Source organism: Synechococcus sp. BSA11S (assembly GCF_014224355.1).
Classification (GTDB): Bacteria; Cyanobacteriota; Cyanobacteriia; order PCC-6307; family Cyanobiaceae; genus Regnicoccus_A.
This window is the reverse complement of sequence record NZ_VNWP01000010.1, coordinates 52970-97130: the sequence shown is the minus strand read 5'-3', so window position 1 is coordinate 97130 and position 44161 is coordinate 52970. Positions and strand designations below refer to the sequence as shown.

Below are 44161 nucleotides of genomic sequence, written 5' to 3'. Positions count from 1 at the left end.
GCCGGGTCCGCTTTTTGGCTGTGGACTGCTCGTAATCACCAAAACCGAACTGCTTGACGCCCATGAAGCCTGTAAACGGTTGGGATCACAAGGCCATTCTCGCGCAGGGTGGTGGGGTTTTCCAGAGTCTCCTTAATGGTGTAGCTTATGTGAATATTGTCGGCGCAGCTAATGAAGAATTCATTAAGGATCAGGGAAGCATAGACAATATTGATCAACGCATCTTCAATGCGATTCAGTCTATGGGAGTGCATACCATGCACATTACCATTCGGATTGCACCCATAGAAATCTTTGAATACCGCAACACCAGTTCTTCCTACTCATCCCAATCCTAGCTGGAAGCCTGTCGCGCATTGACTGCCAACACGCTCTCCACAGACGCCCCCAAGTCTGCCCAGATTCCAGTGGCTGCAATAGTTCTGGCTGAAAGAATGGGGCTTGCAGAAGCTCAAGTCCTTCCGTCCCCGGTAGGCGGAGCAGACCACCCTGCTGCCGCCATCACCCAGCGATTGGCTTTCGGATGACCACCAGGTGTATTTCCTGCTGGATCTGGTGGATGAGCTGGTTCTCTCACAGGTCCTGCTTCCTGCTCAGGCCAAGGATCCCCGTGGGGAGAAAGGGTTTGATCCGCGGATGCAGACGAAGTTTTCCGCGAAGCGGTTGACGATGCTTCTGCTCTACGCCTATGCGTGGGCATCGTCTCCTCCCGCCTGCCTGGCCGCAGGCCAGCGTGCCGGAGGCACTAGATCGAGCGGGCCTGCTACGAGGACCTGGCGTTCCGGGTGCTGACCGGTAACAAGTAGCCGGACCACAGCCGGATCAGTGAGTTCCGCCACCGCAATCTCGACGCGTTGAGCGATCTGTTTGTCCAGATCCTGCGGCTTTGCCAGAAGGTCGAGATCCTCGATGCCCAGGAGGATCGGCGCTATGGCAAGGGCAACCGCGGCAGTGATCTGCCCGATGAACTGCGGCGGCGTCAGGACCGGCTGGCCAGGATCCGTCAGGCCCGCCAGGAGATGGAAGCGGAAACCGCAGCAGCAACTGCGCGTCGGCGCCAGGAGGAAGCAGAAGAGGCCATGGACAAAGCCACGGCTGCCCGAGAGGCCGCTGCAGCGGCAGCGGATCTGAACCCGCTGGCGGCTGACGCCATGCCCAGGCGGGGCCTGGCCAGGAAGACTGACGGCACACCAACCAAGCCAACCCTGCGCAGTTTCACTGATCCAGAAAGTCACCTCATGACAACCGATGGCCACGTCATCCAGGGCTAAAATTGTCAGTTAGGTGTCGGTAGCGACCATCAGGTGATCGTGGCGGTGGGTGTGAGCAGATCCCTGGTATCTGGTCAGCAACGCAGAACCCAGCTTGGACTGGTCTGGAGCTACGGCCAGCGATTCTGCTGCGAGTAGCTGTTGCGTGATCAGAAATCCGGCCTCTTCAAGCTGGAGAGCCGCGGTCTGCGCGAACCGCAGCGCATTGATCGGCTGCTGGTGGTGGTGATCGCTGGGCTGGCCGGCAGTCTGCAGGGTTATGCGGTGAGCCTGGCCGGCGAACGCCGCCCCGTCGACCCCCACTGGCGGCGGGGCCTGATCTTTGTGCGGCTCGGCCTGAAGTGGCTGCAGCAGTGCGTGGCCCATACGGCCAAAGCCTTGCCGGCCTGGGCACCCATCCCACTGCGGGATCTGGGGGCCTGCATTCCCAGCCACGGCGTGCGGCGACGGCAGAAAGAGCCATGGTTCACGCACCTTGACCTGCCGCCACGGCCACGCAAGTCCCAGCCGCTGGCTGTCGCGTGACCGTCTCAGCTGAGGTGTGCCGGGCAGTCAGGCTCCTCGGTCACTTGCGCCCTTGAAAGTCCTCGTTGGAGTGGATGAAAGTGGTAGGGTGCATAGTTGATCGACGGTGCTGAGAACTGAATCCTGGCTGTAACCTCAACTGAAGAGTGAGTTGTCAAAGGGATGCCGAATCAAGGGTTCACCTTGATGTATCCACTGCAGCCAGCGTGCGCCGTACGGTCTGGGGGGAGTGAGAAACTGTTGTGAGACACTTTTCTGAACCGGGGGAGACGCACCGATGGATACTGTTCGCGAGGAAGAGCTTCAGCTGATCGACCGCTGGTGGCGGGCCGCCAGCTACCTGGCGGTGGGGATGATCTACCTGCAGGAGAATCCCCTGCTCGCTGAACCGCTGCGGCCGGAGCACATCAAGAACCGGTTGCTGGGCCACTGGGGTTCGAGTCCAGGCCAGGCCTTCATCTGGGCCCACGCCAACAGGGTGATCCGCGAGCGGGATCTGGAGATGATCTACCTCTCCGGGCCCGGCCACGGCGCCCCCGGGGTGCTGGGGCCCACCTACCTCGATGGAAGCTACAGCGAGATTTATCCCGATAAATCTCAGGATGCCGAGGGAATGCGGCGCTTCTTCAAGCAGTTTTCCTTCCCGGGCCATATCGGTTCACACTGCACCCCCGAAACTCCAGGCTCGATCCACGAAGGTGGTGAGCTGGGCTATGTGCTGTCGCACGCCTGCGGCGCGGTGTTCGACAATCCCAATCTGATCTCCCTGGCCTGCGTTGGGGACGGCGAAGCCGAAACCGGACCCCTGGCTACCTCCTGGCACATCAATAAGTTCCTCAACCCGATCAGTGATGGCGCCGTGCTGCCGGTGTTGCACCTGAACGGCTACAAGATCGCCAACCCCACCCTGCTGGCCCGCATCCCCCACGAAGAGCTGGCCAGCCTGATGCGGGGATACGGCTGGGAGCCGATCTTCGTGGAGGGCAGTGAGCCCATGGCGATGCATCGTGCCATGGCCGCCGCCATGGATCAGGCCATTGAGACGATCCAGCGGATACAGAACGAATGCCGCACATCCGCTCAGGCCCTGCGACCAGCCTGGCCCATGATCGTGCTTCGCTCCCCCAAGGGCTGGACCGGTCCGCAGGAATGCCAGGGCAAGAAACTGGAAGGCTTCTGGCGGTCTCACCAGGTGCCCCTGGCGGCGCCGAACAAGGATCCGGAACAGCTGGCCATGCTGGAGAGCTGGCTGCGGAGTTACAAGCCCGAGGAGTTGTTCGATGCCAACGGAACGCTCCTCTCCGATCTGCAGACCCTGTCCCCCCGGGGTGATCGCCGCATGGGCTCAAGCCCCCATGCCAACGGCGGCCAACTGCGCCGCAGCTTGCGGTTGGCGCCGATCGAGGCTTATGCCGTGCCGGTGGAGCAGCCGGGTCAGAAGGAGTACGAGAACACGGCCGTTCTCGGAGCCCTGCTGCGTGACACGATCGCCCGCAACCCCGACTCCCTGCGGGTGTTCGGCCCTGACGAAACCGCCTCCAACCGCCTCCAGGCGATCTATGAGGTGAGCAAGAAAGTCTGGATGGAAGACCTTCTGCCGGAAGATGCCGGTGGCGGCGAACTCGCCCGCAGCGGACGGGTGGTGGAGATGCTCTCCGAACACACCCTGGTGGGAATGATGGAGGGCTATCTGCTGACGGGACGCTATGGCTTCTTCCACACCTACGAAGCCTTTGCGCATGTGATCGCCTCGATGTTCAACCAGCACGCCAAGTGGCTGGAATCCTGCAACCTGCACGCCAAATGGCGGGCACCGATCGGTGCCTGGAACTGCCTGATTTCTTCCACCGTCTGGCGGCAGGACCACAACGGCTTCACCCACCAGGACCCGGGTTTCATCGACCTGGCCGGCAACAAGAGCGGTGAAGTGGTTCGGGTCTATCTGCCGCCTGATGCCAACTGCCTGCTGGCCGTGGCGGAGGAGGCCCTGGTGGAGCCGAACGTGTGCAACATCATCGTGTCCGACAAGCAGAAGCACCTCCAGTATCTCACCCTGGAGCAAGCCCGTGTCCATGTGGCCAAGGGCATCGGCATCGTGCGCTGGGCCAGCAACGACGACTGCGGAACTGAGCCTGATGATCCGGATGTGGTGATGGCCTGCGCCGGCGACATTCCCTCGAAGGAGACCCTGGCCGCCGTGGAGATTCTCCGCCTTGAGATTCCGCAACTCAAGATCCGGGTTGTCAATGTGGTCAAGTTGTTTGCCCTCACCCAGCCCACGGAACATCCCCATGGCTTAACGGATCGCGATTTCGATACGATCTTCACCACCGACAAGCCGGTGATCTTCAACTTCCACGGCTATCCGTGGCTGATTCACCGCCTCACTTACCGCCGAACGAACCACTCCAATTTCCACGTGCGCGGCTACAAGGAAAAGGGCAACATCAATACACCTCTCGAGCTGGCGATGAACAACCAGATCGATCGCTTCAATCTGGTGATGGATGTGATCGATCGTGTTCCGTCGCTCGGCTCCCGTGCCGCCCACCTCAAGGAACGCATGAAGGAGGCGATTCTGCGGCACCGTGAGTACGCCCATACCCACGGAATGGATGCACCGGAGGTCACCGACTGGCGTTGGACCCTGCCGGTCGCGACCTAGGCATGGCTGGCCAGATTCCTGCGGGAGATGTAGCGGTCCTGGTTCTCAATGCGGGCAGCTCCAGCCTCAAGGCTGCCGTGTTCACTCCTGATGGAGCCTGCCTCAGGCGTGATCAGCGCCCCTGGCACCCCGGCGACCAGGACGGCGACGGTGCCGCAGCGGCAATCGGTGAGGACAGTCGTGGGGTCGGCGCTTTGGAGCAGGTGATTGAAGGGTGGCTGCCCGCAGCGCTGGAGAGTCTGCAGGTCGATCTGCTTCTGGTGGCCCACCGCGTGGTTCATGGCGGCTAGCCTCGGAGGTGAGGATGTGATCGCCCTCACCGGAGGCATCGGTGAACACGACGATGCCCTGCTGGCCGAACTGGAGGAGGCAGTTGCATGCCTCATCCAGTCGTATAAAGAACTACAACTGATCGTTCTGCGGCCGCGTATGTGTTCCCTCTGTGTGACGGGGCCATCTCCCAAGGCACAATATCGTTTGGAGAAGCGAGCGATGTGTCCAACCAGCGCCGCCAAGGTGTGACAGTATTTGCGCCGATCAAGGGAAGCTCGAAGTCAAGAGGCTTCCAATAGCTATTCAGGATCAGGTGAAGCCAGGTGTTTTCACGCTTGAGCTGAATTGTGAGACCAATGCTGTGTGAGTTCTCTCCCCAGTCGGGGTTGTTGAGACGATTGCCATGCCAGGCCTTGGTGGCATCACGGATCAGAATATTCAGGCTTGTTCGTTGCTGTTCCGAGTGAAGGTCTCGTAGCAATCGGCGGCTGATCATCAGTTTCACAAAACGATGCAGATCGGCATGCTGTTCAAGCAGGGTCCAGTCGAACCAGTTCGAGGCATTATCCATCCCATAGGTGTTGTTGTTGCCATGCTGGGAGCGTCTGACCTCATCGCCCATCAGCAGCATTGGGATACCCAGAGAAAGCAGGGTGACAGCGAAGAAGTTCCGGATCTGCCGGCTGCGCAGGCTCTCCACGGCTGGATCATCGCTAGGTCCTTCCACGCCACAGTTCCAGCTACGGTTGTCGTCGCAGCCGTCGCGATTCTGTTCCCCATTGGCCTCATTATGCTTGTGGTTGTAGGAAACCAGATCGTTGAGGGTGAATCCATCGTGACAGGTCACGAAATTGATGCTCTGCTCCGCTTCCCGTTCCTTGTGTCCATAGATCTGAGGACTGCCGATCAGGCGATCAGCGAACCTGCCCAGGGACCCTGGTGCACTGCGAAAGAAGTCACGGGCATCGTCGCGAAAGCGTCCGTTCCACTCGCGCCAGCTGTCGCCGACGAAACTGCCCACCTGATAGAGCCCTGCGGCATCCCAGGCTTCAGCGATCAGTTTGGTTCCCGCCAGCAGCGGATCCGATTCGATGTCCCAGAGAACGGGGGGATTGGGAAGTACATGGCCTGCTGAATCGCGGGCGAGGATGGAGGCCAGATCAAAACGAAAGCCGTCCACATGCATCTCCGCAACCCAGTACCGGAGACTGTCAACTATCATCCGTCGCACAACAGGGTGGTTGGCATTCAAGGTATTTCCACAGCCTGAATAATCGGCGTATTGACTGCCCTCTTCCTTGAGAAGATAGTAATTTGGATTGTCGATGCCCCGGAAGCAGAAGGTGGGCCCATCCACACCTCCCTCTGCCGTGTGGTTGAACACCACATCGAGGACCACCTCAATCCCTGCACGATGCAGGGCTTTCACCATGTCCCGGAATTCATCGACAGTGGCCAGGGGGGCTTCCCCGCAGCTGTAGCCCGGATGGGGCGCGAAGAATCCCAGGGGCTGGTAGCCCCAGTAGTTCCCATGGCCTGAGGGGGCGGCCTGACGATCGAAGGCAAAAACCGGCAACAACTCCACGGCTGTGATGCCGAGATCCTGCAGATAGGGAATCTTCTCGATCAGGCCAGCATAGGTCCCCCGCCGCTCCTGGGGAATTCCGGAACTTGGATGGGCGGTGAATCCCCGCACATGCATTTCATAGATGATCGTGCGGGCACAGGGATGGCGCAGAGCCTCATCACCCTGCCAGTCGTAGGCTCCTGGGTCGACGACGACACTTTTCATGGCTCCGGATCCCTCCGGAATCGCCACAGCCCTTCCATAGGGATCGAGTAACACCCTGGAGGGATCAAAGTACAAGCCGCGCGAAGGGTCCCAGGGACCATGGACCCGGTAGCCATACACCTGACCCGCCTCCACACCGGGCACGAAGCCATGCCAATAGTGGTAAGTGCGATTGGTCAGGGGATCGAGCCTGACGACCCGGGACGGCCGCGTGTCGTTCATCCCGTCGAACAGCAGAAGGTCCACAGCCGTTGCCGTTCTCGAAAACAGGCAGAAATTGGCACCCCCCTGCTCCAACGTGGCGCCGATCGGGTGGCTGCGACCTTGGGTGGATTCATCCATGGCATCAGTCTGCACGAATCACGTGAGCACAGAGCCTTCCACGAAGGGTTGTCCTTCGTGAAGAGCCCGAAGATTTACCCCAGTGGTGCGCGAGCGATGTCCATCAGAGCTTCGTGGGTGAGAAAGGCCTGATGGGCCGTGATCAGCACATTCGGAAAGGTCAGCATTCGGGCCAGAAGATCATCCTGCAGCACGGTTCCGGAAAGATACTCGAAGAACACCCTTTCCTCCTCTTCGTAGATGTCAGGTGCAACGCCACCAAGATGACCGGATTTCAGAGCTTCGATCAAGGCCGCTGTATCGATGAGTGCCCCTCGACTCACATTCACCAGGATCACACCAGGTTTCATGCACTCGATTGTTCGCGACGAATGAATCATGTGGTGCGTTTCCGGAGTCAGCGGAATGTGGAGAGAAATTACATCGCTGAGGCTTGCCAGGGTGAGCGGTCCACGTAGGTGACCCCTTCTTGAGCTGCCCATGCCGAAGCCACGTCAAATGCGAGCAACGATTCGCCCGATCTTGCCGGTTCCTACAATTCCTACAATCTTTTTGTTCAGATCAAATCCGACCAGCCCCTGAAGTGAGAAATTCAGCTCTCTCACGCGGTTGAAAGCGCGGTGGATTCTGCGGTTCAGCGCAAGCAGCAAGGCCACAGCATGTTCCGCTATTGTGCATGAAGGGCAGATGGGAACACGGGTGACCGTGATCCCAAGACCACGGGCTGCAGAGAGATCCACATTGCTGAAACCTGTGCAGCGCAGGGCAAGCAATTCAGTGCCATGGGCGGAGAGCTGCTTCAGGCATTCCCTGTCCACGGCATCGTTGACGAACACGCAGACAGCTCGATCGCTACTGGCAGCCTTCTGTGTCTTCTTCTGCTGGGCTGGTGATTCTGAAGGATTCTGGGATTCTCATCGTCTGCCGTGGGTCAACCCACTGGCCAGAACTGCCGTGGAGACCCCTCAGTACCACCTCTCATAGAGGATCACCACAGGTCAGCACCAGCTCGAGGGCAAGATTCTCAAAGCATTGACGACACGTCCGCTCCAGCCGATCCCGCAGCAGATCCACATCCAACGCCGACAGAGCTGTGCTGGGATCGATGTACAGCACTCCCAGAACCGCCCGACCTGAGCTGAACACGGCATCGTCAACCAACCGGATGTGCTGCGATTCCAGCACCTGCCTGGCCATGGTGTGAACGGCCTGTCGGACTGTGGAATGGGCGGCCACGCCAGCCAGCTCACGCACCGCATCCCTGAGGCTCCGCAGTGGTTTCACCACCAACAACCCACACAACAGCAGGACGATCCAGGCATCACTCACCGGCACCATCCCCGCCAGAGGCGTTCCCTGCAGAAGGGGGGTGATGGCAAAGGCCATTCCCAGGCCGGCACTGAGGGCTGTCCCTACCAGCGTGGCCCGCCTTCCCATGGCCAGCAGCTGGCTTTGCCTGCCGCCGCGACGCTGGCGCCATGGAGGTGGTCGAGAATCCTGTCGATCGAGCTGATCGAGGCGAACACGAGAATTCCCTGCAGAAGGAGTGATCGACCCCCGTGTAGAGGGTTTCCAGTGCCCAGTAGCCGAAAGGATAGCGGCACTCCGGTGGTCGCAACAGCTGGCTGCTCAGCCGTGCTGCCACGAGAATCATCAGTGCATTCAACCCTGAAACCAAACCATCCAGAGCCAGAGCCAGAGCCAGAGCCAGAGCCTGGGCATTGCAGATCCAGGAGGCGATTGCTCCCGTCAGGGCCATGGTCAGGTTGATGAACACCGTGAACTGCAGACACTGCGAACTGCAGAGACCGCGATTCTTGATTCACCATGCTCGGCCTGGAGCGCTTTCCGAGCCATTCAGGCCCGTCCTACCCCTGGCTGGCACGACGGGACGTCAACAGACACTGCTGCTCACGTTCCTGCGCCCGCCTGTTGACTGAGCGCTACCCGCAGACCGGCGGAGAACAAGGCTGGGGCGTTTGCGATGGGCTCCCGCTCCGTAGTCTCAGCCACATCCCCAGGGGTTGGATGGACCTTCGCAGGGCTGAGGGCCTGATGATGGCTTTTCAGCGCGTATCTCATGATCATCAGGTTCTGCTCTACCGCATCCACTGGCCCTGAGCTTCGTGTGGCTTTCGGCCTCTTCGCCTTCCGCCCGCAGATTGTCTCAACTCGTTAAGATGCTCTAAATCCGACCGTTCTTGATCTCTTTAGGTCTATAATTTTCTAGCGTGCGTGAGTTTCGGAGATAAATGATTGAGCTTCATTCGCTTGCTCTGGCGTCCGCTCTGAGATGAGCATACTGATCAGCTACTCCAAGATCCTTGAGATCGTCGGTGACATCATCCGGGTCGAGGTACCGCCAGGTGGTCACGATGGCGAGACAGCCCCTCGCTTCAACGACCTGGCGGTGGTGCAGGGTGCGGATGGCAGGTTGTCTCTGGCCCAGGTGATCGAGCTGCGGGAGACGGTTGTGGCCCTGCAGGTGTTCCAGGGCACCAAGGGTGTCTCCACCGACTCCCAGGTGCGCTTCCTCGGACACCCGATGACCGTCACCTATTCAGGCAACATTCTGGGCCGGGTGTTCCGTGGCACGGGCGAGCCGATCGATGGCGGCCCAAGCCTTTCGGAGGATGCCTGCGTTGCGATCGGCGGCCCTTCGGTCAATCCGATGCGTCGCATCCTGGCCTCAAAGATGATCCGCACCAATGTGCCGATGATCGATATCTATAACTGCCTGGTGGAAAGTCAGAAGATTCCTATCTTCTCTGTTTCCGGTGAACCCTTTAACAACTTCCTTGCCCGGATCGGTATTCAGGCCGATGCCGACGTGGTTGTGTTCGGCGGGCTTGGGCTGATTTTCGATGATTACTATTCCTTCCGCAAGACCTTCGAGGAGGCTGGCGTCTTCCCACGTACGGTGATGTTCGTGAATCTCGCTTCCGATCCCGTTGTGGAGCGCACGTTGATTCCTGACATGGCCCTGGCGGTGGCGGAACGTTTCGCGGTGGAGGAGGGCAAGCGGGTGCTTGTGCTGCTCACGGACATGACCGCGTACGCCGATTCCCTCAAGGAGATCAGCATCGCCATGGATCAGGTGCCGGCCAACCGCGGCTACCCCGGCAACCTCTATTCCCAGCTGGCCCGTCGCTACGAGAAAGCCGCCGATTACGCCCAGGGTGGATCGGTCACCGTGCTTACGGTCACCACCATGCCCGGCGACGATGTCACCCATCCGGTTCCCGACAACACCGGCTACATCACGGAGGGCCAGTTCTACCTTCATGATGGAATGATTGATCCCTTCGGATCGTTGTCACGTCTCAAGCAGAACGTGATCGGCAAGGTGACGCGGGAAGATCACAATCAGGTGATGAACACCACCATTCGCCTCTATTCCGGTGCCAGGGATGCCCAGCAGAAGCAGGCCATGGCCTTTGAGCTCTCCGAGTTCGATACCAAACTGATCAAGTTCGGTGAGCTGTTCCGTACGCGCTTCATGGACATCAATGTGGATCTTCCCCTTGAAGCTGCTCTCGATCTGGCCTGGCAGACGATGGCGGAATGCTTCGAGCCCGAGGAGCTGCTGATGAAGCAGCCCCTCATCGACAAGTATTTCCCCAGGCAGGCGCAGAAGCCATGAGCAGGCTTTCCCTGACCAAGGCCTCGCTGACGCGCCAGAAGGGCCTGTTGAAGACCTACCACGATGTTCTTCCCTCCCTCGATCTCAAGCGGCGGCAGCTCAGTGCCGAGCGTGATCAGGCCAGCCAGTCGGTGAAGGCCCTTGTGGAGCGGCTCCGCTCCCTGGAGGACGAGGTGGGCAGGGTCTGCCCGATGCTCGCCCACCCGGAGATCCTGCTCGATGGCCTCGTCTGCCTCACCGACGTGCAGGTGGGGGAGGAGAACCTGATGGGTACCCGCCTGCCCAGGGTGGACCGGGTGAGCGTGGCGGTGGCGGATTACGGCCTGCTCTCCCTGCCCTTCTGGGTCGACCGGGTGGTGGAGTGTCTCAAGGACGCTCTGCGCACCAGGATCGAACTTCAGGTGGCTGAGCAGCGGCTCGAGCGGCTGCGGGAGGCTGAGCGCACGGTGACCCAGCGGTTCAACCTGTTCGACAAGGTGCTGATCCCCCGCACCCGCGGCACGATCAAAACGATCACGATCTACCTCGCCGACGCCGAGCGGGCCGGAGTGGTGAACTCCAAGATCGCCAAGCGCAAGAAGGAGAAGGTGCTGAGCCGATGAGCATTGTCCCCTTGGCGCGCGTCACCGTTGTCGGCCTCTCTGCCGACAAGGACAACCTGATCGATGGGCTGCAGCGGCTGGGCTGCGTGCACCTGATCCCCCTGGCGGCGCCTCCGGAAGAGGGCACCTTCGTCACGGCCCGGCCGATCGAGGAGGCGCGGCAGGCGCTGCGTTACCTGAGTGACGTGCGGCGGCGGCGCCATCAGACCCGCGTGGATGCCGACTTCGATTTCGATCGCCTCATTGCCGAGGCCCTGGCCACACGACAGCGCCAGCGGGAGGCCGAGGATCGGCTCCTGGCCCTGGAGGCCCGGCTGCGGGAGCTCGAGCCCTGGGGTGATGTGGCCCTGCCCGACCTCGATCAGCTGGGCGGACAACGCCTCTGGTTCTATCGGGTGCCCCATCCGAAGGCCAAGCCGTTCCGCGAGGCCCTGGCCAGCCTGGAGGTGCCGTTTCAGCTTCTCTACGCAAGCCCCCGCCACCTCTACTTTGCCCTGATCGCCTCTTCGGAGCCCGATCCGGAGGCCCTGCCCGTGCCCCGCTCCCATGTCGGCTCCGAGCCCACCGCCGTGGTGCGGCGGCAACTGGATGCAGCCCGCACAGCCCTCGAGGAGGTGGAGGCGGACCATGAAGCCCTGAGCCGCTGGATCTTCCTGCTGTCGCGGCACCTGGCCCGAGCCGAAGACTCCCAGGCCCGCGCCCAGGCCAGTGGCATGACTCAAGACGACGGCACCCTGCTGCAGCTCCAGGGCTGGTTGCCCAGGCGCGATCTTGCCCGTCTCGATGCGTTCGCACAGCAGCACGGTCTGGCCTTCCTGGCGGAGAAGCCCGAACCGAAGGATGCACCACCCACGCTCCTGTCCAATCCGGTCACCCTGACCGGAGGTCAGGACCTGGTGACCTTCTACGAAACCCCCGGCTATCGCGACTGGGACCCTTCGATCGTGGTCCTTTTCTCCTTTGCCATCTTCTTCGCCATGATCCTGGCCGATGCCGGCTACGCCCTTGTGCTGGCTGTGCTGGTGGGCCTGCTTTGGAAGGGGATGGGGCGCAGCCCGGGAGGGCGACACTTCCGCATCGTGGCGGTTGTGGGGCTCAGCTTTGCGCTGCTCTATGGCGTGCTGGCGGGAAGCTATTTCGGCATTGAGCCCCCGGCGGCATCGCCTCTGGCGCGGCTGAATCTCCTGAACCTGAATGACTACGACGCAATGATGAAGGTCTCGCTCGTGGTGGGCTGCCTTCACCTGCTGCTCGCCAACGGCATCGTGGCCATCCGCGGCCCTGGCGTGGCGGCCAGGGCGAAACCGATCGGCTGGATGGCGGTGATCCTTGCCGGGCTCGTGGTCTATCTCGGAGCGGGCACGGCCTGGGCGGGGAATGTGGGTGTGGGGCTGGGGGCCGGTGGGTTGCTCACCATTCTTCTGCTGAGCAGCGAGCGGCCGATCGCCCATCCGGCTGATCTGATCCTGCGTCTTGTTGATGGTCTGGGATCACTGACCAACATCTCCAAGCTGTTCGGCGATGTGATGAGCTACCTGAGGCTCTTTGCCTTGGGCTTGGCCAGCGCATCTCTGGCGGTTACGTTCAATCAACTTGCTGCGCAGATCTATCACTCAGACGTACCATTGGGTCTACCGATTGCCATTCTGATTCTGCTGCTTGGTCACGGTATCAACCTGTTGCTGGCAATCATCAGTGGATTTGTGCATGGCCTGCGCCTGAACTTCATCGAATTCTTCAATTGGAGCCTTTCCGAGGAGGGGTATCCCTTTCAACCCTTCGTTAAAAAGGAGCCTGTTTCTTGAACGACCAATTTTCTCTCCTGGTGCTTGGCTGGATCGGTATCTACGCACCGGTTGCCCTCGGCGCCATGGGAGCGGCCATCGGCTGCACCATCGCCGGCCAGGCCGCCATCGGCGCGATGATGGAAGTGAACAGTGGCTATGGGCGCTTCGTCGGTCTGTCGGCCCTGCCTTCCTCGATGTCGATCTACGGCATCGTGGTGATGTTCATTCTCAACCGCCCGGTCAGTCCTGGGAATGCCGGAGGCCTCTTCGGCATCGGCGTGCTGGCCGGGGTCGCGTTCCTGGTGGCCGCGATCTATCAGGGTCTGTGCTGTGCCTCGGCGATCGCGGGCTCGAAGTCGAAGCCTGAGATCTTCGGCCTCGCGCTTGCCCCGGCGGCGATCGTGGAGGGCTTCGCGGTGTTCGCCTTCGTGTTCGCCCTGGTGGCCGCCGGCGGCATCCCGGCCACCTAGGGCCGTTCGTTCATCTCGTCCCCCAGCCACACCGCTGCAGGAGTCATCCCATGCCCAGATCAGGATCCAGTCGCCAGGAGACCCCCGCTCAGGTGGCCGCCGGAGTGGAGCAGCTGATCGCCCGGCTGCGCGATCAGGGGGTGGAGGCGGGCCGCAGCCAGGCCGATCAGATGGTGGCGGAGGCGCGGCAGGAAGCCCAGCGCACCGTGGACCAGGCTAGGCAGCAGGCTGACCAGATCCTGGCGGAGGCCCGCCAGGAGGCCGAGAATCTGCAGACCTCCGGCCGTCACGCCCTGGAGCTGGCTCTGCGGGATGCGGTGCTGGCCATGAAGACCCGCCTGATGGAGCGCTTCCGTGGTGAGGTGAGGCAGCTGGTGGGGGAGGAGCAGCAGAAGCAGGAGATTCTCGAAAAGATGATCCTGGAGGTGGTGGGCCGGGTGCGGCCGGAGGCGGACCGCTCCGAGCAGATGGAGGTGCTGCTGCCGCTCCATGTGGCCGGCCTGGCCGAACTCAGTCAGAACCCCGAGGAGCTGGAGAAGGGGGTGCTCACCCACTTCGTACAGCTGATTTCCCGCTCCATGCTGCGGGATGGGATCAGTTTCGGTGTGGCGCGGGACGGCGAGGCGGGGATGCGTGTGCGGCTGGAGGATCGCGACGTGGTGCTGGATCTCACCGACAGGGCCGTGGCCGAGGCCATCCTCGAGCATCTGCAGCCCCGCTTCCGGGCGCTGCTGGAGGGCGTCGTGAAATGACCCCCCGGTACACCACCCTGATGGCCAGCCTGCCGCCCCTCGGCGGCCTGTTCGAGGCCCGCTCTCCGGCGATCTCCCGGCTGAAGCTGGAGAGACGGCTCACTCAGCTGGAAGACGATGACCGTCGCAGCCTTGACCTGGCCATCAGCATCCTCTCCCAGTCGATGCGGCCCCAGGATCCGGACGGCGGCCCCAGCGATGCCCGCCTGCTGGAGGAGACCCGGGCCTTCTTTTCTGAGGTCACCAATCCCCTGCTGCGTCACCTGGTGAGCCATCGCCTCGATCTGCGCACCGTGCTGGCGGCCCTGAGGCGCCGCCATCGGGGGGAGGTGGATCCGCCCCTGGGCCAGCCATGGGGATTCGGCCCCTGGGTGGCCACGATCGAGCGCCACTGGAAGGAGCCCACCTTCCGGCTGGAGGCGGTGTTTCCGTGGATCGTCGAGACCGCGCGACTGCTGGAGGCCGACGATCTGATCAACCTCGAGCGGCTCCATTTCTCGGTGATCTGGAAGGAGATCGACCGTGTGGCCCTTGGGCACCACTTCGATTTCGAAGCCGTGATGATCTATCTGGCCCGCTGGAGTCTGGTGGAGCGCTGGTGCAGCTTCGACGCCCAGGCCGCCACGGCCCGCTTCCGCCAGCTGGTGTCCGCCGGTCTCGGCACCGTCACCGAAATCCCCGCCGCCTCCTGATGAACGACTCCTTCAACTCTGCCCGTGTGGTCGCTGTTCAGGACGACCTGGTGACCATTGCCATGGCGACAACGGCGCCGCGGCCGATCCTCAAGAACGAGGTGCTCTACATCCTTCCGAAGCACAGGGAGGGGGAGCGACAGGAGCGGCTCAAGGCCGAGGTGCTGCGCGTGCATGGCAGCACCGCCGATGCCCAGGTGTTCGAGAGCACCCGGGGGGTGGGGATCGGGGATCCCGTGGAGCAGACGGGCGAGCTGCTCTCGGTGAAGCTGGGCCCTGGGCTGCTCACCCAGGTGTACGACGGTCTGCAGAACCCCCTGGCTGGCCTCGCCGCCGGCTACGGCACCTTTCTGCCCCGCGGGGCTACGGTGCCCCCCCTCGACACCGAGAAGACCTGGTCGTTTCAGCCCACGGCCCGGATGGGCGAAACCCTGCGGGCCGGCGATGTGATCGGCACGGTGCAGGAGGGGCGCTTCACCCACAAGATCATGGTGCCCTTCGACCAGTCCGGCCAGGTCACCCTGGACTGGATCCAGCAGGGTTCGTTCACGGTGGACACGGTGGTGGCCCGGGTCACCGACGCGAGCGGCCACAGCCGCTCCCTCACCCTGGCGCAGGACTGGCCGGTACGGCGGGCCCTGCCGGAGCTGCTGCTGCAGAACCGCTACTGCGAGCGGCTCTATCCCGAGGAGCCGATGATCACCACCCAGCGGATCGTCGACACCTTTCTGCCCATTGCCCGCGGTGGCACCGGCTGCATTCCCGGCCCGTTCGGTGCTGGCAAGACCGTGCTGCAGAACCTGATCTCCCGCCACTCGGATGTGGATGTGGTGCTGGTGGTGGCCTGCGGCGAGCGGGCGGGGGAGGTGGTGGAGACCATCACCGAATTCCCGAAGCTCACCGATCCCAAGACAGGGGGATCCCTGATGGATCGCACGATCATCATCTGCAACACCTCCTCGATGCCCGTGGCGGCCCGGGAGGCCTCCATTTATACCGGTCTCACCCTCGGCGAGTACTACCGCCAGATGGGCTGCAATGTGCTGCTGATCGCCGATTCCACCTCCCGCTGGGCCCAGGCCATGCGCGAGACCTCCGGCCGTCTCGAGGAGATCCCCGGCGAGGATGCCTTTCCCGCCTATCTGGATTCCTCCATCAAGGGGGTGTATGAGCGCGCCGGCATCATCCGCACCAACGACGGCAGCGTCGGCAGTCTCACGATGATCGGCACGGTGTCGCCCGCCGGCGGCAACTTCGAGGAGCCGGTGACCCAGTCGACCCTCAGCACGGTGAAGGCCTTCCTCGGCCTGAGCGCAGAGCGGGCCTACAAGCGCTGCTATCCGGCGGTGGATATCCTGCTCTCCTGGTCGCGCTATTTCGGCCAGCTGGAGGGGTGGTTCGCCAGCCATGTGGCTCCCGACTGGGTCGATCGGGTGAAGGCGATGAATGATCTTCTCCGCCGCGGCGATGCCGTCAACCAAATGATCCAGGTCACCGGTGAGGAGGGTGTCACCCTTGAGGACTTCATCCTCTACCAGAAAGCCCAGTTTCTCGACATGGTGTACCTGCAGCAGGACGCCTTTGATGACGTGGATGCCAGCTGCCCGATCGATCGGCAGAAGCGATCCTTCGAGCTGGTCTGCGCGCTGATCAACCGCAGCTACCACTTCGAAGACAAGGCGGCTGTCAGGGACTACTTCACCCGTCTGACCGGTCTGTACAGGAACCTCAACTATGCCGCGGAAGAATCACCCACCTACGCCGCCTTCCGCAAGCAGATCGACGACCTGTCCGCTGCGGCGAGCCAGCGACAGCAGCCTCTTCCAGAGACGCATCCCGTGGCAGGTTCGACAACCAAGGTCTAGAGAGCAGGGATCCTGTTCGGCTTGAGCTTACTCATTCAAGAGATCTTCTCTTGCCTTGTCCAGGTCCTTGCGTGCCGCATCGCTAACTTCTGGGTAGTGCAGGCCCAATGAATCCAGGGCTTCAACAATGGCCGCCGCAACCACCACGCGGGTGAACCATTTATTGTCAGCAGGCACAACGTACCAAGGTGCGCGCTCTGTCGCTGTGTGGCGAATGGTTTCTTCATAGGCGTTCATGTAGTCATCCCAGTAGGCGCGCTCACGGATGTCATTGGCGGAAAACTTCCAGTTCTTGTCTGGATTCTCGAGGCGTTGAAGGAAGCGCTTTTTCTGTTCTTCCTTGGAGACGTGCAGGAAGAACTTTCGAATCACGATGCCGTTGTTGGTGAGATAGCGCTCGTAGTTCCTGATGTCGCGGAAGCGATCCTTCCAGATGTCCTTGTCGACCAATGCCTTTGGCAGGGTCTGCCTGGCAAGCATTTCTGGGTGAACACGAACCACGAGGGTCTCTTCGTAGTAGCTGCGGTTGAAAATGCCAATCCTTCCCCGCTCGGGCAGCATGATGTTGCTGCGCCAGAGGTAGTCATGGTCGAGATCGACGGCTGAAGGGGCTTTGAAGGAGCTCACCTGGCAGCCCTGAGGATTTACCCCACTCATCACATGCTTGATGGTGCCGTCTTTCCCGGCTGCATCCATTGCCTGGAAGATCAGCAGCAGGGCCCAGCGATCCTGGGCATAGAGAAGGTCCTGAAACTGAGCAAGCAACTGAACGCCCATGTCAAGGGCTTCTTTGGCTTGAGACTTGTGCTCTTTGCCAAACTGAAGAGTGTTACCAGGATCAACCTGCTTCAGGTGAAACTTTTCGCCATCATCAATGCGAAAGGGTTTCGAGAACTTCTTCGCGCGTCCAATGAGATCTTGCTGTTCACTGTTGAAGATCTTGCTCATGACGACTGCCTACGACTACACTCAGCATCGGGGTCAGCGGCTGGTGCAGCCTCCTTCGGTCGCAAAACGTTGGAGGGACAGGTGACTGCCGTTGAGGTTGGGTCGTTATGGTCTCCTGCACGCCTCAACAGGCTTACCTTGAGGGCCTTCTGCCGGTTGATCAGGGAGGGGCAGCCTGGTCGCGCTGCCCGGTGCCAACTACGGAGGCGGGTGCGCCTACCTAATCGTCGCCGGACAAGCCTGAAGCGGCTGGCGGGCTACCTACTGCTGAGCGTGCTGGCCACCATCAATCCGCCCGGATTCGTGAACCACCAGCAGTCCGAATCCTTTGCCCTGCCGGAGAAGAGCGATTCTCACCAGAGCCTCGAGGCGGAACAGATCGATGTCATCAACATCAATGATTTCGCTTTCGTGAGCCTCATCAGCGTGGTACTGAGTGTGGCTGGCCCGTTCTACATCTCCGCGGTGATGGTGGTGCTGATCAGCCGTCTTCATCAGATGGAGGAACCACCGCCGCTGGGGTGGCGGGATCGCTGACCGGTTCGACCCGCTCCAGGTGCTCCAGGCCCACCTCCACCCCCATGTGCTGGTCGGGGCGTCCGGTGATCAGCAGCGAGGCCCGCTGCTGGGTGGCAATCACCCAGAGCCATTTGGTGAGGAGGCTGAGGCGGTTTTCGCTGGCGGGCATGAAGGCCAGGTGGGCCAGGCCCCACAGCAGCCAGCCGAGCGGACCGCTCACCCTCAGCCCGCGCAGGTCGGCCACGGCGCAGAGGGGGCCGATCACGGCCATGCTGCCGAAATCGCTCCAGCGGAAAGGGGCGTGGGAGCGGCCCGCCAGGCCGGCCACGATGTCGGCCGCCACCCACCCCCCCATCTGCACCGCCGGGCCCGCCATGCCCGGCAGGGCCTTGCCGTCGTCGGTGTGGCTGTAGGAGCAGAGGTCGCCCACCACCCGGATGGCGGGATGGCCAGGGAGGGAGAAATCCGGCTCGACGATCAACCGCCCGCCCCGATCGAGCGGAGCCCCGGTGCGCTCAGCCAGCAGCTTGCCCAGGTGGGAGGCGCGCACGCCGGCGGTCCAGCAGAGGGTGGCGGCCTCCAGCGTCTGCTCGCCGTCGGCGGTGCTCACCGTCACCCGGCCCGGCGCGATGGCTTTCACCCGACCCCCCAGCAGCAGCTCCACACCGCGGGAGCGCAGGTAGCGGCCGGCGGCTTCCGAGAGGCTGGGGTGCATGGCCCGCAGCAGCCTGTCGCCAGGATCCACCAACGTCACCTGGCAGTCGGCCGGATCCAGCTGCTTGAAGTCGCGCCCCACCGCGTGGCGCAGCATCTCGTTCACCGAGCCGGCCAGCTCGCAGCCCGCGGGGCCGCCCCCCACCACCACCACGGACTGCAGGAAGCGGCGGCGTTCCGGGTCGGGGGTCTGCTCGGCCTCCTCGATGGCCGTCAACAGGCGACGACGCACCTCATCGGCGTGCTCGAGGATCTTCATCGGTGGGGCGTGCTCGCGCCACTCTTCATGGCCGAAGTAGGCGCTGCCCGAGCCGGTTGCCAGGATCAGGTGATCGAAGGCCAGGCGGCGGTCATTGAACACCACCTCCTTCGCCTGTGGGTCGATGTCGATGACTTCCCCCAGCAGGATCTGGATGTTGGGGGCCTGGCCCACCATCTGGCGCAGGGGTGAGGCCACGTCGGCCTCCGCTACCAGGCCTGTGGCCACCTGGTAAAGCAGGGGTTGGAAGAGGTTGAAATTGCGCTTGTCGATCAGGGTGACGCGCACCGGCTTGCCGGTCAGGACGTGGGCGGCACGGAGGCCGGCGAAGCCGCCCCCCACGATCACCACATGGGGCAGGGGGTGCAGGGTGGCATCTGGAGGGGTGAGCTCGAGGAAAAAGCGTTCCTTGGCCATGGGCGTGAGGACTGAAGAGAGGGTGGTGGATGGTACTGAGAACGATGCTTTCAGATCGGCTCAACGACCTTGGTTTTCATAACAGTGCGGCAGAGGCCTGCTTGCATAGCGCTCACGCTAAAAACGCTCACTACATGGAACACTCTCTATCCCCAGTCTCTTCAAGACTCCTGGGTGAAGATCACTGCTCACTGATGCTGCCGGCCACCCAGAGGGTATGTCCCTAAGGGAGGTGGCCGAACACGAGCGGAGATGCTGAAAACGATCGGCTTGGTTGCTCCGAATCGTCTCCAGAGAGGTCCACCGCGGATCGCGTTGATGCTGCAACGCCTCAATGCGTTGGCGGTCCTGGCGGCTGATGCCACTCCAACGCAATAACCGATCCGCCAGGGTGGGCGGTCGGTCGTGACGCCGACGCGAGCGCCGCCCTTCCCGACGGTCGATCGCCTCAAACGGAGTCCGCTTGGCCGACGGCTGGTAGGCTACTGCTTGTAGAGATCCAAGCTCACTTCGGCCCGACCACTGGTGGCCGTGAAGGCGTTGGCGCCGGCGCTCCACACTCAGTTCCACCTTCGCTGGTCGCTCCCGGAAGGGGAAGGGTTCCGGCACGGTGGGCTGCGCCAGCAGGTCCGCAGCGACTGCAGGCCATCGATGGCCTCGGAGGAAAGGTTGATCTGAAGCAGAATCTGAGCCCTGCGGGTGCACTCCTCATCGGTGGCGTCGGTCTGCAGCAGACGCACCTGCCGCTGGGCCCATAGCAACACCTCTTCCGCCCGCTGGCGTTGCTCCCTTGAGGTCTGTGGTTCTGGGGAGGATGCCACCATGGCCGGCAAGGGGCGGCCGTCGGACGGCGTGCTGGAGGACCTTGGGCGACGCCAGGGGGCTCCAGCCTTCCGGGCAAAGCCACGTCGGACTCTGACACCAGCTCGGAGGCCACCCTCGTTCGTACTGGCTTGCCTGAAAGGGCATGGCGCCCAGGGTGCAGTCGGTTTGCTAAAGCTCTGGGCTGGATGCCGGCAAATTTGCCATGCAGCAATGAAGGATGGCTATCTCGACCTGGCGATCATCGCCATCATTGTCTATCTCTACGGTCTCGTTTCGGCACGGCTGAGGAGTTCTCCCCTGTCCGGTGCCCTCGTGTTCCTCGTTCTGGGAGTGCTGCTGGGCCCGGCCGTCCTGGGCTGGCTGAGCATCAGGCCCACATCGGAGAACCTGAAGGTGATCGCCGAGCTCACCCTGTCCCTGATCCTGTTCACTGACGCCGCCAACGCCAACCTGCCCGTGCTGCGGCGGAACACCCGCCTGCCCGTTCGGCTGCTGGCGCTCGGCCTGCCGTTGACGATCCTGCTGGGGGTCGTGGTGGGAGCCGTCCTGTTTCCCGATCTCCAGCTGGTGGAGGTGGCCATCCTTTCGGTGGTGCTGGCCCCCACCGATGCGGCCCTGGGGCAACCGGTGGTCTCCAACCCCCTGGTGCCTGCGGCGATCCGGGAAGACCTCAGCGTGGAGAGCGGCCTCAACGACGGCATCTGCGTTCCTCTGCTGCTGGCCCTGCTGGCCATGGCCGGCCAGGCTGTTCCTGGAGGCGAAACCCTCACCTTTCTGGGTGTCCTGTTTGTGCAGCAACTCGGGCTCGGCCTGCTGCTGGGGGGGACGATCACCTTGGCGGCCGTCTGGGGTCGCGACCGCTGCCGGGAGCGCCACTGGATCAGCGACGACTGGCAACCTCTGCTCGCCATCGCCCTGCCGTTCACCTGCTTCGCCGTGGCCCAGGAGCTCGGCGGCAGCGGTTTCATCGCCTGCTTCACCGGAGGTCTGCTGTACGGCGCCCTCATCGGTCGCAGCAAGGCCGAGGAGCTGGTGGCTGCCGAAGCAACGGGGGACTCCCTCTCCCTGGTGACCTGGGTGGCCTTCGGTTCCGCCTCGGCCGTGGTGGCCGTGAGCCAGCTCAGCTGGAGCACCCTGGCCTATGCCGTCCTCAGCCTCACCGTGGTGCGCATGGTGCCGGTGGCCCTGGTGATGGGCGGACTGGGCCGGGATCTGCCCACCAAGTTGTTCGTTGGCTGGTTCGGCCCCCGTGGGCTGGCGAGCATCGTCTTCGCCGTGCTGGTGCTGGATGCGGCCCTGCCCCACGGCCGACAGCTTGTGTCGGTGGTGACGTTCACGATCCTGCTGAGCATCCTGGCCCATGGTCTCAGCGCCTCCCCCCTGGCCGGCCGCTACGGCCGCTGGATGAAGGCCCACGGGGGCTGACCGGCCATGGAAGCAAGCCGAGTGCAGGGCGGCAACAGACCACTCCCTCCGCCTGCTTTGGCAGCGGCCTGGCCAAACCCTTCCTGCCTGGAGCCCGACTTCCGGGAGCATGAGCAGCGATCCGATCAGAAACCTTCTCCTCGTGATCCGCTGCTTCTCTTTTCTCAGAGATTGAGTTCTGGATTGACGGTTTCCAGGCCAGCAGAGAGTTCACGCACTGCTTTTTTCACGGTATGGAAGTTGGTCGTGGCGCTCTCGAGGCCATACCTGCGCAGCTGGTGCATCAGATGCTGGGAGGTGACCACGACGGCCAGTTTCAAGGCCCGGCCATCCAGCTCTTTACGCAACTGAGTGAGTGTTTTTGCAGCAGAATAATCAATGTCATCAATGCCGGTGGCGTCGATCACCAGGCCCTTGATCGCAGGCTGATTCTGATGAATCAGAGCCAGGATCTCCTCCTTGAAGTGATCGGCATTGGCATAGAAGAGGTTGGCTTCGAAGCGATAGGCCAGAATTCCAGGAGCGGCAAACACACCCGGCGCAATGGCCACCGTCTGCAGGTGGAATCCATCGGGACGCTCAGCATCGGGTGTCCAGAGGCAGGTGCGGGCCCGATAGGTGTGGCGCACCTGGTCGATCAGCGAGAGGATCACCGCCAGGGCGATGCCCTCCATCACCCCCACCAGCGCCACGCTGAGCACCGTGAGGGCAGCGATCACGAATTCATTTCTCTGCAATCGGTAAAGCTCAGCCATACCCCGCACGTCGATCAGTTTGATCCCGATCAGGAAGACAATTGTGGAGAGAACCACGTTGGGTAGAAGACCCAGTGGCCCTGTGAGGAACAACAGGACCAAGAGCACGACGATCCCGGTGGTCAGGTGGGTGATCTGGCTGCGCCCGCCTGCCGCATCCACCATCTCCGTTTTGGTGGGGCTGCCGTTGACCACGAAGGTGCCACTGATGCCGGCGCCTAGATTGGCGCAGGCCAGACCGATCAGATCCCGGTTCTCCACGAAGGTTTCCTGGTAGCGCTGGGCATAGGCCCGGGAGGTGGCGGCACTCTGGGCGATGATCACCAGGAAACAGGACCCGGCTGCCGCGAAGACCTTGTCGTAGCGAATCCCCTGCAGCGGCGGCAGGGACAGATGGGGAAGACCGCTGGGAACGGTTCCCACCACACCGATGCCATGGCTCTGGAAATCCAGCAGCCAGCTCGCCAGGACGGCTCCGATCACGGCGATCAGGGCCCCGGGCAGTTGTGGGGCCCATTTCTTTGCCACCAGGATCACCACGAAGACCGAGATCGCCACAAGCGTTGCTGGCCCGTTGGCCTGGCTGACGCGCTGAACCACCGACAGCACCTGTTCGAGGGCTCCGGATCCCTGTCTCGGCAGACCGATCAGCCCGCCCAATTCGCCTGCAGCCACCTGGAGGCCAATACCGGTGAGCAGGCCGATCAGGGCGCTGCGGGACAGGAAATCCGCCAGGAAGCCCAACCGGAACAGGGCGGCGAGCAGGAGCATCACTGCCACCACCAGGGCGGTGAGGGCGGTGAGGCCCACGTATTCGGGGGAGTAAGGAGCCGCCGCACCGATCAGGGTGGCCGCCAGAATCGCCGCGGTGGCTGAATCAGCTCCCACCACCAGGTGCCTGGAGGAGCCCAGGGCTGCAAAGGCCAGCACCGGCAGCAGCAGGGTGTAAAGCCCTGTGATCACAGGCGTCTGGGAGATTCGGGTGTAGCCCATCACCTCCGGTATCGCCAGGGCCGCCAGGGTGATGCCCGCGACGCCATCACGAACAAGAGTGCTGCGGGTGAGAGGGCCCAGGCTCTGGAACAGCGTTGATCGCATGCCTCGGGTCGTCATCGGGGCGTTGACTCTGAAGGCCCGCCGTGGGTCCCTGTCTTCACCAGCACCGACGCCGTGCTGCCGAGGCGGAGAATCACCGGTGGCGGCACATCCTCAACCTCGATTCTTACGGGAATTCTCTGGGCAAGGCGAATCCACTCGAAGGTTGGATTCACAGTCGGCAGCAGGAATTCGCCCGTGCTGCCATTGTCCTGGGCGATGCCCCAACCGATGCTTTCCACCTTGCCCACAAGGGGGTGGCTGGGATAGCTCATCAGGGTGACCGTGGCCTGATCTCCCGGCTGGATTCTGCCGATCCAGGTCTCACGGAAGTAGGCATCGATCCTGAAGCTGTTTCTGTCCACCAGGGCCAGGGCTGGCTGATTCGCCACCGCCTGGCTGCCCCGTTGCAGGTTGAGGTTGGTGACAAGCCCATCGACCGGGGCACGAACGGTGGTGAACTCGAGATTCAGTTCCGCGTTTCGCAGGGCGGATTTTGCCGCTCGCACCTGGGCATTCTGGTCACCCGGCGCCCCAAGTTTGGCAATGGCCTGTTGCAGGGATGCTTGTGACTGGAGCAAGGCGGATTCAGCCTGGAGAATCGCAGCCTCGGATTCTGCCACATTGCTCTGGGCCGTGAGATAGGACGCTGTCTGATCATCGTATTGCTGCCTGGTGATGGCACCGGATTTGATCAGTTGTGCTGCGCGGTCGAAATTGGCTTTGCTGTCAATCAATTGCGCATTTAGGCCGGTTAACACAGCTTTTTCTTTGGTGATCAGCGAGCGCGCTTGCTTCACATTGGCTCTGGCTGCTTCCACCTCCTTGGCCAAGGCGTTCACCTCATCGCGGGTGTTGTCGAGATCGGCCTTCGCCTGTTTCACACTGGCTTCAAACGTGCTGGGATCGATCTCAAAAAGAAGATCTCCTTTCTTTACCGGTTGGTTATCCTTGATTGGCAGGCGGATGATCGGACCGGAGATTCTGGAGGTCACCTGGATGACGGTGGCACGCACCTGGCCGTCCCGAGTCCAGGGATTGCGAATGTAATCCCCGAATTTAACCCCCAATAAGCCAAGGGCGACAACGACCACAATGGTGGTGGGGAGATGGCGGCGCAGCTTGGGGTTCATCTTCATGCTGGCACAAGAAAGATGCTGAAGATAACCGCATAGATGATGCTAAAGGCGAGAAACACAAGCAACGGGTTCTCAAAATGGTGGAACAGATCGGCTTTGCTCAGAGCAGTGGCAGTGCCCCAGGCGGCCGCCATTCCGAGCAGAACGCATAGAAATAGTGGAGCAAAGAAAACCCCACGAATTTCAGCCTCGCGAGGAGGATGGCGTTGCAACGAGAACAACAGAGTCAGCAAAAGCGTGATTGCCTCCATCTCTTCCATTCAAACCAACCGGCGATCCCCTGCAACTCGCGCATCGCCGATTCAAGACGAAAACCGCAGCCAAGCCACAGCGTCAGACGGACCATGTCGCGTTCCGTCGCTTGGTCTGGGGGGACGCCATTGAGCTGGGAGCAGCAGCCCTCGTTGATGGTCTCCACCGCCTGCAACGCAGACTCCAAGTGGAAGATAGGCGATGGCAGTACGCCGTCTTCCAAGGATTCTTGATAATCAGGAAGCGAAGCAGATGGCAGGTTGAATGAAGGGCCGTTCAGTCGTGGCGGTGTCTGGCTCCATTCATCCAGCCACAGCGATACTGATTGAACGGCATTCACCAGTTCATCTATTTGAGCCATATTTGATCTTAGCGCCTGAAGCGGCAGTTTCGCGGCCAGCGAGGCCAGCTTCGCTGGAATGTCGCGGGCCGCTTTACGATGGAAGGCCAGCCGCATCCTTTGCGGCCATCGGAGCTGGGTGTGGGCCATGTGCGTCGTCAATGCGACGATCGCATTGGTGCTGAACATCAGCCGCCGCAGCAGTCTTAGGGCCTGCCTTTCAGGAAGCCAGGAAACAGGTAGGTCTTGCGAAAATGATAAAATAGAGAATGTCACAATGACGGCGATACTGAGATTGAGAAAGTTGATGAAGTTATAGGTTTGTTGATTCTGAATGCTGCAGGCAACGATGAATAAACACATGGTGAGCATCCTCATTGGGGCATTCTTGTAGTAGTAAGTGCCAATCGCAAAGCTCGCCATAGCCAGGACGCTAGCGAGGCCGAGAAACCCTTCCAACCTGGGAAGCACAAAGACATACACCACACCAGTCGCCAGAAGAGCTTGAAGTGCCGGTGCGAACAAGATCTGCCCTCTGAGCATCGGCGTCTGGGCCATCGTCAGGCCGATGCTTGGCATCAAGGAAATGATCGTGAGTCCACTGGGAAGGCCAGGAAGGTAGATCCACAGCAGCACGGCGATCCAGATCTGTACCATCAGTCGGCTGGCCAGCCAGAGATGATCCGGATCGATCATGGCCAGCCGTGTGTCCAGGTGCGGCCGCAAGCCGGAAGAAGAGGCCTCGCCATGGCCGGAAGACAGTGGGTTCATGAGGCCCCACAGGCGATCGCTGAGCTCGTCTAGATGTTGCAAGGGCCTCCAGCTGGCCTGGAGATGGGCTCGCTCTTGCATCGAGCACTCCATCCTCTCGGGCGAGATGGCCCCCAGCAACGGTGGAGATGGCGGCAGCGATCCTGGTGATTGCCCCGCCATGGCTTCCCCCATCGCTGCGAAGCGTTGATCCACCCCCTGTCGCAGGAGGCTCACGGAAGGGTCCAACAGACGTCGTTCCCGTTCAGCCAGACCCAGACCGGCGAGCCGAACGTGGTTCAGAACCCTGGGCAGGGCCCTGAAACCCAGTGCCACATGATGCCAGCGGCGACGTTCCATCCAGATGGAGCCACTTTCCAGCGCGGCTGGCGCCACCAGGGATTCGAGTGTGGCGGCCTCGGCATCGAGTTGCCGGAGATCCTTTGCCGTCTGGGGATCGCCCGTGCTCTTGCCCGCGTAGGGGGCTAGACATGACCCCAGCAGGGAGTCAAGCCGTTGCGACATCGCCATGATGTTGGCCTGGACAGTGCCTCCCGTGCTGCCGGTGGGGATGAGAAAACCGCTGAAGGCATAAGCAAGAATTCCTGTTCCCGTTTCCTGCAGGCGCTCCATGGCGACGTTGAAGTCTGTGAGGCCATCGGGTGGTCCACCATCGATCGCGATGATGGCAGCCACAAATCCTGACACCATCCAGGCGTAGGGATAGGGGCTGCCCAGCATGCGATAGCAGCAGAATCCCTCGTACAGCGAGAGCGAAAGAAAGAACCACCAGCGGTCCTGAGGAAACAGTGCAATCAGGCTCAGGGCCACCACAGCTGCCGCGAGGGTTCCCACAATGCGCAAGATGCTTTTCAGCAGGGATTGGCCGGCGCTGTCCAGACTCAGCACCGTCACGGAGATGCCTGCCCAGAACGGCTTCTGCCAGTCCATCGACAGGGCTACCGCGTAGGCCATAACCATCGCGAGGGCAAGGCGCAGGCCGAATCGGATACGAGGGGAGAGTTTCACGCGCTTGACCGCCCCGTCGAGTTGACTTTGCAAAGAGCCTTTGCCAAATGGTAAACTACTTTGTAACCAGTGCCTGATCCATTCAGCAACATTTCTGACCAGAACAGAGAATACTGACAGGAAGGAGATAGCCCATCATATGGGTGTTTACTTTGGATCATACTCGTTTCCCCCTTAGGCCCTGCACCGAATGGGAATCACCGCGATGGGCATTGCGCTACATCATTCCCGGTTTGCAGGCATGCTTGGCCTTGACCAATACCAGAATAGCTGAGCATGGCTTGATCAAGATAGTCATGGATAACGAGGAGGGCTTTCAACTTCTAGGCTTAGAGCGATTGCGAACACCATTGGAAGGCTAACAACTGTTCCCGTTTTAGGCTTTTTGTCACCACCATGGCAGCGAGGAGGGATCAAGGCATTCTCCAGTATCACCTAACCATGGGTGAGTGTGAGACACTGAAAGACTGCATGACACTTTATTACAGTATTCAAGTACATTGCCTGTCAAGCCCGCCTCCGTTGCTAATGCAATAAGCAGGGCTGGTTTACTTCGAACAGCCTCCTCCAGAATGGCAATTGCAAGAATAAGAAGGCCATTCCTATTGGCCGTCACCTTTGGACTGGCTCTGCTGATTATCCCCGCATCCCCTGGGATCGCAAGGGTGGCGACAGAAAACGCCGCTAATGACAGTAGCAACACCCTAAAGCAGCTGGGCTTGAGCCTAATGCTGCTGTTGTTCGGTACGTTGCTGCAGATGGCGGCTACAAACATCATGCTCGCTTGGATTAACAGCCGCACGTTTCAGCGATGGTCCAAGACACGCTCAGTTCGATCGACCATCGCCATGATGCTCTCGTTGTTTGTGCTGTTTGTCACCGCCGTCTTACAAGTGTTGCTGTGGGCCCTCCTCTATGACCTGGGAGGAGCGCTGGACTCGTTTAGCGAAGCACTGTATTTCTCCCTGGTCACCTTCACGAGCCTGGGTTATGGGGATGTGACGGTAGGAGTGGATTGGCGTTTGGTGGCTGGCTGTCAGGCACTTTCCGGCCTGCTCCTTGTGGGATGCAGTACGGCACTGTTGGTGGTGGTGCTACAGCGCATCTGGTTAGCCCGACACCAAAATTACCCGAATTGAACAACTTATATCCTTGGGGCCCCCGGGGCCAGGAAATATGTCACCCCTTTCCCTCGGCATCTGGGGGCTTGAGGAGCTCAGACCAGCAGTAACAGCGCCCTCGACAAGCACTACATCATCATGACGATATTTAAGTCGTTCAGTAAGTTGTTGAAAACCATCTAACTACTATCGGAGATTCACTTTGAGCAAAGTGTACCTGCTGAGGAGCTGGCTAAATCTCGAACTGCAGGGTCTATCCCCTCATTTGGATTCTTCTTTCTCCTCACGCTGGCATCGATAAATGTAACCCTCGGGCTGATTACGAACAGCTCTGCGGTAATTATAGGCGCCATGATTGTGGCACCACTGATGAATCCGATTCTCAGTCTTTCATTTGCCACTTCAACGGGTAACTGGGCCTTGTTCTTCCGCTCAGGACTGACAACAGTGTTGGGCTCTTTTCTGGCCATTGGAGTGTCTTATCTTGTGACGGTGCTATCGCCGTGGGATGTCGCTGGCTCAGAACTTCTAAGTCGAACTCGTCCAACAATGCTGGATCTGGGGATTGCAATTGCAGCTGGATCAGCGGGTGCATTCTCATTGACAAGGATGAGTATCGCCAGCTCAATTGCGGGAGTAGCTATTGCAGTAGCTTGGGTTCCTCCCCTGTGTGTTGTGGGAATCGGGCTCGCCGGAGGAAGCACAATGACGGGTGTATTCGGCAATTTCTATGTTACAAATCTCGATGTTGCAGGCGGAGCATCCCTACTCTTTTTAGCAAACCTGATAGGTATAACGATCTCGGCCTGTTTGGTTTTTGTACTTCAGTCTTATGGCAGCTTGCGCAAGGCGCTTATGACGCTTGCTCTAGGGCTGCTCGTTGCGTTCATGCTATCTCGGCCCCTTGGGACATCGCTGCATGAATTTGCAGTGGACAACAGAGTTCAGCTCGAATTATATGGACTGCACAGAGACGGTAGATTCCGAGATATCAATCTGATTCATCGTGTTGATACCAAATTAGTTAATGGCGTAGCCTATGTGAATATTATCGGTGCAGCCAATGAGGAATTCATTAGGGATCAAGTAAACATCGGCATCCTTGATCAGCGCATCTTCAATGCGATCCAGTCTATGGGAGTTCATACCATGCACATTACCATCCGGATTGCGCCCATAGAAATCTTTGAATACCGCAATACCAGCACTTCCTATTCATACCAACCCTAGCCAGGCAGGCATTGCGGTGGGTAGGCATGGGGTGTGACGTCTTGGGCTGTTGGGTCGCACCACAACCCTGTCGGCCTCGCACCCCTTTGTCAGCCGGAGCAACCTGGTGGCACTACACATTTAGACATTTAGAGACCGCGAGGTCATGCGGTCGCTTGACAACCCCAGGGCGTTCGTCACCCTCCAGACGGTGGATCGAGGCGCGGAGAGTGTTTTGCGACATGGCGGAGTCTGCAGCGTTGCTGTCGTAGATCCACGGTCTGCGGTAATTCCTGCAGATCGAGCATCTGCCCCTGGGCGTTGCCGAAGCGAGCCAGCCACTTGTAGGCACTGTGCAGATTCCCCCCGGATTGCGCCGCAAGGGGTTTGAGGGGCACTCCCACTTCGAGGTGCTGACGGATCAGGCGTTATCGGTTGATCGGCGTCGGCTGGGCCAGTGGCTGGCTCGGCATGGCAGGTGAGATCGCCAGCTGAACATCCTGGTGGGACCACACACCTCGTTCAGTGGGAACCAGTCCTATGGCGGGGCGGTGATGGTCTGCTGAGGCCTCGGCGTTGCGGGGGTGGCTTCGACCAGTGGCACCCTGGGATCTCCCCAGCCGGTTGCCGGCAGCAGGGGTGGCGCTCCCGCGGAGGGGCGGGCGGATTGGCCTGCGCCCAACACCTGTTGCACCCAGCTGAGCATCAGACCCCGCAGCACGGCCTTGTCGGCTGCTGCTCCTGGGCGCAGGTTGAAGTGTGTGCCGCCCCCTGCCAGCACCAGCTGATGGCCGCGGCTTTCCGGCTGTGCCTGGAACGGGGTGAGGGCTTCGGGGCCAAAGGGCACCACCCAGTCCTTCGAGCCGCTCACCACGAGGGCCCGGCCATTCATGGCCTTGGAGGCCCCTTGGTCGAAGAGGAGCCGCATCGGTGGGCTCACGGCCACCACGCCGAACACCAGGGGTTCCGCCACTTTCGCCTGGTTGGCAGAGCGCAGAAAGCTGCACTGCAGCACCCAGCTCACATTCATCTCGGTATCGTTCAGATTCCCGCAGCGCTGCCCGAGCCTGGCGTCGCTTGGCTTGAGGCCAGCCAGCTGCAGCGCGGTGATCGCCCCCCAGGAGTGCCCCAGCACCACCACCTGCTCGGAGGGGATCGGGCCAAGAGCAAAGCGGTCAGCATCCACAGCTGCCAGGAGGGCGCGAACATCCAGGGGGCGCAGGCCCAGCTCCTCGGGCTCCGGTGGGGGGATGGCGCCCGAGAGCATGGCGGCCTGCTGGGCCTGGTCACTGCCGGGGTGCTCCGGCAGCAGCACCGCATAGCCATGGCTGGCGAGATGGTGCCCCCAGCCCTCGAAGTTCACGGGGGCATCCCACAGCCCGTGGGAGATGAACACCAGGCCAATGGGATGCTCCCCCTGCGGCAGCAGAGCGACGCTGCGCAGGGGGTGCTGGCGATGGGACACCGGAAGCCGCAGCTCGCGGCGCCGCACTGTGTAGCGGCCCGGCAGGTTCAGATCCGGATCGGCTCCCACAGCGGGCTGTTTCGCGAGCAGGGTCTGGGCCGGTGCCTGCTGGCGCTGCAGCCGATCGAGCGAGAACAGGGCGCGCTCCAGATCGATGGAGGCCCGCTTGCCGGGCATGGCCCGCAGCAGGGAAAGCAGCGTCACCGACCCCTCCCGCTCACTGAGGCTCAGGGCAAGGGAGAGCTTCTCCCCGCTCAGATCGGTGGGCAGACCATCGACGCGGACCAGAGCTGTGGTGGCCAGGAGGGCTTCCCGCAGCAATGGCGAGCCCACGGAGCCCTGCAGCCCCTTGGCCACGCCGGGGGGAAGCTGGATCGGGTGGTTGAACAGCCGCAGCACTTTCGGCCCGATCACGCCATCGCTGGCACGGTCGAGCTCGGCCAGGTCGCTGTGGCCAGCCAGCAGATCCCCGGCACTGCTCAGTTCATCCAGCCGCACCACCAGGTTGGCGCCGATCAGGGGCAAGCGGAGCTCGAGTTCTTCGAGGGCCACTGCCGGCTCTGCCCCCAGCAGCAACGGGGCTGCGGCCAGCAGGCTGCCGGCAAGAACCGGGAGCTGGGTGCGCCGTGGGCCGCGGCGGAAACGATCCATCGGGCTGGAGAAGAACAAGAGAACTTCCGCGACCGTGACGATCAGTGCCGGCCACCTGATGAAAGTGTATGAAGCCCGGTTCCATCAGGCCGCAGGGCGTCAGTCTTGGCGACCGAAGGATGAACGGTCCATGGCTCATGGCAGTTGCAGCGCGTCTGGGGTGCGCGGATCTGGAGCAGTGGATTTCCAGTGGACATCAGCTATGGTCATCCATATTATTGTGCGAAATCACCTCCCCAAGATGCTCCCCGAGATGACTGTTGCGAGGTGATTGGTTGGGATCACTGCTCAAATGAAGGCTCATCCAGGCTACCTTCGGTATTGCGTTGGGACAATGAGCTCAACAACTTTTTTGTCTGAGACGGCTTGGCGTGAGAACAGTCGATCTTCACTCCAGGGCTCTGTCTGCTGGTTTCCACTGCCTCGCTTTCGCGAGCTCTCTCTGGAGTGTTCTCCCAGCCCCGGCTGCCTCTGCGGCTGAAGAGCCTTCCGGAGCTGCTGCTCGATCTCGCCGAACGCTGCCTGAGCCAGTCCTGCCCTTTGCCCGTGGCCAACCTGCTGGGGGAGGGGGAGGCAGTGGTGACGGCCATCCCGCAGCCCGCCCAGCAGCTGGCGCTCTGGCTGCGGCTGGCCCTTTTGCAAGGGCGCCATGGCTTCAGCAACCTGGCCGGTCGCGCCGTGGCGGAGAGCGAACAGCTGCAACGGGCCGCAGCGGAGCGGGCCACGTCCTTTCCGCTTCCCGAGCAGAAGCTCCAGGGCCGGGTGGGCCTGGCGGTGAGTGCCGCCACCTATGAGGAAACTACGGCCAATGCGGTGGCCAGCTTCGATCTCTACAAGCCATGGCCCCGCAACGACTTCGAGGCCGATCTGTTTGCCTCGATCAACTACGACAGCTCTAGGGACTTCAACCTCACCTGGCCGATCAGCCAGGGGTTCGCGGTTTACCGGCATCGCCTGGACCGGCGCAATTTTCTGTTCATCGATCAGCTGTCGCGGTGAACGACAGCACGTTCTCGACCCAGGACGACGACGATGATGTCTCCGTTCTGTTCAGCACGCTGTTTGGCTACGGAATAACTTCTGGCAAGGGGCGGATCCGAGCTCATTCCAGGCCGTGCAGCTCGGCGTGGGGCCACGCTATGACTATGCAGAAATCAACCTGACCAGGCAACACGATCAGGTGGATCCCATCGCTACCTTAGTGTACCGGAGTCGTGATGTTCCCATCGGTCCTGCCCCGTGGGGCCAGGTATTCGCGCTGGCCACCCCTGTGAATTCCTTCGATGAAGCCTTCCTCTGGTCGTCAACCCGGTTGGATTGGTCGATCACCAGGCCATGGATGTGGACGAACCGTCTTTCGCTGCGGTGCCGATCACTGTCGTTCGAAGCAGGTTTCAAGCGGCTGAATGTGATCCTGTCCACGGGCCTCACCTGCAAGTTCTGAATGCCCTTCCCCCTTCCCCCTGGACCGGCGGCTCTGAAGCGAAAGCTGCTGGTGTGCCTGCTGCCTGCTCTGGGCTGCCTGTTGGTTGTGCTGACCGGCCTGCTGCCGGTGCAGGCTCAGTTTCTTCCTGCGCTTGAGGCCTCGGCGACACAAGTGACTTCGGCTCAGTTTCTGCCTGTCTTTTCCCAGGGAAACGTGGAATTGTCTCCCGTGTTTCTTGATGGCCGGATCATCGGAACGGTTTCGGGATTCATTGATTTCAAGAAATCGGGAGCGCCCGCAGGGGATGATGCTGCCTATACGGCTTCCGAGCGTGCCCATGTGATTCATAGCCGGCTTCAGAAGATTCTCTCCTCGATGACGGCATACACATCGAGATCGTTGTCCGAGCCCATGGATCAACAGCGTGATCCCACTGTCTTCAAGCTTCGTAACCTCCTGGCCCGAAACCTGCATACCTTCGTGCGACAGGTGGGTTCCCGCTATGAGGTGTTCCTCGTATTCCCCCGGTCCGATCCCCCCGAGCTGGTCTTCACGGTCACGCCTGCCGATGTGGCCAGGATTCGGTTGGACAGCTCCGAGCCTGCCTCCATTGCCCGGCGTGTCGCCAGCGGGGTGCGGAAGAGTCTTCTGGATGCCTGGGAGGAACGCCAGCCCCCCGCCCTCTGGCAAGCGGCCCGTCGGGGTGGGCTTGGCCTTCTCCTGCTCTTCCTGGCGAGCGCCGTTGGCGTTGTCATTCAGAAGCGTCTGTATGGGGCTTACCAGGCGCTGACCACCAGGCTTCGCCAGGTGGTCCAGGAGGAGCACTCCCCGGATCGGGGCTCCTCATCCCGAGAGAGCAAGAGCAACATCCTGCAGGTCCAGAGGCGGCTGAGCGTGCGGATGACCCTGCGGCAGCGTCTCAGTCTGATCTCCTTCTACCGCTCCTTCCTGTTCTGGGGGCAGTGCCTGCTCTGGTCCTGCGGCATTGCCTGGCTGGCGGGCCTCTTCTACTGGAGCCGGCCCTTCAGCAACTGGGTCTTCGGTATTTCCGTGCGCGGGCTGTTCTCGACGGGGCGTGCATTTGCCCCCGAGAACCAGGGATGGGCGCCCCTGGATTGGGTCATGACCCTGGGGAAGGAAGCCACGATCGGCATTCCGCTGCTGATTCTCTTCCTGGCGATGTTGACCAGAATCTCGATCAAAGCCGGGAACGTCTTCTCTGACCGGTATGTGAATCGCTGGGCACACCTTCAGGACGACACGCGGGCCAGGTTAAGGGGGCCGACGTTGTCCCGTGCGCTGAGGGCGTGGGTGCGCGTCGGCGTCTATCTCCTCCTCGGCATGGTGATCTTCTATCAGTTGCATCAACTGGGAGCGTTGACCCAGGCCGTGGCAATTTTGCTGGGTTTTCTGAGCTTTGCCCTGTCGTTGGCTTCGCAGAATCTGCTCAAGGATCTGATCAGTGGGCTGATGATCCTGATCGAAGACCAGTTCGCGGTCGGGGATGTTGTGTCCATCGGCGACCAGAGCGGCCTGGTGGAGAGCGTGGGTCTGCGCGTCACCCAGTTGCGCAACCTCGATGGGGAATTGATCACCATCCCGAATGGCACCATTGACACGGTGCGCAATCTCTCCAGCAGCTGGTCACGTGTGAACTATGCCCTCACCGTGTCAATCGCAGCGGATGTGGATGCGGTCATGGCCCTGATGGAATCTGTGGCTCAGGATCTTTACCACGAGCCTGCTTGGGCCGACCGCATTCTCGAGCCTCCGGAGATGCTCGGTATCGATGAGATTGCCCACAGCGGCGTGCTCATCCGCATCCTGATCAAGACCCAACCCCTGCAGCAGTGGCCTGTGGGCCGCGAATACCGCCGCCGCCTGAAGCAGGCTCTCGATGCCTCCGGCATCGCTGTGGGGGTTCCACGGCTCGATCTTGTGGGCCCTGCCCTGCCCCGCACCCCAGCCCCATGACCGCTTTGACTCGATGGTCAAGCGAGTGCTGTGCAGCCGCCGCGGGTGGGGCCGGTGCACAGCACCATCACAGAGAGAGGAGATGGTGCGCCAGGACAATCGGATGCCCATAGCACTCCTGCCTGGACTGAGGCGGCTTCGCGCCTACCAACCGACCAGGCTGCGGGGTGATCTGCTGGCCGGCGCCAGCACCATCCCCGGGCTGGTGCTCTACCGCTACGACGCGCCCCTTTGCTTCGCCAACTCCGAGGACTTCCGTCGCCGCGCCCTGATCGACATCACCGCCGCCGATGTGCTGCAGGAGTTTCACGACGAACTTACGGCGAAGGGCATCGTCTTCGGCATGGCCAAGGTCAAGCATGATCTCTATCAACAACTCAGCAAGGCTGGCGTTGTGGGACGGATCGGAGCCGAGCGAATCTTTCCCACTTTGCAGAAGGCCATTGCTGCGTTCCGGTTGGAACAACCGGCTCAGACAGCACCTTCATCAATCTCATACAAGGCATGAACCTCATGAATGAATGATGGTCCGGGCCGTCGCAGATTCATTCTTTCGAGAGGTCACTCCTGTGGAAAACCAGGCCCAGCGGCAGCTCCTCAGCCAGCAAAAACCTCGATCAGGCGCGCCTCAGGAGATTCCCGGCCTTGAGGCCATAGTCCGTGGCCACCGGCACGCTGAGGTCTTCCGCCATGGCGAAACCCACCCCTTCCACCAGGGGCCAGCCCACTCGCTGGGTGAACTGGAGGAACAGCCCATGGTCCTGGGCGATGAGGCTGTCGCGACTGCCGCCCAGCGCCGTGTAGAGGCGCTGTTGCATCTCGAAACCCTCGCGCCCGCCGCTCAGGGGCTGCCAGAGCCCGTCGATGATCTGAAGCGCTGCGGCCGGGAACGCTCCAGCGACTTGGGTGGTAAGCCTTTTGATGCGGATCCTTTGTCCGTAACTTCCACCGAGCTCCGTTCGCAAGAGCGGCCTTAGCTCAATGCCGCCCGCGCCGCCCTCAAGCCGCCGTCTCGGTCTCGCCCACCACAGGTGCAAGGTGCTCGGGTGGCCGTTCCGGATGCTTTCTTCTGCGCTGTGCGGGGTGGATGGAGGGCATGGGATCAGCCGGGGCGGTTCAAGCGCTTCAGTCGCAAGGCGCTCACTGAGGCGATGGCTTCGAAGTCGGCGTCGAAGCTCACCACCACGGCGTCGTGATGCATCGCCACGGCAGCCACCAGGAGATCAAGGCTGAACACGGTGCGGCCAGCCTGGCGGCAGGCCTGGCCCAGGGCGATCGCCCGTTGCCATAGATCCTTTGGCGTGGGCAGGCAGGGCAAGACGTCGAACTGGGCCTCCAGCAAGCGAGATTCCTCCGGCCGGGCGGAACGGAGCACCTCAAAGAGCACCGGTTCAGCCAGGTGGGCTGCGGGATCCAGCACGTAGGGGGCGATGAACTGCTTGAGCGGGGCCGGGCTGCGGGCGCGGGTGAAGTCGATCCAGAGGCTGGTGTCGAGCAGCAGCGTCACGAGGCGGTCTGCTGATCACGCTGGCGCTCACGCTCCTGGTCGGCTTCGTAGCTCTCCAACTCCACGCCCCATTCGCCGCTGAGGAAGCGCTGGGCGATCTGGGCACGCCGCCGCTGCTGCAACGCCTCCTCCATCAGGCGGCGGATCGCGGGGCCCTTCTTGCGCTCGCCCGTGAGATCCAGGATTTCGGCCATCTCCGTTTCGGAAAGTTCAACGGTGACTTTCATGATTCACGCCTCCTGGAGTCTGATTCTAAAGACGGCAAGGCGGGTCTGGCCGACGGATCGTGAGTCCATCAACACCGGGAGGCTCCAGAGCATGGAACACACCCCACCTGAGCAGCCGCCAGGAGTGCGCTGACGATCTGGCCCCTGCTCCAACACTCTCAACGGATCACTGGCTTCCCGGGCGTGTGACACCTTGTCGTGAACCGTCGCCGTCCATTGGCACCGCCCTGGGTGCCCCGGAACCATCGGGAAGCCCCACTGGAACCCTGGCCCCAGGTGCCAGCGTCAGCAGCTCCGACAACACACCCCACGATCCAAGCCCGGTGGCCTCGTCGCCGGGCTTCGCTGTGTCAGCAACCGCTGGGGGTACAGATCGCTTACCCCAACGGTCAGTCACACGTCCGGCGATCATGGGCAGAAGATGGGCCTCCAGCCCAAATATTCGGCGAGGGCCTTGACGTCAGGACTTTGGTGCATCAAAAAGCCCCAGGCATTCGCCCGGGGCATCGATGTCAGATCGGACCTGGAGAGAATTCAGTTCTTGACGACGCTCTTGAACACGACATTGGCATTGTAAGTGCAGACGAAGGCCTGAGTGTTGGTGCTTGATGCGTCATATTGCCCGTACACCTTGTAGGTACCATTTGACTGACGACTTGGCTCATTGCTGGTGATGTAGCGGGGGCTTTGCTTGAACTTCTCAGCCGCCATGCCGGTGCAGTAGCGCGCCATGTCCTCCACCTTCACGCGCTCCTTGGCAGAGCCGCCACTGTCACCACTGGGGCGCTTGTCACTGGTCATCTTCACGCCGTCGAACTCGCGGTGCTGGTTGAACTCGCAGTAGAAGAACAGCGCTTCACTTCCTTCGGCGGGAGTCTGTCCGTAGACGCGGTAACTGTTTCCCTGTCGCTCGACCGGCAGCGTGCTGATGTCATGCGGGCTCACCCTGTACTTGGCCGCCACTTCGCCTTGGCAGTAACGCATCATGCTTGCGACTTCGATGTTGGGTCGGCTCTCCTTTGCCTCTACCGATAGGCCAAGGCCGGAGGTGCCCAGGAGGAGCGCGGAGGCGAGCAGGAATGCCGGACGACGCATGACTGTTGGTAGTGGAAGTCATATTGGGAGTTGCTGCCTCACGGCTTGGCCCCACCCGGTGTGCCAGTTCAGGCCATCCAAGTCAGCGGGAAGCCACGGTCGACCGGGCCTTGCCCCGATGAACTCCTGTTGCCCAGGGGGATCCCAGAGGCTGCAAGCACCTCCTATCAGGATGCGGATCGCCTTGGCTCATCCCCAGATGGATCCTGCTGACTTCAATTCAGCCCTGCAGGTGCATGCGTTGCCCCCCGCCTACGACTTTTCTGCCGACGTGCATCGAGCGCAGCAGGCACTTCCAGGCAGCCTCGATGCCCTGGAAGCCTTCCGCCGTGTCCTGCCGGCGCTCTTCCTGCCCTGCGCAGCAGATCCCAGCCGCGACGGCCTCGCCTCCATGGTCCGCTCCCAGCCCGAAAGCTTCGATCTGACGGACAACGCCAGCAATGAGCAGGTGCGAGCGGTGATCACCGCCGGACTGGTGGCCGATCCCGATCTGTCGGTTCAGATGCTGCCGGCGGACGAGGAACCCAAGGCAGCCGACGGCACACGCCTCTTTCCGCCGGAATACGGTGAAACGGTGGATGACTACTGGATCTGGACGATTCGCTGCCAAGGCTTCTTCCCAGGTCCTCTCTGGCTGCTGATCCGCCGCGATGGCAGCAAGCAGCCGTATTCCTATGGGTTCATCTGAGGGGTCGTCCGATCCCGCTCTTCTTCGAGCAACAGAAGCCCCGCCCCAGCGCCGGCACCGCCAGGAAGATCAAGCGTTGGCCCGCCTTGAGCGCGTGGGCGGCTCGTGAGGCCGTGCCGGGACCATCGCCTCCGCAGACCACCACCCTTCGCCGGCTGCTCATGACACCTCCGGAGTGTCAGCTCAGCTGACGGGCCAGATCCTCGGTCCAACCCTGACAGCGGCGGGTGAGCTGCTCGCCAGGAGCGATCATGCCCTGGTGCAGCTGGCACATGAGGCAGGCCTTGGGGCTGCAGGCGGTGACCAGCACGTCCTGATCGAGGTAAGGCCAGTCCTCCACAGAGTCGGAACGGGAAGGCACAGGGCTGGAGAGCGGGGCCCGCACCACGGCAAAGCACGAAATCGAACATCCGTACCAGTGCCTGTTTGATTGGTTGACACCCTCCCGCCCCGGCTTCCTCGGTGGCAGCGGCGCTCCTCAGGCCGCCAAGGGAGCATCGGCATCGCTGCCGATCTCCAGCTCTTCCCACACCTCGCGGTAGGCCGCGGTCTGAATACCGCTCCAGGGATTGCAGGCCGGGTGGCAGCGCGCCACCAGCCGCGCCAGGTCCTTTCGGCTTCTGGGCATGGCGTTCAGGCCCAGGACAGCCAGGGCTGCCCAATGTTCCGTTGTCGGTCCCATGGTTGCCATTGATCAATTGTGGGACACGGATGCTCGCGCCTGCTGCGACTGACGCCAGCGCGGTGGCCAGTCGTGGAAAGGATCTTCATGGCGCCCTCACGGATCGTCTGGTTTGGCCAACTGATCTCCTCGACGCAGTGGGCATGGAGGGATGCAGGTTTGAGTCCCAGGCACCGCCATGAACGGCGATCACCTGCCCGATGCACCAGGACCGCCCCAGCTCAACCACCACCACATCACCGCACCTCGGTCACCCCACAGGGGATCCGCTCCCGCAAGGGGGCAACGGCAGGATGCTCGGTGAACGGCCCGTACCCCGGATTGGGGTCACCTCTAAAGCAGGTTCAGTGTTCTCGATCCGTGGCTTCAGGGCTTCACTGGTCCTGCCGCTTTCCGGCTCTGCAGTTGCCGGAGCCGTTGCTCCTGGCTCCGCTTCACGCAGTTCCGCATCTTCTCCCGGGCGCGCCAGCACTGATCCATGGTCTCCACCCAGCGCCGCTGCTCCTCCACCAGAGCCTCGCGCTGGGTGTTCGTGATGGAAGCCGCATCCTGCAGGCGGCGGAAGCCGGCGCGCAGTTCATCGTCAAGGGCGGTGAGTTCGGCGTCGCGGCAGATCAGCACGGTGGCGGCGCTGCCTGAGGGGTGGCAGTGGATCGTTTCTCCGTCGAATGAGTCGGGTGGTGGCGGGATCGCTCCTGCCGGGAGCGTCCCCAGCACCGAGGCGGCGACGAGCGGGACTGCCCTCATCCACGGCCAGACCGTGCCAGCCCGATCAGGGCTTGCATCCCTGGCGATCCGTGACCGGTCAGGCCAGGCCGCGACTGGGACCGAACACCCTGGTGGCCGGCAGCAGGCCGGGGCAGGGCCGACGATCCGTGGCCCCCAACGAGCCACGGGGCAACACCGCCCCACACCGGAGCCGCTGGTCAGATCCCCTGGGGAGTGCATCGACATCAGAAACCCCCAGGCTCACGGACCGGCTTCTCCCAGTACACGTTGATCACATAGCCGGGGCGCTTGAAGGAGGGGCCTGCACCCTCCCGGTTGGTGCGTTCGTAGGTCTTGCCCTCCTCGGCGGCAGGGAAGGCAAACGCGTAATGGTTGAAATCGTTGATGTAAACGTTCCCCTGCATCTGGGACCAGGTACAGCTCCCTTTGAGCATGTCGCCATTGCTGCGAACCATCTCGCAATACGCCTTGGCGGAGTCCGCCAGGGCCGCTGTGGCCATGGCGCTGGCGGCGATGGCCACAGCGGTGATTGTGGTGCGGATCATTGGTTGCGGTGCTTGTTCTTTGAGCCGGGAAACGGTAGTCCTGGACAACCAGCGACCGCTGAATCCGGTTCACGGCATCCGTCGAAATCCATTTGTAGGCACTGCGGCGGCCGATCGCCAAGATTCTCGCCGCTCAGCTCCAAGCCATGAGCCCCTGTGAACTGGGTCCCAACGCGGAACCAGCCCCAACGGGTTGCTTTGAGGAATCGCTGCGACTCCACACCTCTCCAGCACGACGCCGGTGGGGTGTCAGCCATGAAGAAGGGCGCCCCGAGTCGAGCGCCCTTGGGCCGGTTGCCGGGTTGTGGATCTACACCGTCCGGGTCGAGGCCTCTGATTCATTCATAGATCCGCTGGCCCGCCTTGTCAGTACGGCAAGCCGATCACGGCTGCAAGGCAGCAAGCTCGACCAGGAAGGCCTTGCTCACCACTGGGGGCCGCAGGCTGCCCAGCCGGCCTTGCGTTTCTCACCCCAGAGCCTGATGGCCTCCTCGCGGCTGTACTCCCGGCGGTGCTTGAGCAGCGGGATGAGCTCTCCGGGTAACAGCTCACCGCTGACCACCTCGAGCCTCTGACTCCAGCGGTCATAGCGGATCGGCCGGAAGTGCAGCACCTGGCGGCCGTCGCTGAGCCAGCCCTCCTGGGGCGAAAGCGGAGGACGTTTGCTGGTGGCCATGCCCTGCTCATGCCACCTCCGGTGCCCAGCACCGTTGGCGCACCAGTCGTCTGGCTCTGCTCACCTCCCTGGCTGTGCTGCTGGTGGCCTGATCCTGCTGCCCTTGGGGTTGAGGCTGCTGTAGGGGGCGGCCGGCGTTGCAGGGAAGTGCCTTGGCGGATGATCCGGCAGCGGCGATTGTGCCGATCGGGGTGCCGTTGATGGCAGGCCCCGGCACGATCTCACTGGTGGTTGCGGAAGCTCCCGACGCCTGGACCGGGCGACTGCTGGTGAGCCTGGTGATCGGCGCCATGGCCATGGGGCTCTACCTGTTCCTGCAGCTCACGCCGCGGCTGCGGGGCTGGCTTGGTCAGACCCGCGAACGGGTGCTGCCGCGCTTGTTGGGTCTGTGGATCACTGCGGTGGTGGTGCAGCTTCTGGTGAACGGGCTGAAGGACTGTTTCCCGATCCTGGCCTGAGAGAGACCGGGAAGGGCAGAGAATGAGCCTGGCCAGTTCCTGATCTCTCCTCAACGCCATGCCTGCTGAAGTGGTGATCGAGGGGACAACGCTGCGATTGGCAAGGCGAAGCGATGTCGCCGTTGCGCAGCGTGTGGCGGCCCATTTCCAGCGCCGCATCGCTGAGGACGACTGGCGCCCCTACCGGAGCAGAGAGGATGCGGTGCGGGCCTGGACCCGGCTGGGGGGCATCCGCCTCCAGGTGATGGAGGCGCTGAGCCTGCTGAGCGAGGCCTGAACCTCGGCTGTGCCCACAGCACCAGGGCATCACGGGCACGCAGGGCAGCAGCCCGGTGGGCAGGACACTGCTGGCGTCGGCGGCCAGCAGCGGCACCGGCAATCGCGTGATGACCAGTGCCGATGGCCTCAACTGGGCGGTGCGCAGTTGTGCGACCGATCTGGGCTGGCGCTCGATCGCCTGGTCGCCGCAGGGGGGGGGGCAGTTCATGGCGGTACGCAACAGCGGCTCTGGCAAGCGGGTGATGGTGAGCCCCTGAACCATGACCACCAGCCCCACACCCCTGCCAGCGATCGGTGTGCGCTGCCGACTGATCCCTGAGGGGAGCCAGGGGGCCGGAGCCCCCAAGGTGAGCTCAGGCCTGGACCAGCTGCAGCGCTGCAGTGGGCTCGGCTTCGATGTGGGCGATCTCAGCCTCCTGCTGGGCCTGCAGGGTGATCTCCTCTTCTCCATAGGGCTGCTCGATCCAGGTGCGGCGCAGCGACGGGACCGATCCCAGTGGAGGCCCGACGCCAGAAGGGCCTCAGACTGGAGAGGCCTGGAGCAAGCCCCCTTCAGCATTCGATTCCGCTCAAGGGAGCCGATCGGTGAGCTGCTGCAAACGCCCGGTGGCCTGTGTGGCCTCCTGCAGGAGTTCGTCCCAGTCGTCGGGTGGATGGCCGCTGGCCAGCATGGACTGGAACACCCGGTAGGCGTCGGTCTTGCTGCCGTAGGCCCGCTTGGTGCTGATGTCGTTCACCCAGCCCAGCACGATCAGCCGTGAGCGGGTGTGAAAACGGAAGAACAGCCGGTACTGCTGAAAGAACTTGGCCCGTCGCCAATGGCGATGTTCAGCCCCGAGGGTGGACCCCTGCTGGTATTCCTTGCGGTTGGGGTCCTGGGGAATGTCCTGGAACATCAGGCGGGCGATGGCCGCCAGGCGCTTGCTCGCGTTCTTGCTGCCATACCCCTGGGGGTCCTTGCGGCGCAGCGACTCCACCTCAGTGATCAACGCCTCCAGCTGATCGAGAAACAACGGGTGCGCATAGAGCCTCCACCCGTTGATCACCGCGGGCGATCCTGCCGCTGTGCCCACCGTCAGGCGGGCTCGTCGTCTGGCAGTGCTTCATCGAGATCCACCTCGATGGCACCCACCAGATCCTGCAGGCGCTGAACCAGATCCGCGCCGATGGGCTGCAGCCGCTCGGGATGGCTGGCGATGTCCCGCTCCAGGAGCGCAAGGAACGGAGCCAGGGCCGGATCCTCTTCTGCTGGTTCGGTGCTGACGCGCTGCAACACCACCTCGCCGTTGGCGCGGAAGGCGTAGCGGATGCGGTCGCGCTTGCGCAAGCCAAGGGCCCGCCGCACGGGTTGCGGCACGGTGGTCTGATAGCGATCCGTGAGCGCCGATTCCACCTCCTCCTGCGGAGAGCTCACGGCGGTACCGGGCGCATGAGAGGAGGAGAGAACAGCCATCAGGCCAACCGCTGAAGCCATGCCAATGGTAATGCATGTGCATTGCCTTGGCGAGGCGACTCTGGCAACGGCTCAGCGCGCCCGCTGAAAGGCGTAGCTGTCCATGGCGATCACGTGGTCGCGGATGCCGCGATGGATCGCTCGAGCACTGGACCCTTCTCCGGCTGCACCGAGAGCGTTGAACAGGGGCAGCAGGTGCTCGTCGCGGGGATGGGACCGCTCAGCATCGGGATGGCGCTGGCGGTAGTGCAGCAGCGCCTCCACATGGCCACAGCTCAACTGCGCGTCGACCCAGTCGGAGAAGCGCTGGGCGTAACTGGTGTCGACGGCACCGCCGCGGCTGGCCTGCTGCCAGTCGCGCAGGTTGTGGGTGATGTTGCCGGAGGCGACGATCAGCCAGCCCTGCTGGGCCAGGGGCGCCAGGGCCTGGCCCACGCGGTAGGCATGTTCCGGCCCGCCCTGGTGCTGGATCGAGAGTGGCACCACGGGCACATCCGCCGCGGGGAACAGGTAGCGCAACGGCACCCAGGCCCCATGGTCCAGTCCGCGCTGCGGGTCAGTGCTCACTGGCAGCCCTGCGGCCTTCAGGGCCTCCACCACCTGCTGGGCGGCCTGGGGGCTGCCGCTGGCGGGGTACTGGATGGCGTAGAGAGCCGGATCAAAGCCGCCGAAATCGTGGATGGTGTCCAGCTGGCTGGCCGTGCCGACGGTGGCCAGCTCCGTTTCCCAGTGGGGACTGATCACCAGCACCGCCTGGGGCCGCTGCAGGGTCGTGGCGAACTCGGCCAGCGCCGCCCCGGCGGCTCCGGGCTGCAGGGCAAACATCGGTG

48 protein-coding genes and 2 pseudogenes (1 of these 50 only partly in view) are annotated in these 44161 nt (G+C 62.2%); 25 read left to right on the top strand and 25 right to left on the bottom strand.

Annotated elements, in window-relative coordinates; genetic code table 11:
• Nucleotides 1-62 precede the first annotated feature (62 nt).
• From FPZ61_RS10525 to FPZ61_RS15905, 6 genes and pseudogenes are all read left to right on the top strand, one after another.
• Entirely contained in the window at nucleotides 63-338 is a 276-nt protein-coding gene (locus FPZ61_RS10525) for a hypothetical protein (RefSeq protein ID WP_185466481.1), read from the top strand.
• Nucleotides 339-854: 516 nt separating this feature from the next.
• Complete coding sequence (locus FPZ61_RS10520) at nucleotides 855-1271, top strand: hypothetical protein (RefSeq protein WP_185466479.1); 417 nt, start codon at nucleotides 855-857, stop codon at nucleotides 1269-1271.
• A gap of 141 nt (nucleotides 1272-1412) precedes the next feature.
• Nucleotides 1413-1796, top strand: a complete 384-nt coding sequence (locus FPZ61_RS10515) for a hypothetical protein (RefSeq protein WP_185466477.1) — start codon at nucleotides 1413-1415, stop codon at nucleotides 1794-1796.
• Between the two features lie 277 nt (nucleotides 1797-2073).
• Nucleotides 2074-4461, top strand: a complete 2388-nt coding sequence (locus FPZ61_RS10510; RefSeq protein WP_185466476.1) for a phosphoketolase — start codon at nucleotides 2074-2076, stop codon at nucleotides 4459-4461.
• A gap of 2 nt (nucleotides 4462-4463) precedes the next feature.
• Nucleotides 4464-4751: a hypothetical protein gene (locus tag FPZ61_RS10505; protein WP_185466474.1), complete on the top strand. Its 288-nt coding sequence runs from the start codon at nucleotides 4464-4466 to the stop codon at nucleotides 4749-4751.
• Nucleotides 4741-4845, top strand: a pseudogene (locus FPZ61_RS15905) (acetate kinase); the annotation flags it as partial. The gene FPZ61_RS10505 and the pseudogene FPZ61_RS15905, both read left to right, overlap by 11 nt.
• Here FPZ61_RS15905 and FPZ61_RS10500 read toward each other — a convergent pair.
• From FPZ61_RS10500 to FPZ61_RS15900, 4 genes and pseudogenes are all read right to left on the bottom strand, one after another.
• Complete coding sequence (locus FPZ61_RS10500) at nucleotides 4844-6868, bottom strand: glycogen-debranching protein (RefSeq protein WP_185466472.1); 2025 nt, start codon at nucleotides 6866-6868, stop codon at nucleotides 4844-4846. The pseudogene FPZ61_RS15905 and the gene FPZ61_RS10500 overlap by 2 nt on opposite strands.
• A gap of 74 nt (nucleotides 6869-6942) precedes the next feature.
• Nucleotides 6943-7704, bottom strand: a pseudogene (locus tag FPZ61_RS15570) (NAD(P)-dependent oxidoreductase).
• 142 nt (nucleotides 7705-7846) lie between these two features.
• Nucleotides 7847-8305 carry a hypothetical protein gene (locus FPZ61_RS10490; protein WP_185466508.1) on the bottom strand — a complete coding sequence of 153 codons (459 nt, stop codon included), beginning with the start codon at nucleotides 8303-8305 and terminating at the stop codon, nucleotides 7847-7849.
• A complete protein-coding gene (locus FPZ61_RS15900) occupies nucleotides 8190-8645 on the bottom strand; it encodes a cation transporter (protein ID WP_185474822.1) in 456 nt (151 codons plus the stop codon). The genes FPZ61_RS10490 and FPZ61_RS15900 overlap by 116 nt, the downstream gene beginning before the upstream one ends.
• A 516-nt stretch (nucleotides 8646-9161) precedes the next feature.
• On the opposite strand from FPZ61_RS15900, the gene FPZ61_RS10480 reads away from it, so the two are divergent.
• From FPZ61_RS10480 to FPZ61_RS10450, 7 genes are read left to right on the top strand one after another with little or no spacing between them, the layout of a single operon-like run.
• Nucleotides 9162-10511, top strand: a complete 1350-nt coding sequence (locus tag FPZ61_RS10480; RefSeq protein ID WP_185466468.1) for a V-type ATP synthase subunit B — start codon at nucleotides 9162-9164, stop codon at nucleotides 10509-10511.
• Nucleotides 10508-11113 (top strand): V-type ATP synthase subunit D, encoded by a 606-nt coding sequence (locus FPZ61_RS10475; protein ID WP_185466466.1) that lies wholly within the window; start codon nucleotides 10508-10510, stop codon nucleotides 11111-11113. Before FPZ61_RS10480 ends, FPZ61_RS10475 begins: the two co-directional genes overlap by 4 nt.
• Entirely contained in the window at nucleotides 11110-12918 is a 1809-nt protein-coding gene (locus FPZ61_RS10470) for a V-type ATP synthase subunit I (protein WP_185466463.1), read from the top strand. The genes FPZ61_RS10475 and FPZ61_RS10470 overlap by 4 nt, the downstream gene beginning before the upstream one ends.
• Entirely contained in the window at nucleotides 12915-13370 is a 456-nt protein-coding gene (locus FPZ61_RS10465) for an ATP synthase subunit C (protein ID WP_185466461.1), read from the top strand. Before FPZ61_RS10470 ends, FPZ61_RS10465 begins: the two co-directional genes overlap by 4 nt.
• Before the next feature lie 50 nt (nucleotides 13371-13420).
• Nucleotides 13421-14122 (top strand): hypothetical protein, encoded by a 702-nt coding sequence (locus FPZ61_RS10460; RefSeq protein ID WP_221629989.1) that lies wholly within the window; start codon nucleotides 13421-13423, stop codon nucleotides 14120-14122.
• Complete coding sequence (locus tag FPZ61_RS10455; protein WP_185466459.1) at nucleotides 14119-14814, top strand: DUF2764 family protein; 696 nt, start codon at nucleotides 14119-14121, stop codon at nucleotides 14812-14814. The genes FPZ61_RS10460 and FPZ61_RS10455 overlap by 4 nt, the downstream gene beginning before the upstream one ends.
• Nucleotides 14814-16679 (top strand): V-type ATP synthase subunit A, encoded by a 1866-nt coding sequence (locus FPZ61_RS10450; protein WP_185466457.1) that lies wholly within the window; start codon nucleotides 14814-14816, stop codon nucleotides 16677-16679. Before FPZ61_RS10455 ends, FPZ61_RS10450 begins: the two co-directional genes overlap by 1 nt.
• Nucleotides 16680-16706: 27 nt before the next feature.
• Here the strand turns inward: FPZ61_RS10450 and FPZ61_RS10445 are convergent, their stop codons facing one another.
• On the bottom strand, nucleotides 16707-17627 hold the full coding sequence (locus tag FPZ61_RS10445; RefSeq protein WP_185466455.1) for a polyphosphate kinase 2 family protein: 921 nt from the start codon (nucleotides 17625-17627) through the stop codon (nucleotides 16707-16709).
• Nucleotides 17628-17837: 210 nt separating this feature from the next.
• On the opposite strand from FPZ61_RS10445, the gene FPZ61_RS10440 reads away from it, so the two are divergent.
• The gene (locus tag FPZ61_RS10440) at nucleotides 17838-18164 is read left to right on the top strand and encodes a hypothetical protein (protein ID WP_185466454.1); all 327 of its coding nucleotides are present in this window, start codon (nucleotides 17838-17840) and stop codon (nucleotides 18162-18164) included.
• Here FPZ61_RS10440 and FPZ61_RS10435 read toward each other — a convergent pair.
• Nucleotides 18109-19536: an NAD(P)/FAD-dependent oxidoreductase gene (locus tag FPZ61_RS10435; RefSeq protein WP_185466452.1), complete on the bottom strand. Its 1428-nt coding sequence runs from the start codon at nucleotides 19534-19536 to the stop codon at nucleotides 18109-18111. The two genes, FPZ61_RS10440 and FPZ61_RS10435, sit on opposite strands and share 56 nt — an antisense overlap.
• A 560-nt stretch (nucleotides 19537-20096) precedes the next feature.
• Nucleotides 20097-20357 (bottom strand): hypothetical protein, encoded by a 261-nt coding sequence (locus FPZ61_RS10430; RefSeq protein ID WP_185474821.1) that lies wholly within the window; start codon nucleotides 20355-20357, stop codon nucleotides 20097-20099.
• Nucleotides 20358-20571: 214 nt separating this feature from the next.
• Here FPZ61_RS10430 and FPZ61_RS10425 point away from each other — a divergent pair, with 214 nt between their 5' ends.
• Nucleotides 20572-21786: a sodium:proton antiporter gene (locus FPZ61_RS10425; RefSeq protein ID WP_185466448.1), complete on the top strand. Its 1215-nt coding sequence runs from the start codon at nucleotides 20572-20574 to the stop codon at nucleotides 21784-21786.
• Between the two features lie 164 nt (nucleotides 21787-21950).
• On the opposite strand, the gene FPZ61_RS10420 is transcribed toward FPZ61_RS10425, so the two are convergent.
• Genes FPZ61_RS10420 through FPZ61_RS10405 form a run of 4 tightly spaced genes read right to left on the bottom strand, consistent with a single transcriptional unit; the run spans nucleotide 21951 to nucleotide 27146 of the window.
• Complete coding sequence (locus tag FPZ61_RS10420) at nucleotides 21951-23639, bottom strand: SulP family inorganic anion transporter (RefSeq protein ID WP_185466504.1); 1689 nt, start codon at nucleotides 23637-23639, stop codon at nucleotides 21951-21953.
• Nucleotides 23640-23650: 11 nt separating this feature from the next.
• Nucleotides 23651-24769, bottom strand: coding sequence for an HlyD family secretion protein (locus tag FPZ61_RS10415; RefSeq protein WP_185466502.1), 1119 nt, complete (start codon nucleotides 24767-24769; stop codon nucleotides 23651-23653).
• A gap of 2 nt (nucleotides 24770-24771) precedes the next feature.
• A complete protein-coding gene (locus FPZ61_RS10410; RefSeq protein WP_185466446.1) occupies nucleotides 24772-25026 on the bottom strand; it encodes a DUF1656 domain-containing protein in 255 nt (84 codons plus the stop codon).
• Nucleotides 25002-27146: an FUSC family protein gene (locus FPZ61_RS10405; protein ID WP_185466443.1), complete on the bottom strand. Its 2145-nt coding sequence runs from the start codon at nucleotides 27144-27146 to the stop codon at nucleotides 25002-25004. The genes FPZ61_RS10410 and FPZ61_RS10405 overlap by 25 nt, the downstream gene beginning before the upstream one ends.
• A gap of 605 nt (nucleotides 27147-27751) precedes the next feature.
• Here FPZ61_RS10405 and FPZ61_RS10400 point away from each other — a divergent pair.
• Nucleotides 27752-28285 carry a potassium channel family protein gene (locus FPZ61_RS10400; RefSeq protein WP_185466441.1) on the top strand — a complete coding sequence of 178 codons (534 nt, stop codon included), beginning with the start codon at nucleotides 27752-27754 and terminating at the stop codon, nucleotides 28283-28285.
• A gap of 333 nt (nucleotides 28286-28618) precedes the next feature.
• On the top strand, nucleotides 28619-29497 hold the full coding sequence (locus FPZ61_RS10395) for a DUF389 domain-containing protein (protein WP_221638141.1): 879 nt from the start codon (nucleotides 28619-28621) through the stop codon (nucleotides 29495-29497).
• Nucleotides 29498-30014: 517 nt separating this feature from the next.
• On the opposite strand, the gene FPZ61_RS10390 is transcribed toward FPZ61_RS10395, so the two are convergent.
• Nucleotides 30015-31592: an alpha/beta fold hydrolase gene (locus tag FPZ61_RS10390; protein WP_185466437.1), complete on the bottom strand. Its 1578-nt coding sequence runs from the start codon at nucleotides 31590-31592 to the stop codon at nucleotides 30015-30017.
• Nucleotides 31593-32039: 447 nt separating this feature from the next.
• Here FPZ61_RS10390 and FPZ61_RS10385 point away from each other — a divergent pair, with 447 nt between their 5' ends.
• From FPZ61_RS10385 to FPZ61_RS10370, 4 genes are all read left to right on the top strand, one after another.
• Entirely contained in the window at nucleotides 32040-32591 is a 552-nt protein-coding gene (locus FPZ61_RS10385; protein ID WP_185466435.1) for a hypothetical protein, read from the top strand.
• Nucleotides 32592-32706: 115 nt separating this feature from the next.
• On the top strand, nucleotides 32707-33036 hold the full coding sequence (locus tag FPZ61_RS10380) for a hypothetical protein (RefSeq protein ID WP_185466433.1): 330 nt from the start codon (nucleotides 32707-32709) through the stop codon (nucleotides 33034-33036).
• Between the two features lie 393 nt (nucleotides 33037-33429).
• Nucleotides 33430-34992 (top strand): mechanosensitive ion channel family protein, encoded by a 1563-nt coding sequence (locus FPZ61_RS10375; protein WP_185466431.1) that lies wholly within the window; start codon nucleotides 33430-33432, stop codon nucleotides 34990-34992.
• A gap of 103 nt (nucleotides 34993-35095) precedes the next feature.
• Nucleotides 35096-35500 (top strand): STAS domain-containing protein, encoded by a 405-nt coding sequence (locus tag FPZ61_RS10370; protein ID WP_255441534.1) that lies wholly within the window; start codon nucleotides 35096-35098, stop codon nucleotides 35498-35500.
• Between the two features lie 109 nt (nucleotides 35501-35609).
• On the opposite strand, the gene FPZ61_RS10365 is transcribed toward FPZ61_RS10370, so the two are convergent.
• From FPZ61_RS10365 to FPZ61_RS10345, 4 genes are all read right to left on the bottom strand, one after another.
• On the bottom strand, nucleotides 35610-36095 hold the full coding sequence (locus FPZ61_RS10365) for a GUN4 domain-containing protein (protein WP_370594284.1): 486 nt from the start codon (nucleotides 36093-36095) through the stop codon (nucleotides 35610-35612).
• Nucleotides 36095-36499 (bottom strand): PIN domain nuclease, encoded by a 405-nt coding sequence (locus FPZ61_RS10355; protein WP_185466424.1) that lies wholly within the window; start codon nucleotides 36497-36499, stop codon nucleotides 36095-36097. The genes FPZ61_RS10365 and FPZ61_RS10355 overlap by 1 nt, the downstream gene beginning before the upstream one ends.
• Entirely contained in the window at nucleotides 36496-36726 is a 231-nt protein-coding gene (locus FPZ61_RS10350; RefSeq protein ID WP_255441533.1) for a hypothetical protein, read from the bottom strand. The genes FPZ61_RS10355 and FPZ61_RS10350 overlap by 4 nt, the downstream gene beginning before the upstream one ends.
• 534 nt (nucleotides 36727-37260) lie before the next feature.
• Nucleotides 37261-37821 (bottom strand): hypothetical protein, encoded by a 561-nt coding sequence (locus FPZ61_RS10345; protein WP_185466422.1) that lies wholly within the window; start codon nucleotides 37819-37821, stop codon nucleotides 37261-37263.
• A 199-nt stretch (nucleotides 37822-38020) separates the two neighbouring features.
• Between FPZ61_RS10345 and FPZ61_RS10340 the strand changes: the two genes are divergently transcribed.
• The gene (locus FPZ61_RS10340; RefSeq protein ID WP_185466420.1) at nucleotides 38021-38509 is read left to right on the top strand and encodes a hypothetical protein; all 489 of its coding nucleotides are present in this window, start codon (nucleotides 38021-38023) and stop codon (nucleotides 38507-38509) included.
• On the opposite strand, the gene FPZ61_RS10335 is transcribed toward FPZ61_RS10340, so the two are convergent.
• The 6 genes from FPZ61_RS10335 to FPZ61_RS10310 all read right to left on the bottom strand — a co-directional run bounded on the left by FPZ61_RS10335 (nucleotide 38502) and on the right by FPZ61_RS10310 (nucleotide 41141).
• Nucleotides 38502-38672, bottom strand: coding sequence for a hypothetical protein (locus tag FPZ61_RS10335; protein ID WP_185474820.1), 171 nt, complete (start codon nucleotides 38670-38672; stop codon nucleotides 38502-38504). The two genes, FPZ61_RS10340 and FPZ61_RS10335, sit on opposite strands and share 8 nt — an antisense overlap.
• 15 nt (nucleotides 38673-38687) lie before the next feature.
• A complete protein-coding gene (locus FPZ61_RS15565; RefSeq protein ID WP_255441532.1) occupies nucleotides 38688-38897 on the bottom strand; it encodes a hypothetical protein in 210 nt (69 codons plus the stop codon).
• A 90-nt stretch (nucleotides 38898-38987) separates the two neighbouring features.
• Nucleotides 38988-39137 carry a hypothetical protein gene (locus tag FPZ61_RS10325; RefSeq protein WP_255441531.1) on the bottom strand — a complete coding sequence of 50 codons (150 nt, stop codon included), beginning with the start codon at nucleotides 39135-39137 and terminating at the stop codon, nucleotides 38988-38990.
• 420 nt (nucleotides 39138-39557) lie between these two features.
• The gene (locus tag FPZ61_RS10320) at nucleotides 39558-39938 is read right to left on the bottom strand and encodes a lysozyme inhibitor LprI family protein (protein WP_185466416.1); all 381 of its coding nucleotides are present in this window, start codon (nucleotides 39936-39938) and stop codon (nucleotides 39558-39560) included.
• Nucleotides 39939-40144: 206 nt separating this feature from the next.
• Entirely contained in the window at nucleotides 40145-40465 is a 321-nt protein-coding gene (locus FPZ61_RS10315) for a hypothetical protein (RefSeq protein WP_185466415.1), read from the bottom strand.
• A 424-nt stretch (nucleotides 40466-40889) separates the two neighbouring features.
• Nucleotides 40890-41141, bottom strand: a complete 252-nt coding sequence (locus tag FPZ61_RS10310; RefSeq protein ID WP_185466413.1) for a DUF1651 domain-containing protein — start codon at nucleotides 41139-41141, stop codon at nucleotides 40890-40892.
• Nucleotides 41142-41293: 152 nt separating this feature from the next.
• On the opposite strand from FPZ61_RS10310, the gene FPZ61_RS10305 reads away from it, so the two are divergent.
• From FPZ61_RS10305 to FPZ61_RS10295, 3 genes are read left to right on the top strand one after another with little or no spacing between them, the layout of a single operon-like run.
• Nucleotides 41294-41599 carry a MarC family protein gene (locus FPZ61_RS10305; RefSeq protein ID WP_185466411.1) on the top strand — a complete coding sequence of 102 codons (306 nt, stop codon included), beginning with the start codon at nucleotides 41294-41296 and terminating at the stop codon, nucleotides 41597-41599.
• A gap of 58 nt (nucleotides 41600-41657) precedes the next feature.
• A complete protein-coding gene (locus FPZ61_RS10300; protein WP_185466409.1) occupies nucleotides 41658-41876 on the top strand; it encodes a hypothetical protein in 219 nt (72 codons plus the stop codon).
• A gap of 55 nt (nucleotides 41877-41931) precedes the next feature.
• Entirely contained in the window at nucleotides 41932-42135 is a 204-nt protein-coding gene (locus tag FPZ61_RS10295; RefSeq protein ID WP_185466407.1) for a hypothetical protein, read from the top strand.
• Between the two features lie 312 nt (nucleotides 42136-42447).
• On the opposite strand, the gene FPZ61_RS10290 is transcribed toward FPZ61_RS10295, so the two are convergent.
• The 3 genes from FPZ61_RS10290 to FPZ61_RS10280 form a co-directional block, all read right to left on the bottom strand.
• The gene (locus FPZ61_RS10290; protein ID WP_185466498.1) at nucleotides 42448-42924 is read right to left on the bottom strand and encodes a type II toxin-antitoxin system YhaV family toxin; all 477 of its coding nucleotides are present in this window, start codon (nucleotides 42922-42924) and stop codon (nucleotides 42448-42450) included.
• Between the two features lie 29 nt (nucleotides 42925-42953).
• Nucleotides 42954-43292 (bottom strand): type II toxin-antitoxin system PrlF family antitoxin, encoded by a 339-nt coding sequence (locus FPZ61_RS10285; protein WP_370593423.1) that lies wholly within the window; start codon nucleotides 43290-43292, stop codon nucleotides 42954-42956.
• Between the two features lie 111 nt (nucleotides 43293-43403).
• Nucleotides 43404-44161, bottom strand: partial view of a class III extradiol ring-cleavage dioxygenase gene (locus FPZ61_RS10280; RefSeq protein WP_185466405.1) — the 3' portion only. 40 nt of this gene lie beyond the right edge of the window; 758 of the gene's 798 nt are visible here — the last part of the coding sequence; its start codon lies off the right edge, out of view — the gene reads right to left on this strand; its stop codon occupies nucleotides 43404-43406.

Excerpts from the sequence above, each read along its gene's own strand:
- FPZ61_RS10525 (WP_185466481.1), top strand. The coding sequence starts at position 63 with ATGAAGCCTGTAAACGGTTGGGATCACAAGGCCATTCTCGCGCAGGGT.
- FPZ61_RS10510 (WP_185466476.1), top strand. The coding sequence starts at position 2,074 with ATGGATACTGTTCGCGAGGAAGAGCTTCAGCTGATCGACCGCTGGTGG.
- FPZ61_RS10505 (WP_185466474.1), top strand. The coding sequence starts at position 4,464 with ATGGCTGGCCAGATTCCTGCGGGAGATGTAGCGGTCCTGGTTCTCAAT.
- FPZ61_RS10500 (WP_185466472.1), bottom strand. The coding sequence starts at position 6,868 with ATGGATGAATCCACCCAAGGTCGCAGCCACCCGATCGGCGCCACGTTG.
- FPZ61_RS10490 (WP_185466508.1), bottom strand. The coding sequence starts at position 8,305 with ATGGGAAGGCGGGCCACGCTGGTAGGGACAGCCCTCAGTGCCGGCCTG.
- FPZ61_RS10480 (WP_185466468.1), top strand. The coding sequence starts at position 9,162 with ATGAGCATACTGATCAGCTACTCCAAGATCCTTGAGATCGTCGGTGAC.
- FPZ61_RS10475 (WP_185466466.1), top strand. The coding sequence starts at position 10,508 with ATGAGCAGGCTTTCCCTGACCAAGGCCTCGCTGACGCGCCAGAAGGGC.
- FPZ61_RS10470 (WP_185466463.1), top strand. The coding sequence starts at position 11,110 with ATGAGCATTGTCCCCTTGGCGCGCGTCACCGTTGTCGGCCTCTCTGCC.
- FPZ61_RS10460 (WP_221629989.1), top strand. The coding sequence starts at position 13,421 with ATGCCCAGATCAGGATCCAGTCGCCAGGAGACCCCCGCTCAGGTGGCC.
- FPZ61_RS10455 (WP_185466459.1), top strand. The coding sequence starts at position 14,119 with ATGACCCCCCGGTACACCACCCTGATGGCCAGCCTGCCGCCCCTCGGC.
- FPZ61_RS10450 (WP_185466457.1), top strand. The coding sequence starts at position 14,814 with ATGAACGACTCCTTCAACTCTGCCCGTGTGGTCGCTGTTCAGGACGAC.
- FPZ61_RS10445 (WP_185466455.1), bottom strand. The coding sequence starts at position 17,627 with ATGAGCAAGATCTTCAACAGTGAACAGCAAGATCTCATTGGACGCGCG.
- FPZ61_RS10435 (WP_185466452.1), bottom strand. The coding sequence starts at position 19,536 with ATGGCCAAGGAACGCTTTTTCCTCGAGCTCACCCCTCCAGATGCCACC.
- FPZ61_RS10425 (WP_185466448.1), top strand. The coding sequence starts at position 20,572 with ATGAAGGATGGCTATCTCGACCTGGCGATCATCGCCATCATTGTCTAT.
- FPZ61_RS10420 (WP_185466504.1), bottom strand. The coding sequence starts at position 23,639 with ATGCGATCAACGCTGTTCCAGAGCCTGGGCCCTCTCACCCGCAGCACT.
- FPZ61_RS10415 (WP_185466502.1), bottom strand. The coding sequence starts at position 24,769 with ATGAACCCCAAGCTGCGCCGCCATCTCCCCACCACCATTGTGGTCGTT.
- FPZ61_RS10410 (WP_185466446.1), bottom strand. The coding sequence starts at position 25,026 with ATGGAGGCAATCACGCTTTTGCTGACTCTGTTGTTCTCGTTGCAACGC.
- FPZ61_RS10395 (WP_221638141.1), top strand. The coding sequence starts at position 28,619 with ATGATTGTGGCACCACTGATGAATCCGATTCTCAGTCTTTCATTTGCC.
- FPZ61_RS10390 (WP_185466437.1), bottom strand. The coding sequence starts at position 31,592 with ATGGATCGTTTCCGCCGCGGCCCACGGCGCACCCAGCTCCCGGTTCTT.
- FPZ61_RS10375 (WP_185466431.1), top strand. The coding sequence starts at position 33,430 with ATGGATCAACAGCGTGATCCCACTGTCTTCAAGCTTCGTAACCTCCTG.
- FPZ61_RS10370 (WP_255441534.1), top strand. The coding sequence starts at position 35,096 with ATGCCCATAGCACTCCTGCCTGGACTGAGGCGGCTTCGCGCCTACCAA.
- FPZ61_RS10350 (WP_255441533.1), bottom strand. The coding sequence starts at position 36,726 with ATGAAAGTCACCGTTGAACTTTCCGAAACGGAGATGGCCGAAATCCTG.
- FPZ61_RS10345 (WP_185466422.1), bottom strand. The coding sequence starts at position 37,821 with ATGCGTCGTCCGGCATTCCTGCTCGCCTCCGCGCTCCTCCTGGGCACC.
- FPZ61_RS10340 (WP_185466420.1), top strand. The coding sequence starts at position 38,021 with ATGGATCCTGCTGACTTCAATTCAGCCCTGCAGGTGCATGCGTTGCCC.
- FPZ61_RS10335 (WP_185474820.1), bottom strand. The coding sequence starts at position 38,672 with ATGAGCAGCCGGCGAAGGGTGGTGGTCTGCGGAGGCGATGGTCCCGGC.
- FPZ61_RS10325 (WP_255441531.1), bottom strand. The coding sequence starts at position 39,137 with ATGCCCAGAAGCCGAAAGGACCTGGCGCGGCTGGTGGCGCGCTGCCAC.
- FPZ61_RS10320 (WP_185466416.1), bottom strand. The coding sequence starts at position 39,938 with ATGAGGGCAGTCCCGCTCGTCGCCGCCTCGGTGCTGGGGACGCTCCCG.
- FPZ61_RS10315 (WP_185466415.1), bottom strand. The coding sequence starts at position 40,465 with ATGATCCGCACCACAATCACCGCTGTGGCCATCGCCGCCAGCGCCATG.
- FPZ61_RS10310 (WP_185466413.1), bottom strand. The coding sequence starts at position 41,141 with ATGGCCACCAGCAAACGTCCTCCGCTTTCGCCCCAGGAGGGCTGGCTC.
- FPZ61_RS10300 (WP_185466409.1), top strand. The coding sequence starts at position 41,658 with ATGCCTGCTGAAGTGGTGATCGAGGGGACAACGCTGCGATTGGCAAGG.